This is a genomic window from Sphingomonas phyllosphaerae (assembly GCF_029623345.1).
Classification (GTDB): Bacteria; Pseudomonadota; Alphaproteobacteria; order Sphingomonadales; family Sphingomonadaceae; genus Sphingomonas; species Sphingomonas phyllosphaerae_C.
The window spans coordinates 1-57107 of the sequence record NZ_JAPYKH010000008.1 but is presented as its reverse complement, the minus strand read 5'-3'; the positions used below and the strand labels follow the sequence as shown (position 1 = coordinate 57107).

The window sequence follows — 57107 nt, the reverse complement described above, 5'->3', positions numbered from 1 at the left end:
GCGGGCACGCCGCTGATCTCCGATCCGGGCTACAAGCTGGTGCGCGAGGCGCGCGCAGCGGGGCGCCATGTCGTCACCGTCCCGGGCGCCTGCGCCGCGGTGGCCGCGCTGACGCTCGCCGGGCTGCCGACCGATCGCTTCCTCTTCCTCGGTTTCCTGCCCCCGAAGGAGCAGGCGCGCGCCGAGACGATCCGCGAGGTGGCGGCGGTGCGCGCCACGCTCGTGCTGTACGAATCGGGGCCCCGCCTGGGTGCCTGCCTCGCCGCGCTGGCACAACTTCTGGGCGAGCGCGAAGCGGCGGTGTGCCGCGAGATCACCAAGAGGTTCGAGGAGGCGGTGACCGGCACGCTCGGTGACCTGGCGGCGCGCTATGCCGAGGCGCCGCCGAGGGGCGAGATCGTCATCGTGGTCGCGCCCCCCGCTCCGCCCGCTCCAGCGAGCGCGGACGACGCCGACGCCGCGCTCACCGAAGCGCTTACCCGCCTGCCCGCGTCCAAGGCGGCGGGCGAGGTGGCCAAGGCGCTCGGGCTCGATCGCCGCGAACTTTATGCGCGCGCGCTGGAGCTCAAGGGGTAGCGGGCGTGCTCGCCTCATTCTCGCGCGCGATCGCCCCCGCCATGCGGCCGCGCTGGGTATAAGCGAAGGCGTTGGCTCCGCCCGTGTACAGGCCGCGCAGGTAGCCGCGGTCGAAGGCGGTGAGCTGCGCGGGCGGCGCGGACTTGCCACCGAACAGCGCCAGCATCGTGTCGAGCCCTCCGCCGGGCAGCTCGCGCGCGCCGGCGAACAGGCGCAGCGCGGCGTAGTCGGCGAGCTGACGCGAGGTCTTGCCCACCACTGCCTTGCGCTCGACGATCAGCACCGCGGTGACCACGTCCTGCCGCACCGGCTGGACGAGCCGCGACGCGGATGCGATGCGGAAGGTCGGCGGTCCGTCCCCGGGCAGGCTCGTCTCGCCGTCGCGCGTGCGCACCTCGGTGAGCCGCCAGGCGAACGCCGGCCCCTTGCTCTTGAGCAGCGCACGCCGCGCTTGGAAGCCGACGCCCAGCAGCGCGCGATGGTTGGACTTGGCCATCTTCGCCACCTCGGCGTGCGCGTCATCGACGAACAGCACCATCGTGTTGGGCCGACAGCGATCGCCGGCGAGCGAGATACCCACGGTATCGGCGTCGTCGAGCATGCGCTGCGCGATCTCGCTCGACACCTTGCTCGACAGCCCCCCGACGGCGACACAGACGGGATCCTGGAAGCGAGCGATCGGCACGTTCTGCGAGACCGGGCCGGTCGCCGCGCGCACCTGGTTGCCGATGACCTTGCGGGTCGGTGCGGCGACGATGATGTCGCCGTTGTCGCCGAGCCGCTGATCGGCAGGGGGTGCGGGCGGGGGCTCGGTGATGCTTGCCGCCGCGCCGGCCGGCGCCGACGGGGGAGCCGCCGCGCTCGGCCCCGGGCCGGGGAGCTGCGCCGCGGCGATGACCAGCGCTGCCAGATTGATGACGACCATCGCCTCCTCCGTCGTGGTACGGCGTTCAGCTTAGGCGTGCCAACTACTTGTGCCCACGCCCATTCTCATCCGGATCGAGCGGGGATTGGCGCTCGTGCGGCGACGGGTGGGACGATCTGTCCCATCGAACCCGCGCGCCGCCGCGCCTACATCGCCGCGCATGGAACCGACGCCCCCCGCCCCCGCCCCCGCCGCCGCTGTGCCGAGCGGCCGCGACCGCTTCTGGTGGATCATCCGCTCGGGCTGGCGCGGCAGCTGCCCGCGTTGCGGCGAAGGCAAGATGTTCGCCTCCTGGCTCAAGGTGGTACCGCGCTGTGATCATTGCGGCCTGGATTATCGTTTCGCCGCCCCCGACGATGGCCCCGCTTTCTTCTCGCTGTGCATCATCGCGCTGCCGCTGACCGCCTTCGTGGTGTGGCTGCAGGTCGCATTCGATCCACCCGCCTGGGTCCATCTCGTCACCTCGGTGCCGGTGATGGCGCTCGGCACGCTGCTGCCGCTGCGCCCGATCAAGGGCTGGCTGGTCGCGTCGCAATACGTCAATCGCGCGCAGGAGGCGGGCACGCGCAGGCTCTGGTCCGATCTGCACGGGACCTCGGGCGCGAGCGACTTCGACCAGTGAGCGCACGGCACGTCACGCTTGCGCTGGCGACGCTGGCGCTGCTCGCCGCTTGCGGCGACGGCGACGGCGACGGCGACGTGGCGGCCCGGCGCAGGGCGCTAGGCGCGAACCCGACGCTGGCGGCGCGGCTCGCCGCGGCCGACGCAGGCCGCGGCGCGCGCCTGTTCGGCCAGTGCGCCGCCTGCCACACGATCGGCGCGGGCGCGGGCGACCGCAACGGGCCGAACCTGCGCGATGTGATGGGCGCACCCGTTGCCGGGGTGAGCTCACGATTCGGCTATACCGCCGCCCTGCGCGCACACGGAGGCCGGTGGACCGACGCGACGATGGACGCCTGGCTCGCCGACCCCGCCGCGGTCGCCCCCGGTACCGCGATGCGCTTCCCCGGCGTGCGCGACCCGCTCGATCGCGCCGACCTGATCGCCTATCTGCATCGACAGAGCGACGCGGCTCGCTGAGCCGGGCCAGCGCGTGCTTGCCGCAACGACGGGGCTCGGGCACGCTCGCGATCATGCGCCGCCCCCGCTCTCCGCTCGACCGTCGCGACGCCGAGGCGGCCGGCCGCCGCGGCGAGCGGCTCGCCGCCTGGTGGCTGCGACTGCAGGGCTGGCAGATCCTCGACCGCCGCGTGCGTACGCCGGCGGGCGAGGTCGATCTGGTGGCACGGCGCGGTGCGCTGGTCGCCTTCGTCGAGGTGAAAGCACGGCGCACGGCCGCTGAGCTCGATCTGGCGATCGACGAACGCCGGCTCGCGCGCGTGGCCGCCGCCGCCGAGCTGCTGATGCCGCGCTACGCGTTGCCGGGCGACGACATCCGCGTCGACGTGCTGCTGCTCGCCCCCGGCACGCGCCCGCGCCACATCGAGAACGCCTGGATCGGCTGAGCCCCAGGGCAGGCCGCGCCCAAGCCGGCGCGACCGCGCGTGACATTGCCTCTGCGCCACCCTACCTGCCGCCGCATCGCTCTGCCGGAAAGGGACAGTCCATGGCGCTCACCGTCGCGGTCCAGATGGATCCGATCGACCAGATCAACATCGCCGGTGACTCGACCTTCGCGCTGATGCTGTCGGCGCAGCAGCGCGGGCACCGACTGTTCCACTACACCGCCGACCAGCTCAACTGGTCGGACGGCAGGTTGTGGACGCAAGCGCACCCGGTGACGGTGCAGCGTGTGCAAGGCGATCATTTCCGCTTCGAGAAGCCGGTCGCGCTCGACCTCGGCGTAAGGGCCGACGTGGTGCTGATGCGCCAGGATCCGCCGTTCGATCTCGGCTATATCACCGCCACGCACCTGCTTGAGCGGATTGCCGATCGCACTCTGGTGGTCAACGATCCCGCCAGCGTGCGCAACGCGCCCGAGAAGGTGTTCGTGCTCGATTATGCGCGCTTCATGCCGCCGACGCTGGTGACGCGGTCGCTCGACGAGACGCGCGCGTTCCTGCGCGAGCACGGCGCGATCGTGGTCAAGCCGCTTCACGGCAACGGCGGCAAGGCCATCTTCCGCGTCGGGCCGGAGGGCGAGAACCTTTCGGCGCTGCTCGAGGTGTTCAACCAGACCTGGCGCGAGCCGCACATGGTGCAGGCCTTCCTTCCCGACGTCGCCAAGGGCGACAAGCGCATCGTGCTGGTCGACGGCGAGGTGGCCGGCGCGATCAACCGGCTGCCGGGCGAGGGCGAGATCCGCAGCAACCTCGCGGTCGGCGGATCGGCCGAGAAGACCGAGCTGACGCCGCGCGAGCGCGAGATCTGCGCGGTGCTCGGGCCCGAGCTCAAGCGGCGCGGGCTGATCTTCGTCGGCATCGACGTGATCGGCGGCGAGTGGCTGACCGAGATCAACGTCACCTCGCCGACCGGCATCGTCGCGATCGAGCGGTTCGATGGCACCGATGTCGCCGGTCTTATCTGGGACGCGATCGAGCGCCGCCACGCGGAACGCACGCGCTGACCGCGCCGTTGGCCAAGGCGTGACCGAGTTCATCGTCAGCTGGATCGTCAAAGGCGGTTATCTCGGGATCTTCCTCCTGATGGCGCTGGAGAATGTCGTTCCGCCCATTCCCTCCGAGGTGATCATGGGGCTGGGCGGCATCGCGGTGGCACGCGGGCAGATGGAGCTTGTGCCGCTGCTGCTCTGGGGCACCGCCGGCACTACCGCGGGCAACGTCTTCTGGTACGTCATCGGGCGACGCGTCGGCTATGCGCGCTTCCGCCCCCTCGTCGAGCGGCACGGCCGCTGGCTGACGATGGAGTGGAGCGACGTCGAGCGCGTCCAGCACTTCTTCCACCATCACGGCGGCTGGGTCATCTTCGTCTTCCGCTTCATGCCCACCTTCCGCACGATGATCTCCCTGCCGGCGGGCATGGCGGCCATGCCGTTATGGCGCTTCCTGGTGATGACCTTCCTCGGCAGCATCATCTGGAACGCGGTGCTGGCCGGCGCGGGCTTTTATCTCGGCAGCCGCTTCAGCGAGCTGGATCGCTATGTCGGGCCGGTCGGGATCGTGTTGACGGTGCTGGCGCTGGGTTATTACGTCTACCGCGTCGTCACTTGGTCACCGCGCGCCGAGTAGCAATCCCATCCTGCCGGAATCCGCACGATCATCCCCGTGGGTGCGCGGCGCGGTACACGTCGAGCAGGTGCGCCGCGTCGACGGCCGTGTAGATCTGGGTCGAGCTCAGGCTGGCGTGGCCGAGCAGTTCCTGCAACGCGCGCAGGTCGGCGCCGCGGCCGAGCAGATGGGTCGCGAAACTGTGGCGCAGCGCGTGCGGCGTGGTGCGCTCACCCAGCCCGAGCCGCGCGCGTGCGCCGCGCACCTTGAGCCGCACCACGCCGGGCGAGAGCGCGCCGCCCTTCACCCCCCGGAACAGCGGCGCGTCCGCCGCGAGCGGCCACGGGCACAGCGCGGTGTAGCGCTCGATCGCGGCGCGCACCTGGGCGAGCAGCGGCACGACGCGCGTCTTGGCGCGCTTGCCGGTGACGCGCAGCGACTCGCCCAGCGGCATCACCGCGCCCGGCAGCGTCACCGCCTCGCCGATCCGCAGCCCGGCGCCGTACAGCAGCAGCAGCACCGCCCAGTCGCGCGCCGCCACCCAGGGCTCGTCGCTATCCTCCGCCACGTCGGTGGCGAGCGCGACCGCCTCGTGCGGGGCGATCGGGCGCGGCACGCCCTTGCGCACGCGTGGCCCGCGCAGCCGCGGCGCCGCCCCGGTGCCGCCCGCCCACTCGAGGAAGCCGCGCACCGCTGAGAGCTCGCGTGCGGCCGAGGCGTTACCCAGCCCGGCGCCGCCGCCCGTCGCAGCGCCGCGCCGGTGCGCGAGATAGGCGCGCAGGTCGGCGGCATCGACTCGCGCCAGCCGCGTGCGGTCGACCGCCTCACCCCAGTGCCCGGACAGGAAGGCCAGCAGCCGCGCCGCGGTGGCGCGATAGGCGCGCACCGTATGTTCCGAGCGACGACGGTCACGCGCGAGATGGATCGCATAAAGGTCGGCAAGCGTCAGCGGCACGTCCAGCATCGCGGTCGAATTTCTCCTTTCGTCGCATTTTGCGTGCTTACGCGCGGGTGCAAAAGGTAAATTAACGTGAGGCAACCATAAGGTCGGCGATGGCACCTTCCGCTTCTCTCATGGCCCCGGCAGTGGAGTCGAGCCGGCTCGCCGCGCTGAACGCGCTCGCGCTGCTCGACAGCGAGCCCGAGAAGGAATTCGACGCGCTGGTGGCGCTCGCGGCGCAGCTGCTCGGCTGCCCCACCGCGCTGCTCAATCTCGTCGACCGCGACCGGCTGTGGATCAAGGCCAGCACGGGGCCGACCAAGACGCGCGAGCTCCAGCGCGACATCGCCTTCTGCGATCGCACCGTCTCCGAGCGCGACATGGTCGTGATCGAGGACCTCGCCGCCGACGCCCGCTTTGGCACCAGCCCGCTGGTGGTGGAGAACGGCCTGCGCTTCTACGCCGGCGCACCCGTCAACGTGCTCGGCCAGGACGGCGCGCGCCACACCGTCGGGACGATCTGCGCGGTCGATATCGCCCCGCGGACGCTCGACGAACCAGCGCGCGCGGCGTTGCGGCACCTCGCCGCGCTGGCCGAGGCGCTGCTCGAGGCGCGGCGCACCGCGCTCAAGGCGATCCATATTGCCACCACGGGCGAGCAGCTCGTCACAAGGCTCGCGCGCCAGGATCATGTCTTCCGCCAGGCCGAGCAGATCGCGATGATCGGCTCGTGGCGGCTCTCGATCGCGGATCAGTCGCTGGAATGGTCGGACAACGTCTACCGCATCCATGGCCTGCCCCTGGGCGAGAAGCCCGACCTGTCGCGCGCACTCACCTTCTATCCCGCGGCCGTGCGTGACGGCATCGCCACCACGATCGCGGCGGCGATTCACGACGGTCGGCGCTTCGACTTCGAATCTGATTTTATCACCGCCGACGGGCGCACGCTACGAGTCCGCTCGATGGGCGATCCCGAGGTGGTCGACGGCCGGGTCATCGGCATGGTCGGCGTGTTCCAGGACATCACCGAGCGCCACGCGCTCGAGGTACAGCTGCGCCACGCCGCCGACATCGACGCGCTCACCGGCTTGGCCAACCGCGCCGCGTTCGACCGCGCGCTCGATTATGCGATGGCGCGCGCGCGGCGCGACCGCACACCTCTGCACCTCGTGCTGATCGACCTCGACGGCTTCAAGTCGATCAACGACACGCTCGGCCACGGCGCCGGCGACGACGTGCTGAAGCTTACCGGCGCGGCCTTGTCCGAGCCGTGGTTGAGCGGCACGCTCGCGGCGCGGATTGGCGGCGACGAGTTCGCGCTGATTGTCGAGGATCCGGCGCTCATCGCCGACCTCGACTCGCTGCGCGAGCGGGTCGAAGCGGCGCTGCGAGTCGCAGTGGAGGCGAACGGCGTGACGATGACGAGCGCGGGTTCGCTCGGCATCGCCGCCTTCGACGACGACTGCCACTCGCTGCGTGACCTGGCGCGCCGCGCCGACGTGCTGCTGTACCAGGCCAAGCACGCGCGCGTCGGACAGCGCCGGTTCGCGCCGCCGCGCCGGGTGGCGTAGCGGCGCTCCCGCCGATCAGCCGCCGCGCGCGACCTGGAAGCCGGCGAAGGACTGGCTCACCGGCATCAGCTCGAGCCGATTGACGTTGAGGTGCGGCGGCAGCGTCGCGATCCACAGCACGGTCGCGGCGATGTCCTCGGCGGTCATCGGCTCGGCGCCGGCGTAAAGAGTGTCGGAGGCGGCCCGGTCACCGCCGGTGCGCACCAGGGTGAACTCGGTCTCGACCATGCCCGGGTCGATCGCGCTGACACGAACACCGGTACCATGCAGATCCGACCGCAGCATCAGCGTGAGCTGCTGCACGAAGGCCTTGGTACCGCCGTACACGTTGCCGCCCGGATAAGGGTAGCTGCCCGCGACGGAGGCGAGATTGATGATCGCGCCCTTGCGCTCGATCAGCCCGGGCAGCAGGCGGTGCGTGATCGCCACCAGCGCGGTGACGTTGGTGTCGATCATCGTCTTCCACTGCGCCAGATCGGCGTGCTGCGCGGGGCCGGTCCCCAGCGCGAGCCCGGCATTGTTGACGAGCAGGTCGATGCCGCGGAAGCGGTCGGGCAGCGCGTCCAGCGCCGAAGCGACCGCATCCTCGTCGCGCACGTCGAACACGGCGGGCAGCAGGGCTCCGCCGAGCTCGGCCCGGAGCGCGTCGAGCCTGTCACCGCGCCGCCCGGTCGCGATCACTTGCCAGCCCGCGCCCGCCAGCGCGCGCGCGGTGGCGGCGCCGATCCCCGAGGTCGCGCCCGTCACGATCGCCGTTTTCACTGTCATTCCGATCTCCTATGGCGGTCCAGCGCGCCGGATGCCCTCCGCGCAGATAGTCCAATCGCACGCACGATCCAGCGGCATGACGACCGCTGCCGCGACCCCCCGGCCTGGCTCCGGGCGGGCGGCGCCGTCAAGCGGCACCTCAGTCATCGCTCGTGACCCGCGCGTCACCGTCGCTGTCGCGCATCGCCCAAGGCTTGAGCCGCCGCGTCAGCGCAGGGCGGACCAGCCACGTCATGAGCGCGACGAGGAAGCAGGATTGCAGCACCGCGCGCATGTACCAGGGCGGCTGCAGCGGCAGCAGCTGGATCAAGCCGTTGAACAGCAGGACCAGCGGCAGCACGCCGAGCCAGCTGATCAGGAACAGCTTCCACTTGGGCCCGTCGCCGTCGCTGGGCAGCCGCGCCACCGCGGGAGCGCCCGCCACCTCCTGGATCCGCGGCGTGGAGAAGCGGTCGCCCTCGCGCATCAGTCGCGCATAGTCTCCCGAGTGCCGCCACGCCTCCAGCGAATCGTGCGAGGCGAAACGCTGGAGCGTGTGGAACAGCCCGCCGGTCTGCTCCAATCGCAGCCCGCCGCGATGCCCGGACGCCGCCGCGGCGCTGCGATCAACCCGCTCGGACCAAGCGCGAAAATCGTCCTCCGCCCGTTGGCGAGGACGCGACTCACGATCAGCGCGACGGCGGCCTGCGCTTCCCCGTTATGATCGTCACGTGCCATGCTGCCCAAAGCGGCGCCGACGGGCGGCGGTTCCAAGCCGTCGCGCGCCGCTCTTCCCGCCGACTCCGCCCTGCCCCATATGGCGCGCATGTCTTCCCGCGCGCGCGTCCTCGTCCTCAACTCCGCGCTCGGCCCGCTCGACTATCGCGTGCCGCGCGAACTGGCGGTCGAGCCGGGCTCGATCGTGGTCGCGCCGCTCGGACCGCGCCAGCTGCTGGGCGTGGTGTGGGAGCCCGAGCGGATGCCGTCCGACGCCGAGGTCGGCGACAACCGGCTGCGCAATTTGCTCGCCGTCGCTGACGTGCCGCCGCTGCGCGCGTCGCTGCGCCGGCTGATCGAATGGACCGCGGACTATTATCTCGCGCCTCCCGCGGCGGTGGCGCGCATGACGCTCTCCTCCAGCGCGGCGCTGGAGGGGGCACGCAGCGCGGTCGAGTATCGCGCCACCGGCGCGGTGCCCGACCGGCTGACGCCGCAGCGCGCGCAGGCGCTCGAGCGGATCGGTGACCGCCAAGGTCTGATACGCGAGCTGGCGTCGATCGCCGAGGTGAGCGACGCGGTGATCCGCGGGCTGGTCAAGAGCGGCGCGATCGAGGCCATCGAGGTCGGGATCGACAGCCCCTATCCGCTGCCCGATCCCGAGCACGCGCCGCCCGCGCTCTCACCCGAACAACGCGAAGCGGCCGCGACGCTGGTCGGCGCGGTCGAGGCCGCCGCGTTCCAACCGATCCTGCTCGACGGCGTCACCGGGTCGGGCAAGACCGAGGTCTATTTCGAGGCGGTCGCGGCCGCGCTTCGGGCGGGCCAGCAGGTGCTGGTGCTGCTCCCTGAAATCGCGCTGACCGAGCCCTTCCTCAAGCGCTTCCACGACCGCTTCGGCTGCGAGCCGGTGGCATGGCACTCGGGGCTGCGCGCGACACAGCGGCGCCGCGCTTGGCGCGCGGTGGCGAGCGGCGAGGCCAAGGTGACGGTGGGCGCGCGCTCGGCCCTGTTCCTGCCGTACGCCGAGCTGGGCCTGATCGTGGTCGACGAGGCGCATGAGACCAGCTTCAAGCAGGAAGACGGCGTCCATTACCACGCGCGCGACGTGGCGGTGATGCGCGGGCTGTTCGAGCACTGCCCGGTGGTCCTCGCCTCCGCCACGCCCGCGATCGAGACGCGCCATCAGGTCGCGCTCGGCACCTATGCCGAGGTCAAGTTGCCCGGCCGCTACGGCGTGGCGGAAATGCCGTCGATCGCCGCGATCGACCTGATCGAGGAGCCGCCCGAACGCGGCCGTTGGCTCAGCCCGCGATTGGTCGAGGCGCTGCGCGACACACTGGCGCGCGGCGAGCAGTCACTGCTCTTCCTCAACCGCCGCGGCTACGCGCCGCTGACGTTGTGCCGCACCTGCGGCCACCGCTTTCAATGCCCGAACTGCACCGCCTGGATGGTCGAGCACCGGCTCACGCGCCGCCTCGCCTGCCATCACTGCGGCCATGTCGAGCCGGTGCCGCGGCTCTGTCCCGAGTGCAGCAACGAGGACACGTTGGTGGCGTGCGGTCCCGGGGTCGAGCGGATCGCCGACGAGGTCGCGGCGCTGTTCCCCGAGGCGCGCGCCGCGGTGGTGACGTCGGACACGATCTGGTCGCCCGCGAAGGCCGCCGAGTTCGTCGCCCGGATGGAGGAAGGCGCGATCGACATCGTCGTGGGCACGCAATTGGTGACCAAGGGCTATCACTTTCCCAACCTCACCCTGGTCGGGGTGGTCGACGCCGATCTCGGGCTCGACGGCGGCGACCTGCGTGCGGCCGAGCGGACGTTCCAGCAGATCCGCCAGGTCTCCGGTCGCGCCGGGCGCGGCGCGAAGAAGGGGCAGGTGTTCATCCAGACGCACAGCCCCAAGGCGCAGGTGATGCGGGCGCTGGTGACGGGCGACGCCGACGCCTTCTACGCCGCCGAGACCGAGGCGCGGCAGGACGCAGGGGCGCCGCCGTACGGCCGCTATGCCGCGATCATCGTCTCGAGCGAGGAGCAGGCCGCGGCGCACGAGGTGGCGCGGCTGATCGGGCGCCACGCGCCCGAGGTCGAGGGCATGGCGGTGTACGGCCCCGCCCCGGCGCCGCTGGCGATGCTGCGCGGGCGGCACCGCTTCCGCCTGCTGGTCCACGCGCGCCGCGGCATGGACGTGCAGGACGTGATCCGCGCCTGGCTGGGTGCGCTCGACTGGCCGGCGAAGGTGCGGGTCGCGGTGGACGTCGATCCGTACAGCTTCCTATGAGACGCGCCGGCGGCGGGACTCAGCCGGCGTGCTCGGCGAGTACGGTCAGTCCCTTGGCGTTGACCTCGGCGAAGCCGCCGCGGATCGCGATTGTCTCGGGCGCGGCGCCCGGTGCCTTCTGCACCAGCACGTCGCCATCGCGGATCGTCGACATGAAGGGCGCGTGCCCCTCGAGCACGGCGAAGTCGCCGTCGGTGCCGGGCACCGTGACCATATGCACCTCATCCGAGCGGATCAGGCGTTCGGGGGTGACGAGTTCGAAGTGCAGCATAGGTCTGATATCCTGAACGGCGTGGAAGGGATGAGGCCGAGGCGCGCGGGCGACTTCGCACGGGTGGCGGCGCAGGGCTAGTCGATCACAGCTTCAGCACCGCGATCAGCACACCGGTAGCGGCGAAAATCGCGCCGACGAGCCAGATCAGCAGCTGAGTCTTGGCCGATTCGATCCGGGCGGTCATGCGCTCCTCGACAAGGCGGAGATCGGTGGCGACCTGCATCAAGCGCGCGTCGACTTTGACGTCTGCCTCCTCGAGTCGCGCCTCGATCTGATCGAAGCGAGCGTCCACCCGAGCGAAGCGCGCATCGACCCGGGCGGCCTCTCGATCGAAGCGAGCGTCGATCCGGGCGGCCTCCTGGTCGAAGCGAGCGTCGATCCGGGCCGCCTCCTGCTCGAAGCGAGCGTCGATCCGCTCACCGAGCCGATCCAGGTCAGCCCTCGTCGCCGCGCCCTCGATCATCGCGCGACCGATCGCCGCGGCGATGGCCTCGGCCTGGTCCTGCGGCAGCGCTGCCGCGCGCAGGTCCTTCGCGATCGAGAGCGTGTCGATGCCCATACCACCCTGGAGTAGCCGGACACCGAACCCGAGTCGATCAGGCGTCCTGCGCCAGCTTCTCCGCTTTGGCGACCGCCTCGTCGATGCCGCCCACCATGTAGAAGGCGGCCTCGGGCAGATGGTCATATTCGCCGTTCACCACCGCCTTGAACGAGCGGATCGTGTCGTCGAGCTGGACGAACTTGCCCGGGATGTTGGTGAACACCTCGGCGACGTGGAACGGCTGCGACAGGAAGCGCTGGATCTTGCGCGCCCGGCTGACCGTCAGCTTGTCCTCCTCGGACAGCTCGTCCATGCCGAGGATCGCGATGATGTCCTGCAGCGACTTGTACTTCTGCAAGGTCGCCTGCACCGCCCGCGCGGTCTCATAGTGATCTTGCCCGACGGTGCGCGGCTCCAGCACGCGGCTGGTCGAGTCGAGCGGGTCCACCGCCGGATAGATCCCCAGCTCGGAGATCGCGCGGTTGAGCACGGTCGTCGCATCAAGGTGCGCGAAGGAGGTCGCCGGCGCCGGATCGGTCAGATCGTCCGCGGGCACGTAGACGGCTTGCACCGAGGTGATCGAACCCTTGTTGGTCGAGGTGATGCGCTCCTGCAGCGCACCCATGTCGGTCGACAGCGTCGGCTGATAGCCGACTGCCGACGGAATACGACCCAGCAGCGCCGACACTTCCGCGCCCGCCTGCGTGAAGCGGAAGATGTTGTCGACGAAGAAGAGCACGTCCTGCCCTTCCTGATCGCGGAAATACTCCGCAATCGCCAGGCCCGACAGCGCGACACGCGCCCGCGCGCCCGGCGGCTCGTTCATCTGGCCATAGACCAACGCCACCTTCGAGCCCTCGCTGATCGCGTTGCCGTCGGCATCCTTGGCGATCACGCCCGCGTCGAGGAACTCATGATACAGGTCGTTGCCCTCGCGGGTGCGCTCGCCGACGCCCGCGAACACCGAGGTGCCGCCATGGCCCTTGGCGATGTTGTTGATCAGCTCCTGAATCAGCACCGTCTTGCCGACGCCGGCGCCGCCGAACAGGCCGATCTTGCCGCCCTTGGCGTAGGGCGCGAGCAGGTCGATCACCTTGATGCCGGTGACGAGGATCGCGCTCTCGGTCGATTGGTCGACGAACAGTGGCGCCGCCGCATGGATCGGCGCTCGCAGCTCGGTCTGCACTGGCCCGCGCTCGTCGATCGGCTCACCGATGACGTTCATGATACGACCGAGCGTCGCTGGCCCGACCGGTACCTGGATCTGGCTGCCGGTGTCGGTAACGTTCTGGCCGCGGGTGAGACCTTCGGTCGAGTCCATCGCGATGGTGCGAACGGTGTTCTCGCCGAGATGCTGCGCGACCTCGAGCACCAGCCGCTGGCCGTTGTTGCTCGTCTCCAGCGCCGAAAGGATCGCGGGCAGGTTGTTGTCGAAATGAACGTCGACCACCGCGCCGATCACCTGGCTGATGCGGCCGACGTTGTTGCTGCCCGATCCGGTGCTCCCGTTGGTCGGGCGAATGTCTTCGGCGAGGGTTGCCATCACATCTTTCCTTGGTTCGTCTGCCCCGATGTAGGCGCGGAGCGGGTGAAGGTCACGGCCGACAGCCGCTCCTTTATGGTGGTGGTGCGGGTCACCCGCCGGGTCACAGCGCCTCCGCGCCCGAGATGATCTCCACCAGCTCGGTGGTGATCGCCGCCTGGCGCGCGCGGTTGTACTGGATGCTCAGCCGCTTGATCATGTCGCCCGCATTGCGCGTGGCATTGTCCATCGCGGTCATGCGGCTGCCCTGCTCGGACGCGGCATTCTCCAGCATAGCGCGGAAGATCTGGATCGCGACGTTGCGCGGCAGCAGGTCGGCGAGGATCGCCTCCTCGCTCGGCTCATATTCCACCGTGGACTCACCCGCGTTGGCCAGCCTGGGCTCGCCGCGATCGGGGATGGCGACCGGGATGATCTGCTGACCGACCGGCAGCTGGACGAGCGCCGACTGGAACTTGGCGTAGAACAGGTGAGCGACGTCGAACTCGCCCGCGGTGTAGCGCGTGATCAGATCGTCCGCGATCGCCTTGGCGTCGCCGAACGCGACGGTCTTCACCGTCGACAGGTCATGGTCGGCCTTGATCGCCTGCGGGTAGAAGCGGCGCAGCACGCGCCCCTTCTTGCCGGCGAGATAGAAGATCACGGTCTTGCCCGCGGCCTCCAGCTCCTCGGCCTTGCGGCGCGCGGCGCGGACGATGTTGGTGTTGAACGCGCCCGCGAGCCCGCGCTCCGAGGTGGCGACCACCAGCAGATGCACCTGGTCCTTGCCCGTGCCCGCCAGCAGCGGCGAGGCGCCGACGCCGACGTTGCGCGCCAGGCTGGCGACCACGCCCTCGAGCCGCTCGGCATACGGTCGGCCGGCGATCGCCGCCTCCTGCGCACGACGCAGCTTGGCGGCGGCGACCATCTTCATCGCCTTGGTGATCTTCTGCGTCGACTTGACCGAGCCGATGCGGATCTTGAGGGCCTTGAGTGACGCCATTTCCTGCCTTCTCATGCTCCTGCGAACGCAGGAGCCCAGGGTTACTTAGCGCGCCGCGGGTGGCGCTGGGCTCCTGCCTGAGCAGGAGCGCGCGTCAGGCGAAGGTCTTCGCGAACTGGTCGAGCGCGCTCTTGAGCTTGCCCTCGGTGTCCTTGCCCAGCTCGCGCGAGTCGCGGATCGCACCCAGCACGTCGGCATGCTCGTTGCGCAGGAACGCCAGCATCGCCGCCTCGTAGCGGGTCACGTCGGCAACCGGTACGCGATCGAGATAGCCGTTGGTGCCGGCGTAGATCGACGCGGTCTGCTCCTCGAACGGCATCGGCGAGAATTGCGGCTGCTTGAGCAGCTCGGTCAGCCGCGCGCCGCGGTTGAGCAGCTTCTGGGTCGAGGCGTCGAGGTCCGAGCCGAACTGCGCGAACGCCGCCATCTCGCGATACTGCGCCAGCTCCAGCTTGATCGAGCCCGACACCTTCTTCATCGCCTTGGTCTGCGCGGCGCCGCCGACGCGGCTGACCGACAGGCCGACGTTGATCGCGGGGCGGATGCCCGCGAAGAACAGGTCCGTCTCGAGGAAGATCTGACCGTCGGTGATCGAGATCACGTTGGTCGGGATGTACGCCGAGACGTCACCCGCCTGAGTCTCGATGATCGGCAGCGCGGTGAGTGAGCCGTTGCCGTTGGCGTCGTTCATCTTCGCGGCGCGCTCGAGCAGGCGCGAGTGGAGATAGAAGACGTCACCGGGATAGGCTTCGCGGCCCGGCGGACGGCGCAGCAGCAGCGACATCTGGCGATAGGCCACCGCCTGCTTCGACAGGTCGTCGAACACGATCACGGCGTGCATGCCGTTGTCACGAAAATACTCGCCCATCGCGGTGCCGGTGTAGGGCGCGAGGAACTGCAGCGGTGCCGGGTCCGACGCGGTCGCGGCGACGACGATGGAATAGTCCATCGCGCCGTTCTCTTCGAGCGTGCGGACGAGCTGCGCGACGGTCGAACGCTTCTGGCCGACCGCAACATAGACGCAGTAGAGCTTCTTCGACTCGTCGGTGCCGGCGTTTGCCTGCTTTTGGTTGATGAACGTGTCGATCGCGATCGCCGACTTGCCGGTCTGGCGGTCACCGATGATCAGCTCGCGCTGGCCGCGCCCGACCGGCACCAGCGCGTCGATCGCCTTGAGCCCGGTCTGCACCGGCTCGTGCACCGACTTGCGCGGGATGATGCCGGGCGCCTTGACCTCGACGCGGCTGCGCTTCTCGGCGACGATCGGGCCCTTGCCGTCGATCGGATTACCGAGTCCGTCGACCACGCGGCCGAGCAGGCCCTTGCCGACGGGCACGTCGACGATGGTGCCGGTGCGGCGGACGACGTCCCCCTCTTTGATCTCCGAGTCCGACCCGAAGATCACGACGCCGACATTGTCGGCCTCGAGATTGAGCGCCATGCCCTGCACGCCGTTCGCGAATTCGACCATCTCGCCGGCCTGGACGTTGTCGAGCCCGTAGATGCGCGCGATGCCGTCACCGACGCTGAGCACCTGGCCGGTCTCGGACACCTGGGCCTCGGTGCCGAAATTGGCGATCTGGTCCTTGATGACCTTCGAGATTTCTGCGGCGCGGATATCCATTGTGGTTAGCCCTTCATCGCGCTGGCGAGCGCATTCAAACGGGTACGGATCGAGGAATCGATCATCTGGGAGCCGATGCGGACGACGAGTCCGCCGAGGATCGCCGGATCGACCTCGAGGTCGACCGACACCTCGCGGCCGACGCGGCGGCGGAGCTGCTGCTTGAGTTCGTCGACCTGCTCGGCGGAGAGCGGGTGCGCGCTGGTCACTTCGGCGGTGGTCTCGCCGCGGTGACGCGCCGCGAAGGTGCGGAAGGCCCGGATGATCTGCGGCAGCTGCGACAGCCGGCGATTCTCCGCGAGTACGCCCAGGAAGCTGCGCGTCGTGGCATCGACGCCGATCGCGTCAGCCGCCGCGACCACCGCGCGCACCGCATCGCGGCGCGCCACCACGGGGGAGGCGATCAGCGCGCGAAAGTCGGCCGATTCGGCGAGCGCATCGCGTACCGCAGCGAGGCTGCGCTCGACCTGATCGACCGCCTTGGCTTCCACCGCCAGATCGAACAGCGCACTCGCATAGCGCCCGCCGAGGCTGGCCTGGATGCTGCTGCCCTGATTACCGCTGGAACTCTCCACGCGATCCACTTTCCTCGCATAAACCCAAGGGTGTCGAACCCATGCGACCGGGTGGCGCGCGACGGCGCCTTCGCTTGGGACAGCGGCGCGCGTAGCAAAGGGTTGCCGGGGATGCAACCGGAGCGGGCCGGCGCGGTGTTGAACATGATCAACGGCGTGCGCGGCGGCGTGAGGGTTCGAGCGCAAGCCGTGGGATGCGATAAGGGGCGCGGTGGCGTATAGGTCAGCGGGTAATGGTCGCGGCCCGGTAAGTGCCAATACCGCCGCGACGCCGAGGCAAGCGAGATGGCCGATGACCGACACGGCGCCCCTCCCCTGTGACATTCCGTCGTCCCGGACGTGGTCCGGGATCCACCGGTCCGCGCACCCCGAAACCGAGCCGTATGCGACACGGAGGGACCCGGACCAAAGCCGGGGTGACGAGAAACTCGTGGTGCACGACGGCGACCAAGCGGGCCGCACCGGCACCTCATCCACCGTCGCGGTCACTCCCGCTCGCATCGACCCCGACGCCGCCTGGGCCGCCTTCGTCCGCCGCGATCGCGCCTATGACGGCCGCTTCGTCGTCACCGTCAGCTCGACCCGCATTTATTGCCGGCCGAGCTGCGCGGCGCGACGGCCCCGACGCGAGCACGTCGGCTTCCTGGCCGACGGTCCCGCCGCGCGCGCGGCAGGGTATCGCGCCTGCCGCCGCTGCCTGCCCGACGACGCCACGCGCGAGGCGACCGCGGTGACGCGCGCGCTCACACTGCTCGACCACGCCGAGCGCCCCCTTTCGCTTGCCGCCCTCGCCGCGTCGGTCGGCTACGCGCCGCATCACTTCCAGCGGCTGTTCACCCGCGCCACCGGCCTCTCCCCCGCCGCCTACGCCCGTGACCAACGCGCGGCGCGCGCCGCCGCGGCGCTGCGCGCCGAGGGCAACGTCACCGCCGCGATCTACGCCGCCGGCTATGCCGCGCCGAGCCGCTTCTACGCCGACGCCGCCGCGCTCGGCATGGCGCCCGCCGCCTGGGCGAGCGGAGGTGCGGGTGAGCGAGTCGCTTGGTGTGAGGTGTCGACGCCGCTCGGAGCGCTGCTGGTGGCGCAGACCGGGCGCGGCTTGTGCCATGTCGCGCTGGACGAACGCATCGACGCGCTGGTGGCGTTGCTGCCTGCGGCGACGCTGGTGGAGGCGGACGCGGGCGAGCGGGCGCGCGCGCTGCGTTGGCTGGAGGCGGCGGCGGTGCCGCTCGACGCCGCGCTGACGCAGACACAGCGGCGGGCCCTGTTCCTCGCGGCGGTGCGGGCGGCGGGGCGGGCGACGGACTGATCTGCTCTTGTGCTCCTGCGCACGCACGAGCCCAGGGCCAGAAACTTCGGCCCTCCCTGGGGATCATTGCGACATCGCTCGAATTGCGCGCTGCGCCACCGTGTCTCGGCGAGAGCCGCAATCCGGAGCCAGGCGAAACCATGCCTTCTGGTGCGCGCGACACCGGGCTCCTGCGGGCGCAGGAGCACGAACAGGAGCTCCGCAACGATCCCGGCGAAGGGGAGCTCCTGCGGGCGGTCCTCTTGACTGAGCCCCGGCCTGCGCCGGAGCACAGGCCCGGCCGGCTCACGCCGGTGGACCCGTGGTTAGGCGATTATAAAGGCTTCTCGCTTAGCTCGAATGCCGGACTTTCGAGGATACCGGGTCGATGAACGCGTTCGGGCGCCGCAATGGCGGAATGGGGACGACAGGCGCGCGCGGCGGCTTCGGCGTGGCGCGGCCGATGCAGGCCAATCCACTCGCGCGCCCCGAGATCGAAGCTTTTCCCGCCGCCGACGCGCTCGCGCTCGCGCTCCCCGGCGAGGGCGACTTGTCGCTGATCCCGCAAGGCACCGTCGACGCGATGCAGCGACTCGCCGACCGCCAGAACGCCAGCGGCGACGCCGGCGCGAGCCGGATGGAGGGCTTCGAGGCCTCGATCCACCGGATCAAGGAGCAGGTGCTGCCGCGCCTGCTCGAACGAGTCGACCCCGAGGCCGCCGCGACGCTCGGCAAGGACGAGCTCGCCGAAGAGTTCCGCCCGATCATCGGCGAGGTGCTCGCCGAATTGAAGCTGACGCTCAACCGCCGCGAGCAGTTCGCGCTGGAGAAGGTGCTGGTCGACGAGCTGCTCGGGCTCGGGCCGCTCGAGGAGCTCCTCGCCGACGCCGACATCAGCGACATCATGGTCAACGGCCCCGACCAGACCTTCGTCGAGCGCAAGGGCAAGCTGGAGCTGGCCAACATCCAGTTCCGCGACGAGGAGCACCTCTTCCAGATCGCGCAGCGGATCTGCAACTCGGTCGGACGCCGCGTCGACCAGACCACGCCTTTGGCCGACGCCCGCCTCAAGGACGGCAGCCGCGTCAACGTGATCGTGCCGCCGCTCAGCCTGCGCGGCACCGCCATCTCGATCCGCAAGTTCTCCGCCAAGCCGATCACGCTCGACATGATGGCGGGCTTCGGCAGCATGTCGGCGAAGATGGCGACCGCGCTCAAGATCGCGGGGGCGTGCCGCTTCAACGTCGTGATCTCGGGCGGCACCGGCTCGGGCAAGACGACGATGCTCAACGCGCTGTCGAAGATGATCGACCCGGGCGAGCGTGTGCTGACGATCGAGGACGCCGCCGAGCTGCGGCTCCAGCAGCCGCACTGGCTGCCGCTCGAGACCCGCCCGGCCAACCTCGAGGGCCAGGGCGAGATCTCGATCCGCGATCTCGTCAAGAACGCACTGCGTATGCGCCCCGATCGCATCATCCTGGGCGAGATCCGCGGCAGCGAGTGTTTCGACATGCTCGCCGCGATGAACACCGGCCATGACGGGTCGATGTGTACGCTCCACTCCAACTCGCCGCGTGAGGCGCTGGCGCGCATGGAGAACATGGTGATGATGTCGGACATCAAGGTGCCCAAGGAAGCAATCAGCCGCCAGATCGCCGACTCCGTCGACATGATCATCCAGGTCAAGCGCCTGCGCGACGGCTCGCGCCGCGTCACCAACATCACCGAGGTGATCGGCATGGAGGGGCCGGTGATCGTGACGCAGGAGCTGTTCAAGTTCGAGTATCTCGACGAGAGCGCGGACGGCAAGATCATCGGCGAGTATCGATCGATGGGGCTGCGCCCCTACACGTTCGACAAGGCCAAGCAGTTCGGCTTCGACCAGGCGTATCTGGAGGCGTGCCTGTAACGCGCTGTGCTATCGCTACTAACGCGGCGCGTTTTGCGGCTTTGGCCCGAGATCAGGACGAGAGAAGGCTCTCGAAACCATCTGCGAAAAGGCGAGTGACCGAACCATGCGTTCCATCTAGCTCGGCCCACTGGCCCGATGGATTGCACTCGAAGAAGACCGTCTTGCCGTCAGGTGTTACCGCAAAATCGAACACACCGCTGTGCAGATGAGACCTGCGCAGGAAGGCGCTCGTGAAGTCTTGTATCTCCGGCGAGAGCGGGACAGGCTCGCGACCGACAATTCCGGGCAACCTTTCGGCGCGCCGCCAGTCGATCATAGAGCGAGGCGACGCTTGCGAGTCGATCTGAAAGCCCAGGCACGCGTCGCCGAACGCAACGACCCTCAGCTCGTGCGATTTCTCGATATACGCTTGGTAGATCGCCGGGAAGGATGCCACTTGCTCATCACTGGCGGCGGAGATCTCCGCGACCGTCACCAGATTGGCCATGATGCTTATAAGCGTCGCATCGTCGCTGCCGTAAGCCGGAGCGAAGCTCATACTGAAGGGTTTTACGATCAATCGACCGAAAGCCTGGATGAACGCGATGATCTCAGCCTTGTCACACGAGACAAGCGTGTCCGGGACTGCGAAGCCGAGCGAGCGTGCGACATCTAGCTGGGTCAGCTTGTCGGGTAACCCGCGCCACTCATTGTTGAAGCAGCCGCAACCACGGCCGGCGATCAGCGACAGCGCGACATCGCGCCGCGTTGTGGCCTCGAAGCTGCGGCGCTGATCGTCCGCCGAGCGATAGCGGATCGTCCGATGCTTGCTCCTGAGCCACCACCAGTCCTTAGGCTCAACCGGAACGGCTATGCCGCTCGCCTCCGTAAGGCGGACCGATGGGAGACGAGCTCCTTCCTCGTCCGATACCGGTGAGTAGACGAGGCACGTCACTCCCTTAGTTAGCAGCTCAGCGGTGACGCCTCTGATGTGAGGATCACCGGGCGAGCCAAGGATATGGAGCCGCGCGCGCTGCCCTATCATCGGGCGCTCACCGGCCCGATCGCCGGCGGAGAGGCTGTCAGACAGGTACCTACGGAGAAGACGCCGTTGAAGCCATCGGTGATCGTCGGCAGGGCGCGAACATAGGCCGACTTATGTGTGCCCTTGCCTGAGAGTGGATGAGGGCCGCAACCATCTTGCTGACAGTTCCACGCGCTACCGGCGGCAGGCTCTGACTGGAGCGACAAGACGTCTGCGGCGGGAAGATGGCTGGCGGCGGGCGCGAACATCATACCCGGCTGACGTACCAGATGCGCGTGTAAGCTCCCCACCAGGATCAGCACGACGCTGTTCGGGTGGGTGTCTGCAAGACTTGCCCAGCGATCCGCCATCGCCAGCTCATAATAATGTTGGTCGAGACGGCCGCTGGCTCGCGGCTGCGTCCCATGCACCTCGATCGATCGGCCGGCAGCGCGCCAGTCGCGCAAGCGGCGCAGCAACGTCAACATCGCGATGCTCGATCGACCGTCCGCCATGTCTCGCGCCCAGATGTCGGATCGCAGCAGTCGCTCGGCAGCCGCATCGTCGCCGGAAGAGGCAAGGTATCGCGCGACGTCCACGTCGGTCCGTTCGTCGAACTCGAGCGCGACAACCACGGAGCGCCGCGTAGCAACAACGCAGGCGATGTCTCCGAAGAGGCGTGGAATCTGGTCGGTGCCATGGATCTCACCGACGATTATGAATCGCGGCGCGCGCTCCGCCAACTCCTCGGTGCCGAGGAGAGAGGCGCAGACCTGCGGATCATCGACGCGTCCGACAGAAGGCGTGAGGGGCCGCGCTGCTCCGCTCGTCGCGAGCATGAAGAGTATAGCGGCAGATGGTAGCAGTGCCATAAATTCCCGATAGCGGTAGGCGGCCCGCACGCGAGCCGGCGAGAAAAATTAGGGATCGTCGCTGTGGATTCCGCGCCCACCGTCATTGGGGGTATACCAGTTGCCGGTATTTCCAGTTGGCGTCGAATAGATCGCGCCATCCGGATCTCCACCCGCCACCATCACTTTCTCTTCTTCGCTTAATTCTTGAATAGGCTCATTTTTGCCGGACAGAGATGGCTCTGCCATCGTCTTCTCCGAGAATGAAACCGACTCATCGTCGGCAAAGGTATTCTGCCTTCGACGGATTATTTTTTCTATTACAAGGATGGCTTAACGCGGCCAAACTTGTCACTAAGCTTTTCGGATTATTGACGATCTTCAAATTTGCAGTGCTGCATGGCGTTTGATCGATGCAATCATCGCGGTCATAGCTCCATGATGCCGGTACCCGGTTGACCCCGCGCCTGCCGCGACGCAGCATCGCGCCATGGCCACGCTCCCCCCCATCACCAACAATCCCGACGTCCGCTACCTCGGCCGCGTGCTGGGCGACGTCATCCGCGCTTACGGGGGCGAGACGCTCTACGAGCGTACCGAGGCGATCCGCTCCGCCTCGGTGGAGCGCCACCGCGGCAACGGCCAGGGCTCGCCCGACGTCGGGCTCGGCGCGCTCGACCTCGACGAGACGCTCGACTTCGTGCGCGGCTTCATGCTGTTCTCGATGCTCGCCAATCTCGCCGAGGACCGGCAGGGGATCGCCGCCGAAGAAGGCGCCGACGTCGCCGCCGCGCTCGGCCGACTGGCCGAGGCCGGGGTTGACCGCGACCAGGTGCTCGCCCTGCTTGATCGCGCGCTGATCGCGCCGGTGCTCACGGCTCATCCCACCGAGGTGCGGCGCAAGAGCATGATCGATCACCGCAACCGCATCGCGCAGCTGATGGCGCTGCGCGACCGCGGCGTCGACGCCACGCCCGAGGGCGACCAAGTCGACGAGGCGATCGTGCGCCAGGTCGCGCTGTTATGGCAGACCCGCGTGCTGCGGCGCGAACGGCTCTACGTCACCGACGAGGTGGAGACTGCGCTCAGCTACCTGCGCGACGTCTTCCTGCCCGTGATCCCCGCGCTCTACCAGCGCTGGGATCGTGCGCTGGGCGCGCGCGTGCCCGCCTTCCTGCGCCCGGGCAGCTGGATCGGCGGCGACCGCGACGGCAACCCCTTCGTCACCGCGGACAGCCTGCGTGCCGCGCTCGCGCGCGCCTCCCGCGCGGTGTTGGGCTATTATCTCGACCAGCTCCACGCGATGGGCGCCGAGCTGTCGATCTCTTCCGACCATGGCGCGGTCGACGAGGGCGTGCTCGCCCTGGCCGAGGCGAGCGGCGACACCTCGGAGACGCGCAGCGACGAGCCTTATCGCCGTGCCATCAGCGGCATCTACGCCCGGACCGCGGCGACCTATCAGAAGCTCACCGGCGAACCCGCGCCGCGCCCCGGCACGCTGCGCGGCGAGCCCTATCCCGACCCCGCCGCGCTGCGCGCCGATCTCAAGACGATCGCGCGCCCGCTCTCGGCCGAGGGCGCCGGGCTGCTCGGCACCGGCGGGGCGATCGGGCGGCTGATCCGCGCGGTCGAGGTGTTCGGCTTCCACCTCGCCACGCTCGACCTGCGCCAGAACAGCGCGGTGCACGAGAAGGTCGTCGCCGAGATGCTGCGCGGCGCCGGCGTCTGCGCCGATTACACCGCGCTCGACGAGGACGCGCGCGTGATGCTGCTGCGCCAGGAGTTGGCCACGCCACGCCCGCTGACCAGCCGCTTCACCGCCTATTCGGACGAGACCGCGTCCGAACTGGCGATCGTCCAGGCCGCCGCCGAGGCGCATGCCACCTACGGCGCGGCGTGCATCCGGCAGTATATCGTGTCGATGACCAAGTCGGTGTCGGACCTGCTCGAGGTCCACCTGCTGCTCAAGGAGGTCGGCCTATACCGTCCCGCGGCAGACGGCGCGCTTGCGAGCGCCGCGGTGATGGCGGTGCCCTTGTTCGAGACGATCGAGGATCTCGAGGCCGCGCCCGCGATCATGACCGAGTGGTTCGCCATTCCCGAGGTGCGCGACATCGCGCGCGCGCGCGGGCATCAAGAAGTGATGATCGGCTATTCCGACAGCAACAAGGACGGCGGCTATCTCACCTCGACCTGGCAGCTGTCGCGCGCCTCGACCGCGCTGAAGCCGGTGTTCGATGCCGCTGGGGTGGGCATGCAGCTGTTCCACGGCCGCGGCGGTGCGGTCGGGCGCGGCGGCGGCTCCAGCTTCGCCGCGATCCGCGCGCAGCCCGCGGGAACGGTGCAGGGCCGCATCCGCATCACCGAGCAGGGCGAGGTGATCGCGGGCAAATACGGCACTCGCGAAAGCGCCACCACAAACCTGGAGGCGATGGCCTCGGCCACCTTGCTCGCCAGCCTCGAGCCCGAGCAGCTCTCCAACAGCGACAATGCCAGCTTCGCCGCGGCGATGGACCGGCTCTCTGACGCCGCTTTCCGCGCCTATCGCGGGCTGGTCTACGAGACCGAGGGCTTCCGCACCTTCTTCCGCCAGATGACCCCGATCGCCGAAATCGCCGGGCTCAAGATCGGCAGCCGTCCTGCCAGCCGCAAACAGTCCGACGCGATCGAGGACCTGCGCGCAATCCCCTGGGTATTCAGCTGGGCGCAGGCGCGCGTGATGCTGCCGGGCTGGTACGGCGTCGGACAGGCGATCGCCGCGTTCGAGGACCGCGCGTTGCTGCGCGAGATGGCGCAGGGCTGGCCGCTGTTCGCCGCGACGCTGGCCAATATGGAGATGGTGCTCGCCAAGTCGGACATGGGGATCGCCGCGCGCTACGCCGGGCTGGTCGAGGACGCCGGGCTGCGCGACTCGGTCTTCGGCCGCATCCGCGACGGCTGGCAGCAGACCCACGACGGATTGCTCGACGTCACCGCGCAGTCGCATCTGCTCGAGAAACATCCGGCGCTCGACGCCTCGATCCGGTTGCGGCTGCCCTATATCGAGCCGCTCAACCTGCTCCAGATCGAGCTGATGAAGCGCCACCGCGCCGGCGAAGGCGACGAGCGTGTGCGTCAGGGCATCCTGCTGTCGATCAACGCGATCGCGACGGCGCTGCGCAACTCGGGGTGAGGGGTGGGAGGCATCCTTTCTGCCGCCCGTTCCTCGCCCAGATCGCCTCCTCCTACCGATGTCATCCCCGCGAAGGCAGCGACCCATGCACGCTGTCGTCGCGGCTCTTTCGAGGGCACGCGCGTCTGGATCCCCGCCGCCACGGGGATGCGGGTGGTCGGTATGAGGCGGTTGGACGTAACATGAACCACGTCCTAGCCGCCCCCGTAGCGGCCCCTACCCCTCCAAACTCTTCGACGCCTGTTCGAACAAGTCCTTGCTGATCCCGGGCGTCGCGACGATCCGCTCCAGCTCGGCGCGCATCAGCGCCGCGCGGGGCGGGTCGAAGCGGCGCCAGCGGCCGAGCGGGGGCAGCAGCCGCGCCGAGGTCTGCGGGTTGAGCGGGTCGAGCGCGAGCAGCTGGTCCGCCAGCCAGCGATAGCCTGCTCCGCCGACGATATGGAAGGCGCGCTGGTTGACCGCGAAGGCGCCGATCAGCGCGCGCGCGCGGTTGGGGTTGGCGAGCGAGAAGTCGGGGTGGCGCGCCAGCTCGGCGACCAGTGCGGGCGTGTCGTCGCGCGAGGCCAGCGCCTGCGTCTGGAACCATTTGTCGAGCACCAGCGGGTTGTCGGCGTAGCGCGCGTAGAAGGCCGCCAGCGCGGCATCGCGCTCATCGGAGTGGCCGCTCGCCAGCGCGGTGAGCGCGCCCTGTCGATCGGTCATGTTGTCCGCTGCCGCGAACTGCGCCCAGGCCAGCGCCGACGCGTCCGCCGCGCCACCCGCCTGGAGATAGTGGAGCGCGACATTGCGTAAGCGCCGCACGCCCTTGGCCGCCGGTGTGTAAGCGTAAGGCGCGCGCTCGCCGAGGTCGCAGGCGGCGCGCCAGCGCTGGTCGAGCGCACGCGCGAGCGTACGCCGCAGCGCCTCCCGCGCGGTGAAGACCGCCTCGGGGTCGACCGTGGCGAGCTGGTCGCCGATAAAATTCTCTGATGGCAGCAGCACCGCCTCGGCGACGAAGGCGCGGTCGAGCGTGGGATCGTCGAGCGTGTCCGCCACCGCCTCGACCACGGCGCGATGATTGGCCTCACCCTCGACGGTAGCCGCTACCAACGTGTCGAGCATGAGCTGCTGCATCGCCTCGTAGCGCGCGAAGGAATCGTCGTCGTGGCGCGCGAGGAAGGCGAGGTCCGCGGCGCTGCGATCGCTCTCGATGATCACCGGCGCGGAGAAGCCACGATTGAGCGACACGATCGGCCGCTCGGTCACGTCCTCGAAGGTGATGCTCTCCGCCGCGTCACGCAGCAGCACCAGCCGCTCGGCGCCGAGCGGCTGGCCGCTGGCGCTGCCGAACAGCCGCATCCGCAGCGGCAGCACCTGCGACGCCTTGCCGCTCTGGCCGGGCGTGTCGGGCACCTTCTGCGCGAGGTGGAGCAGCGCGCGGCCGCTGCCGGGCTCATGCTCGATCGTAGCGGAGACGCGCGGCGTGCCCGCCTGACTGTACCACAGGCGGAACTGCACGAGATCGACGCCGCTCGCCTCCTCCATGCAGCGGACGAAGTCCTCGCAGGTCGCGGCAGTGCCGTCGTGGCGGTCGAAGTACCGGTCGGCACCCGCGCGGAAGGCAGCGTCGCCCAGCATGGTCGCCAGCATGCGGATCAGCTCGGCGCCCTTGTTGTAGATGGTCGCGGTGTAGAAGTTGCTGATCTCGATGTAGCTCTCGGGCCGCACCGGGTGGGCGAGCGGGCCCGCGTCCTCGGGGAATTGCGCCGCACGCAGCCCGCGCACGTCCTCGATTCGCTTCACCGCGGCGGAACCCTGGTCGGCACTGAACGACTGGTCGCGGTATACGGTGAAGCCTTCCTTGAGGCTCAGCTGGAACCAGTCGCGGCAGGTGACGCGATTGCCCGACCAATTGTGGAAATATTCGTGCGCCACCACCGCGGCGACGGCGTCATAATCGTAATCGGTGGCGGTGTCGGGGTCAGCGAGGATGTAGCGGCTGTTGAAGATGTTAAGTCCCTTGTTCTCCATCGCGCCGAAGTTGAAGTCGTCGACCGCGACGATGTTGAACACGTCGAGGTCGTACTCGCGGCCGTAGACACGCTCGTCCCACGCCATCGAGAGCTTCAGCGCGTCGAGCGCGTGCGCGGTCTTGGGCAGATCGGCGGCGCGGACCCAGATGCCAAGCGCCACCTCACGCCCCGAGCGCGTGGTGAAGGTGTCACGGTTGACCGCCAGGTCACCCGCCACCAGCGCGAAGAGGTAGGAGGGCTTGGGATAGGGATCGTGCCACTCGGCCCAGTGCGTTTCGTCGGCGCCCTCGCCCTCGGCGATGGGGTCGCCGTTGGCGAGCAGCACCGGGAAGCGGCGCCGGTCGGCGCTCATCCGCACCCGATAGGTGGCGAGCACGTCGGGCCGGTCGGGGAAATACGTGATGCGGCGGAAGCCCTCGGCCTCGCACTGCGTGCACAGGATCCCGCCCGAGGCGTACAGCCCCATCAGCTGGGTGTTGCGATCGGGCGCGATCTCCACCTCGGTCTCGATCACGTGACGGTCGCCCGCGAGCGCTACGACGAGCTGTTCGCCCTCGATCGTCCAGCCCTCGGACGGCGCGCCGTCGACCGTCACCGCGAGCGGCACCTGCCCCGCGCCGTCGAGCCGCAGCGGCAGGGCGTGCGTGCCGTTGCGCACAACGGTCAGGCGCGCGCGGACACGCGTGAGCGTCGGGTCCAGTGCGAAGTCGAGCGCGACCTCGGGGACGAGCCAGGCGGGCGCCTGATAGTCGCGGCGATAGGTGACAAGGGGTGCGGCGGCGGGGAGGCGTGCGTCCATGGGGTTGACTATAATCGGGCGCCGCGCTGGTTCCATGGGAAAGCGGCCTTCGTCTCCGCCGCACCGGGCCAATCGGCAGGTGCACGACGAGAAAAGCTAAGCTACGGCGATTCCTTCCAATTGCCGAAGGTCGCCGATGTACCGTCGTATCGTCACCCCGCTGCTGCTCGCCTGCGCCACCGTCGCCACCGCCCAGACCCCCGCCCCCGCTGCGACGCCGGCCGCGCGCAACGCCCCGCTGCCCGCCGACCAGGCAGCGATGAAGGCGCACGTGATGTTCCTCGCCTCGGACGCGATGCGCGGGCGCGAGGCGGGCAGCGGCGAGTATGACATCGCCGCGCAATATGTCGCGTCCCAGTTTTACGCCGCCGGTCTCAAGCCGATGGGTGACGACGCAGGCTACCTCCAGAAAGTTCCGCTGACCGCCTATAAAATCGCGGACCAGGGCGCATTCAGCTGGGCGCCGACCGCTGGCGCGCCGCAGAAGCTGGCGTTCGGCACCGATTACGTGCCCACCGCCAACCCAGCCGCCAAGACGACGCGCGTGTCGGCGCCGGTGGTCTATGTCGGCTACGGCCTGTCGGCGAGCGCCTATGGCATCGACGATTACGCCGGCGTCGACGTGCGCGGCAAGATCGTCGCTTATGTCGGCGGCGTGCCCGCGGGGCTGCCGAGCGAGATCGCGGCGACGCTGAGCGGCGCGCCCGCGCGGCTGGCCGCCGCCGCGGCGCACGGCGCGGTGGGAGCGGTCGCGATCGCCGATCTGCGCTCGCCGGGGCGCGGCGCGCCGGGGTTCGACACGGTGAAGAAGGGCTACGACTCGGAGCGGGTGACCTGGGCACTGCCCGACGGCACCGGCAGCACCGCGTCTCCCTTGGTCCCGCTGCTCGGCACGCTCTCCACCGCGGGCGCGGCCAAGCTCTTCGGGCGCGACTGGGCGACGATGGCGCGGGCGGCGAGGAAGAAGGTGCTGCGCGCGCGCCCGATCACCGCCGCCGGCATGCTCACCGTGCAGAGCGCGACCGGCTTCCGCGCATTGCCGAGCAGCAACGTCATCGGCATGATCCCCGGCACCGACCCGAGCGTCGGACGCGAGACCGTGGTGCTGTCGGCGCACCTCGATCACGTCGGCGTCGGCAAGGCGGTGAAGGGCGATACGATCTACAACGGCGCGCTCGACGACGCGATCGGCATCGCCAGCCTGATCGAGGCCGCCAAGCGCTTCAAGCAGGCGCCGCCGCCGAAGCGATCGGTGCTGTTCCTCGCCGTGACGGCCGAGGAGAAGGGGCTCGTCGGCAGCGACTATTTCACCAATCACCCGACCGTGCCGATCGCCGACATCGTCGCCGACGTGAACCTCGACATGCCGATCCTGACCTATAAGTTCGAGGACATGGTGGTGTTCGGCGGCGACCGTTCGTCGCTCGGACCGATCATCGCGCGCGCGGTCGGCGCGATCGGCGTCGGCCTCTCGCCGGATCCGATGCCGGAGGAGGCGATCTTCGTCCGCTCGGACCATTTCCGCTTCGTGCAGAAGGGCGTGCCCTCGGTCTTCCTGTGGCCGGGGCAGAAGGGGCCGGGCAAGGCCGCGGTCGCCGACTTCATGGGCAATTGCTACCACAAGCCGTGCGACGATCTGTCGCAGCCGATCCTGTGGGACCAGGGGGTCCGCTTCGTCGACGCCAATTACCGCATCGCGCGCGAGATTGCCGACGCCGCCGACCGGCCGCGCTGGAACAAGGGCGATTATTTCGGCCTGTTGTTCAAGGGCCCGATGGCGGCACAATGAGCCGCCGCGGCGGGCGCGGCGCTCAGTCGAGCGGCCGCGCCGCGCGCTCGGCGTAGAGGTGGGTGCAGACCTGGGCCTCGGGCGTGTCGCCCGGCTCCAGCGCCGCGACGGTGACCCAACCCTGCGCCCGCATCGCCGCACCCTCCGCCGGCGGCGTGCCGAACGGCAGAAACAGCCGGCGGCGCTCGCCCGCGGGCTGGTCGCCGATCAGCCGGTCCGCGAACAGCGAGAAGCCGGTTGCCGCCTCCTCCGCGCCGCCCTCATGCACCACCGTGTAGGTGCCGCCGCGGCCGACCTCCGCCGCCGAGGTGCCGGTGAAGAGCGAGAAGCCGAGCCAGCTCTGATATTCGAAGCCGTGCCGCTCGGTCGGGTCGAGCGTCAGCACCGCGCGCCCGTCCACCGCACGCGCGATCGCGGCGAGCGCGTCGAGCCGTGATCCCAGCGCGCCGTCGCGGTCGAACTCGCGCAGCCGCGCCAGCGCCTGATCGAACGGCCCCGCCGCGGCGACCAGCGGCAGATAGTCGGGCGCCAGCTCGGCGACCGCGCCCGCGTCCTTGGCGTCGAGCCGCTGGCGCAGCAAGTCGAGCTTCTCGGAGGCGACCGGCAGCGCGCCCGCCGCCAGCGTGTCGACCAGATCGGGCAAAGTGAAATCGATCGAGGGTCGCGCCACGCCCGCCGCGGCAACCGCCTCGATCGCCACAATTACCACCTCCTGCGCCGCGGCGACGGTGTCGAGCCCGAACAATTCGGCGCCGATCTGCCGCGTCTCGCGCGCGGGGGCGAGCTGGCTGGCGCGCAGCTTGAGCACCGCCCCGGCGTAGCTCAGCCGCACCGGCCGCGGGTGGTGCCCCATCCGCGTCGCCGCGATCCGGGCCACCTGCGCGGTGAGGTCCGGCCGGATTGCCAGCGTGCGCTGCGACACCGGGTCGACGAAGCGCACCGCGTCCTGCAGCGCGCCGGCCTTGAGCCGCGAGCCCAGCCCCTCGGCGAACTCGGCGAGCGGCGGATCGACGCGCTCATAGCCGTGCGCTTGGATCGCGCCGAGCACGCGCGCCTCGAGCGCCGCGGCGGCGTCGGCGACGGGCGGCAGGCGGTCGCGCAGCCCCTCGGGCAGCAGCGCCGTCACGCGCGACGCTTCCGCTCGTCCGCCACGAGGAGGCAGGGGTGAGGCGTCATCGTCATCGTCCCGTTCGCGTTGCGGCGGCGCACCCGATGGCCGCGCGCCTCGAGCCCTGCTGTCCGCCGGTCGCCGCCCGATTGATCGCTGCGCGCGCCGCCGTCAACCTCGCCGGCGCGCACGCCCGCGCCGCGCCCGCAAGTGGTTGAGAAATCGCGGCACCCGCGCGCGCCCCGCGGCGTTACCCCGCCATGCCCACGCCTTCCGATCACCCGCTCCGCCTCGGCTTCCCGGTCAAGGTAATGGGCAAGCCCGGCCTCAAGAGCGGCGACACGCGCCGCTGGCAGGCCAATCCGCATCTGAAATGCTCGCTCGAGCAGGTCGACCAGGTGCTCGACTATCTCGCCAGCGAGCGGCTCGACATGTACCGGCTCTCGTCCGATCTGGCGCCCTATGCCACGCATCCGGACATGCCGCAGTTCCACGACATGGTGCGCGAGAGCGACGCCGAGCTCGCCGCCTTCGGTGCCAAGGCGCGCGCGCTCGGCATTCGGCTGTCGTTCCACCCGTCGCAATATGTGCTGCTCAACAGCCCCGACGACGCACTCACCGCCAAGTCGATCTGGGACCTGTCGTCACAGGCCGAGATGCTCGACCGCATGGGGCTGGACGAGGAAGCAGTGATGGTGACTCACGTCGGCGGTGTCTACGACGACCATGCCGCCAGCCGGGAGCGCTGGCTGCGCGGGTGGGAGCGCTGCCCCGAGCATGTGCAGCAGCGAATCGTGCTCGAAAACGACGACCTGCGCTTCTCCGCCGCCGACGCTTTGTGGATCCACGAGCGCTGCGGGGTGCGGCTGATCTTCGATTATCAGCATTTCTGGTGCCTCAACCCCGAGGGGCTGGACATGCGCGAGACGCTGGAGCGCTTTCTCGCGACCTGGCCGACCGGCGTGCGGCCGAAGATCCACTTTTCCTCGCCACGCACCGAGATGCGCGAGATCAAGCAGAAGATCACCGCCAAGCAGCGCGCGAGCGGCAAGACGGTGCGAAAGGGCGAGCTGGTCAAGGCGCCGGTCAAGGCGGGCGCGCGCGTCAAGACGGTGCTGCGTCCACCGGTGTGGACCGGCCACGCCGACTTCACCAACCCGTTCGAGTTCGCCACCTTCATGCGCACCGCGGAGGGGCTGGTGTTCGACGTGATGATGGAGGGCAAGGCCAAGGACGTCAGCCTCCTCAAGCTGCGCCCCGACCTGCTGCGCTATGCCCCCGACGTGGCGGCGCGCTTCGGCATCACCGCGGCCGACGCCGACGCGCTTGCGGCGGACGAGGCCGCGCTGGAGAGCGGCGGCGCGGCGGCGGACGAGGCGCCCGATGTGGACGAGGGCGAGGCGTGATGTGCTGTTCCCCGGCGAAAGCCGGGGCCCCGCCGGAGAACGTTCGCGAGACTCACCTCGGCCCTCCCAGCTGGACCCCGGCCTTCGCCGGGGAACATAAGGTCAGTCCCTGTACCCCGGGCTCACCCGATCGAGCTTGCGCAGCAGCGCAGGCCAGGCGAGCGCCTGCGCCACCATCCCCATGCCCGCGGGACTGGCCTGATGCGCCACCTTCTCCTCGACCCCGTCGGGCGGCGGGTTGAGCCCGTCGCGCCCCGCCGCGAGCATGTGCACCTGCGCCTGGCACGCGCGCTCGAGGAAGTAGAGCCGCAGGAAACAGGCCGCCACCGAGCCGCCCACCGCCAGCGTGCCGTGGTTGCGCAGGATCATCGCGTTCTTGCCACCGAGGTCCGCGACGAGCCGCTCGCGCTCGGCGAGGTCGGTCGCGATGCCCTCATAATCGTGGTAGGCGACGTCGTGGCTCGCGATCATCGCGGTCTGGGTGTGGGGCAGCAGCCCGCACGCCATCGCCGACACCGCCTGACCGTGCGGCGTATGGAGGTGCATCACCGCGTGTGCGTCGTCGCGCGCCATATGGATCGCGGAGTGGATGGTGAAGCCCGCCGGGTTGACCGGATGGTCCGAGCGGCCGACCGGCTGGCCGTCGACGTCGATCTTGACCAATGTCGAGGCGGTGATCTCCTCGAACATCATGTCGTACGGGTTGATCAGGAAATGATGCTCGGCCCCGGGCACGCGCGCCGACAGATGGGTGAAGATCAGGTCGTCCCAGCCGTACAGCGCCACCAGCCGGTAGGCGGCGGCGAGATCGACCCGCGCCTCCCACTCGCCGGGCGCATAGGCCGCAGTGTCCACCGACGCGAGCGTCGCCATCGCCTCTCTCCTCTATTTTCGCGCGAGGGTAGAGGAAGCGCGGCGGAGTCGCCAGCGTGCGGTGGCGAGCAGACGCCGTTATGTACCCATTACGACCCGCCTAGTGGCGTCACCCCGGCGAAGGCCGGTTCCCCTCATTTCCGAGCAACTCGGCCGAGGAGCATGCGGCACGGTAAGTCCCGGACCAAGGCTCGCGCGGGCTCGTCCAACGGTCCGGGGTGACGAAGCTGGAAAGCTACGTGACCGAAAGCCGGCCGCCCCGCCCGCTCAGTCGACGAAGGCGCGCTCGATCACGAACTGGCCGGGGTTGGCGTTCGAGCCCTCAATCATCCCGCGTTGCTCGAGCATGCCGGCTACCTCGCGGATCATCGCGGTGGAGCCGCACAGCATCACCCGGTCGTTCTCCGGATCGAAGCTGGGTTCGCCGCCGAGCCCGTCGAACAGCCGCCCATCCTCGATCAGCGCGGGGATGCGCGCCTGCACCGGGAAAACCTCGCGGGTCACTGTCGGCAGATAGCGGAACTGCGCCGCCGCCTGCTCCGACACCAACGGATCCTCCGCCAGCCGCGCTTCGAGCATCTCGCGCCAGGCGAGGTCGTCGACGCGGCGGACGCCGTGGACCACCACTACCTCGTCGAACCGCTCATACACGTCGGGGTCACGCGCCACGCTGAGGAACGGCGCCAGCCCGGTGCCGGTCGACAGCAGGAACAGCCGCCGCCCGCCGAGCAGCGCGTCGAGCACCAACGTGCCGGTCGGCTTCTTGCCGAGATAGACCTGATCGCCGGGCTCGATCTGCTGCAGTCGCCCGGTCAGCGGTCCCTCGGGCACCTTAATCGACAGGAATTCCAGCTCCTCCGCCCAGGCCGGGCTGGCGATCGAATAGGCGCGCATCACCGGCTTGGCGGCCTTGCCGTCCTCCCCCTCGACGCCGGGCAGGCCAATCATCACGAACTCGCCCGAGCGGAAGCGGAACGAGGCGGGGCGCTCGACCGCGAAGCTGAACAGATGCTCGTTCCAGTGACGCACCCAGGTGACCGCCACGCTGTGGAAGGCGGTGGATTCGGGGATAAGCACTGGCGCGCGGAGGTCGGTCATCGGCGATCCGGTCTGAGAACGGGGAATGTCGTGCGAATGGGGCGCATTATGGCCCGTGACGCGCAGGGTCAACCATAGGTCGGCTTGGGGCGCGTGCGGTCAGGCTTGTCTCGGCGCATTGTCGCGCTGCGCCAGCGGCGCCTGGAGGAAGCGCAGCGCCACCCACTCGATCGCGGTGACGGTACGCGCCAGCGCGGGCTCGGTCACGAGCGTCGCCGCGATCCGTCGCGCCGCATCGCGCTCGCCGCGCATCGCCGAGTCGACCAGCGCGAGCAGCACCGCTTCGTCGTCGCTCACCGCCCGCGCGGTCGCGGCGCCGAAGCGGAGCCAGCGCTTTCCCTCACGGTCGAAGGTCCCCATCGCCGCGGCGAAATCGGGCAGCGCCGCGCTCACCCCGCGCCAGGCGAACGCCGGCGCCAGCGCGCGGCAGGCGCAGCGACCGCTGCGCGTCACCATCGTCCAGTGACGCATCGCGCTGACAAGGAAGTGGAGGTGCTCGTCTAGCTGGTCGAGCGGCCGATCGAGGAAGCGGTACATCGTCACCTCTCTGATTTGCTATTAACTCGCAATAGCCATCCATTGAGGAAGGGGCAAGGGGCCACGGTCATCCTCCAGCGAGCGGGAGGATCGATCACGACGCCACACCCTTTCCCCCGCCCCTTCCCGCGCCCATATCAGCGGCATGGCGATCCAGATCCGCACGTCCCTTGCCGAGCCGGAGACCGGCACCGACTTCGTCCCGCACCGTCCCAACCGCCCGCAGAAGGTCGAGGGCGGTCGTCGCTTCACCCTCGTCAGCGAGTATGAACCCTCGGGCGACCAGCCGACCGCGATCCGCGAGCTGGTCGATGCGGCGAAGGCGGGCGAGCGCGACCAGGTACTGCTCGGCGTCACCGGCTCGGGCAAGACCTTCACCATGGCGAAGGTGATCGAGGAGATGCAGCGCCCCGCGCTGATCCTCGCGCCCAACAAGATCCTGGCCGCACAGCTGTACGGCGAGTTCAAGAGCTTCTTCCCCGAAAACGCGGTCGAGTACTTCGTCAGCTACTACGATTATTACCAGCCCGAGGCGTACGTCCCGCGCTCCGACACGTACATCGAGAAAGAGAGCTCGATCAACGAGTCGATCGACCGGATGCGCCACTCGGCGACGAGGTCGTTGCTCGAACGCGACGACGTCATCATCGTCGCCTCTGTCTCGTGCCTCTACGGCATCGGCTCGGTCGAGACCTATTCGGCGATGATCTTCGATCTGAAGAAAGGCCAGAGCGTCGACCAGCGCGAGATCGTCCGCAAGCTGGTCGCGCTCCAGTACAAGCGTAACGACGCCGCGTTCCAGCGCGGCAACTTCCGCGTCAAGGGCGACACTCTCGAGGTCTTCCCGTCGCACTATGAGGACAGCGCCTGGCGCGTGTCCTTTTTCGGCGACGAGATCGAGGAGATCGTCGAGTTCGACCCCCTCACCGGCAAGAAGAACGCCTCGCTCAACTCGGTGCGGATCTACGCGAACTCGCACTATGTCACGCCCGGGCCGACGATGAAGCAGGCCGCGGAGGCGATCCGCCACGAGCTGAGCGAGCGGCTCAAGGAGCTGGAGATCGAGGGCAAGCTGCTCGAGCGCCAGCGGCTGGAGCAGCGCACCAACTTCGATCTCGAGATGATCGCGGCGACGGGCAGCTGCAACGGCATCGAGAATTACAGCCGCTTCCTCACCGGCCGCCTGCCCGGCGAGCCGCCGCCCACCTTGTTCGAGTATCTGCCCGAGAATGCGCTGCTCTTCGTCGATGAGAGCCATCAGACGATCGGCCAGATCAACGGCATGTCGCGCGGCGACCATCGCCGCAAGATCACGCTCGCCGAGTACGGCTTCCGCCTGCCCTCGGCGATCGACAACCGGCCGCTGCGCTTCAACGAATGGGACGCGATGCGTCCGCAGACCGTCTGCGTCTCGGCGACCCCGGGCAGCTGGGAAATGGAGCAGGCCAGCGGCGTCTTCGCCGAGCAGGTGATCCGCCCGACCGGGCTGATCGACCCGCCGGTCGAGATCAAGCCGGTCGAGGAGCAGGTGCAGGACTTGATCGTCGAGTGCCGCGCCACCACCGAGAAGGGCTATCGCACGCTCGTCACCACGCTGACCAAGCGGATGGCGGAGGACCTCACCGAGTTCATGCACGAGGCGGGGATCAAGGTCCGTTACATGCACTCGGACGTCGAGACGCTGGAACGTATCGAGCTGATCCGCGACCTTCGGCTCGGGGTCTATGACGTGCTCATCGGCATCAACCTGTTGCGCGAGGGGCTCGACATCCCCGAGTGCGGGCTGGTCGCGATCCTCGACGCCGATAAGGAAGGATTCCTGCGGTCCGAGACCTCGCTGATCCAGACGATCGGGCGCGCCGCGCGCAACGTCGACGGGCGCGTGATCCTCTACGCCGACCGGATCACCGGCAGCATGGAGCGCGCGATGAACGAGACCGCGCGCCGCCGCGAGAAGCAGGAGGCGTACAACCGCGAGCACGGCATCACGCCGACGACGATCCGCCGCAACATCGGCGACATCATCGCGCACGTCGCCTCAAAGGACCAGGTCACCGTCGAGATCGACGACGAGCGGCCGCACATGGTCGGCCACAACCTGCGCGCCTATATCGAGGAGCTCGAGAAGAAGATGCGCAAGGCCGCGTCGGACCTCGAGTTCGAGGAAGCCGGACGCTTGCGCGACGAGATCCGTCAGCTCGAGCAGGAGGAGCTCGGCCTGCCGGTCGAGCAGCACAAGGCACCGCTGATGGGTCGCTCGAACGAGGGCAAGCCGGGGACGCGCAAGACGCGCTTCGGCAAGACTCAGCGCAAGTTCGGGAAGAGGTGACGTTGTCTACGCTCTTCGCGCTAGCAAGACCGTCATCCCGGCCTTGAGGCGGGATCCATCGTGCCGCGTCTGGACCGGCCGCTGTTCTCGCGGAGACATGTATCTCCGCTCAGGGCCGGGATGACGCGAACCTTACGAGCGAGGCCGCCTTCGTCTCCCCTCACCCCGTGACGAAACAGGCCTCGCCCGCGACCTTGAGCCGGCCGCAGAGGTTCGCCGCATTGCCCGCGCTGCCGGCGTTGACGCGCAGCCGGTAGACGCTGCGCCCGTTGACCGTCGCCGGCTGCACCACCTTGCCCAGTGCGGCGACATAGCCGAAGCGCTTGGCGATCGCGCTCCAGGCGACGTTCGCCGCCGCCTCGGTCGGGAAGGCGCCGAGCTGGACCAATGCGCCGCCCGTCCCCGCCCCCGGCACGCGCGGCACCGGCGCGGCGACGGGTCGGGCCACGCGCAGCGGCGCCGCCGCCTGCGGCACCGCCGCGCTGACCGAGGGTGCGCCACCGCCATGTGTCGGTGTCGCGCTGGGCACAGCGCTCGGCCGCGCGATCGGCGCCTCGGGCACGGCGGAGAGATCGATCGCCGCCGCACCGTTGCTGCCCGCGCTCGCCGCGATCGCCGAATCGCCCTCGCCCTCCACCTTGAGCCCGCCGGGCTCGTCGGGGCGGATCTTGTAGTCGCCCGCGGGCGCGGCGATCAGCGCGCCCTCGCCGCTCGCGCCGCGCTGATAATGGTAGAGGCCGAACAGCACCGCGCCGAGCACCACCAGCCCCAGCAGCACGAGCAGCACGACCCGGCCGACCGGTGCGCCGTCGGGCTCGTCGGGCTCGACCGTCTCGAGCCAGGGCAGCCGGTCCTCGTCGCCGCGCGCGAACGACCCAGACCTCGACATCAGTGCATCTCCGTGACCGCCTCCACGCCCATGATGGCGAGGCCGTTGCGGATAATCTGGCCGATCGCGGCCGCCAAGGACAAGCGCGCGGCGGTGACCTGAGCATCCTCCGGGACGAGGAAGCGGCGCTCCGGCCGATCGTTGCCGACATTCCACAGCGCATGAAACTCGGCCGCCAGATCATAGAGATAGAAGGCGATGCGGTGCGGCTCGCGCGCCGCCGCGGCGGTCTCGACCACGCGCGGGAACTGCGCCGCGCGCTTCACCAGCGCCAGCTCCTCCGTATCAAGCCGGGACAGATCGGCCGCATTGCTGATCCCCGCCTCGGCCGCGCGACGGTGCAGCGAGTGCACCCGCGCGTGCGCATATTGCACGTAAAACACAGGATTTTCCTTCGACGCCTCGACCACCTTGGCGAAGTCGAAGTCCATCTGCGCGTCGGAACGGCGCGTCAGCATGGTGAAGCGCACCACGTCCTTGCCGACCTCGCGCACCACGTCGGCGAGCGTGACGAAATTGCCCGCGCGCTTCGACATCTTGACCGGCTCGCCGCCGCGCAGCAGCCGCACCATCTGCACCAGCTTGACGTCGAAGCGGGTCTTGCCCTCCGTCAGCGCCGCAACAGCGGCCTGGATGCGCTTGACCGTACCGGCGTGATCCGCGCCCCAGATGTCGATCAGCTGGTCGGCGTCCTGTGCCTTCTGGAAGTGATAGGCGAGATCGGCGCCGAAATAGGTCCAGCTGCCGTTCGACTTCTTGATCGGCCGGTCCTGGTCGTCCCCGAAGCGGCTCGAGCGGAACAGCGGCAGCTCGACCGGCTCCCAATCCTCCGGCGTCTCGCCCTTGGGCGCCTCGAGCACGCCGTCATAGACGAGGTCGCGCGCGCGCAGCCACGCCTCGGCGGCCTCGGGCTTGCCCGCCGCCTGCAGCTCCGCTTCGGACGAGAACAGGTCGTGGTGGATACCGAGCAGCGCGAGGTCCTCGCGGATCAGCACCAGCATCGCCGCCACTGCGCGCGCGCGGAACAACGCGAGCCACTCGCCCTCGGGCGCGGCGGCGTAGCGGTCGCCGAATTCGTCGGCGAGCGCGCGCCCGACCGGGACGAGATAGTCGCCCGGATACAGCCCCTCAGGCACCGCGCCGACCTCCTCGCCGAGCGCCTCGCGGTAGCGCAGGTGCGCCGAGCGCGCGAGCACGTCGACCTGCCCGCCCGCGTCGTTGACGTAATATTCGCGCACCACCTTGTGCCCGGCGAACTCGAGCAGACTGGCGAGCGCGTCGCCCACTACCGCGCCGCGGCAATGGCCCATGTGCATCGGGCCGGTCGGGTTGGCCGAGACATATTCGATGTTGACCGTGATGCCCTCGCCGCCGGTCGAGCGACCATAATCCGCCGCCGCCGCATGGATCGCGCCGATCTCGCCGCGCCACACGTCGTCGCGCAGACGCAGGTTGATGAAGCCGGGCCCGGCCACGCTCACCTCGGCCACGTCGGGCAGCGCGCGCAGCTCGCCCGCCAGCGCCTCGGCGAGCGCGCGCGGGTTGGTCGCGGCGGGCTTGGCGAGCACCATCGCGGCGTTGGTCGCGAGGTCGCCGTGGCTGGGATCGCGCGGCGGCTCGACCGTGACGTTGCGGCGATCGAGCCCGGCGGGCAGCGTGCCGGCGTCGGTGAGCGCGTCGAGCGCGGCGTCGAGGTGAGCGGCGAAGCGAGTAAAGAGCGTCATAGGCGCGGCGCCTTAGCCGATGCGCGGGGGTGACGCAAAAGCGCGAGGGGTGATGCACACCACGGGTGCAATCACTGCAATCACGTTTGCGAATCACTCAGTTGCGCATGTTGCGGTGCACCATTCATGCTGCGACGCATCAATCGGGCACTCGCCCCCCAGCCTGGAGCAATGTTCATGCGCACTGCCACGATCCTCGCCGCTGCTGCCGCCACGCTGACCGCCACCGCCGCGACTGCCGCCCCGGCCGAGCGCAGCTTCACCCGTGACGGCCACACCTATGTTTACACCACCAGCTCGCTCGACTCAGCGCGCACCGTCATCGAGGGCCGCGAGGTCGGCCGCGGTGGCCGCTTCCGCCTGGTCGTCAACGGCGACCGCGTCTCGGGCCAGGCGAACGGCGTGCCGGTCTCGTTCCGCGCCGCGCAGCCGCTGCCCACCAACGTCGCCGGCGCCGCCAACTGAGCGGCTAGCCGCTCGCCTCTCCGGCATGAGCGGCCTGTTATCTGTTGATCTCCCGACCGAGGCGGCGCGCTTTTCGCTGAGCGCGCCGCATTCGTTTACACCGTCCGTTCGTCCGCCAGCCCACATGGCGCCCCGGTTTCCACCTGCAGCGTCGCGTGCCCGATCCCGAAGCGCGCGTGCAGCATGTCCTGCGCGGAATGAAGAAAGCCGTCGCCCGGGTGACCGCCCGGCATGCAGAGATGCGCGGTCAGGCTCGGCTCGGTCGTCGACATCGGCCAGATATGCAGATCGTGGATTGCAGCCACGCCCGGCAAACCGGCGAGCGCGGCGCTGACCCCGTCATAGTCGATCCCGCGCGGTACCGCGGCCAGTGCCATCTCCACGGTCTCGCGCAGCAGTCCCCAGGTCTGCCAGAAGATCACCGCCGCGATGACCAGGCTCACCGCCGGATCGATCCAGCCGAAGCCGGTGTAGTAAAGCGCGATCCCCGCCATGACCACGCCCGCCGACACGACCGCGTCGGAGAGCATGTGGAGATAGGCGCCGCGGATGTTGACGTCGCCTTCGCGCCCGCGCGCGAACAGCCAGGCGGTGATCGCGTTGACCGCGATCCCGACGCCGGCGACGAGCGAGACGGTGAGCCCCGGCACCGGCTGAGGCGCGCCGAAGCGGTGCACCGCCTCCAGCGCGATCGCGCCGATCGCCACCAGCAGCAGCAGCGCGTTGGCGAGCGCGGCGAGGATGGTCGAGCCCTTCAGCCCGTAGGTGAAGCGCTTCGACGGCGCCGCCCGCGCCAGCGTCGCGCCGCCCCAGGCCACCGCCAAGCCGAGCACGTCGGAGAGATTGTGCCCGGCGTCGGCGAGCAGCGCCATCGACCCCAGGATCAGCCCGGCGCCACCCTCCGCGACGACATAGGCGAGGTTGAGTCCGATGCCGATCGCGAATGCTCGGTCCCAGCGCTCGGGCGGGGCGTGGTGATGGTGGCCGTGCGACTCGTGATCGTGGTGATGATGCGCGTGCGCGTGGTGGTGACCGTGGCCCATGCGGGGGCGTCTACCATCACGGGGGCAGCGCGCGCCAGCGGCGCGGTGATGCTCGGAGTCAAGATACCAGCAGGGCAACCGAACGTGGCTCAGCGACCGGATCCTCCCCGGCAGGGGTAGTTCAGCTTACCTCGCCACTCGACCCTCACGCCGTCTCGAGCAGCCGCTCCGCCTGGGCGCGCGCCTCGTCGGTCACGGTCGCGCCCGACAGCATGCGCGCGATCTCCTCGCGGCGCTCGGCCGCGTCGAGCGGCCGCACGCCGGTGCGCGTCACCACCCCGTCGCTCGACTTGGCGATCAGCCAATGCGTCGCGCCGCGCGCCGCCACCTGCGGGCTGTGCGTCACCACCAGCAGTTGGGTCGCCTGCGCCAGCCGCGCCAGCCGCTCGCCGATCGCGCTCGCCACCGCGCCGCCGACGCCGCGATCGATCTCGTCGAAGATCATCGTGGTGGCGCCACCCTCCTGCGCCAGCGCCACCTTGAGCGCCAGGATGAAGCGCGACAGCTCGCCGCCCGAGGCGATCTTGGCGAGCGCGGCGAACGGCGCGCCCGGGTTCGTCGCGATTTCGAATTCGACCCGGTCGCGCCCCGCCGCCGACCAGTCGCTCTCCGCCAGCGGCGCGACCACGGTGCGGAAGCGTGCGGCGTCGAGCTTCAGCGGCGCCAGTTCGTCCGCCACCGCGGCGTCGAGCCGGGTCGCCGCCGCGGCGCGCGTCGCGGTCAGCTCGGCGGCGGCGGCCTCGTAGCGAGCGCGCGCCGACGTCACCGCGCGCTCAAGGCCGGTCAGCCCTTCCTCCCCGGCATTGAGCCGCTCGAGCTGCGCCGCCAGATCGCCCGCCAGCGCGGCGAGTTCGTCGGGCTGGACGCGATGCTTGCGCGCCATCGCGCGAAGCTCGAACAGCCGCGCCTCGTCGTCCTCGAGCTGGCGCGGGTCGTACAACAAGGCCGCGGCGGCCTCGCGCAGCCGCTCCTCGGCGGCACTGCCCTCGATCAGCGCGCGATCGACCGCCGCCAGCGCGTCGGCGAGGGCGGGATGGTCCTCGGCGATCCGCTCGAGCACGCGCGCGGCCTGACGCAGATGGGTCAGCGCGCCGTCGCCGCCGTCGAGGTGATCGGTCACTGCGCCCAGGTCGTCCGCCACCTTCTCGGCACGCTGCATCGAGCGGCGCCGCTCGGCCAGAGTCTCCTCTTCGCCCGGCTCGGGCGCGAGCGCGACGAGCTCGGCGACGGAATATTCGAGCCACTCGCGGTCGCGCTGGGCCGCGGCGATGCCGTCGCGCGCCTCTTCCAGCGCGCGCTCGGCGGCGCGCCACGCTACGTGCGCCTCGGCCACTGCACGGGTATTGCCGCGGGCGTACGCGTCAAGCAGGGCGCGGTGCCCCGCCGCGGCGAGCAGCCCGCGATCGTCGTGCTGGCCGTGGATCTCGACCAGCAGCGCGCCGAGCTCGCGCAGCAGCGCCGCCGACGCGGGCTGGTCGTTGACGAAGGCACGGCTGCCGCCGTCGGCTTTGACGATGCGGCGGATGATCAGCGCTTCGCCGGGCTCGAGCTCCAGGCCGTTGTCGGCGAGCAGCGCCGTCGCCGCGGGCGGCGCGTCGAAGCTGGCGGTCACCACCGCCTGGCTCGCGCCGCTGCGCACCAGCCCGCTCTCGCCGCGGCGGCCGAGCGCCAACCCCAGCGCGTCGAGCAGGATCGACTTGCCCGCGCCGGTCTCGCCGGTGAGCACGCCGAGGCCGGCGCCGAACTCCAGTTCGAGCGCCTCGATCAGCACGACGTCACGGATGGATAGCGCGGTCAGCATCGGCCTGCGCTCCTTAGCGGCGAATCGTGCGCCTGTTTACCCCTTCTGTTCCGCGGCGACCGCTTATTGCGGCCCGCTCGGCGTGGTCGCGGGCGTATCGGTGACCGCACCGGGGGCGGTGCTGCCGGAGGGATTGTCGCCGCCGGTGGTGGTCGGCGTCGTCGGCGCGGGCGCCTCGGCACGGGGCGGCGCGGCGGTCGCCTCGCCCGGCACGCTCGGCCGAGTCGCCACCGGCACGACCAGCTCGCCCGGCGCGAGGGGCGTCAGCGGCTTGGCGGGATATTCCCGCATCAGCTTGAAGGCGCGCTGATACCATTCGCTGCCTGGGTAATTGGCGCCGAGCACCGCGGCGGCCTTCTCCGCCTCGGGACGGACGCCGAGCGCAAGATAGGTCTCGGTCAGCCGCATCAGCGCCTCGGGCGCGTGCGTGGTGGTCTGATATTCGTCGACGACACGGCGGAAGCGCAGCGTGGCGGAGAGCCACTGCCGGCGCCGCTCGTAGAAACGACCGATCTCCATCTCCTTGCCGGCGAGATGGTCGCGCACCAGGTCGATCTTGAGCCGCGCGTCGGCGGCGTAGCGCGTGTTGGGATAGCGCCGGGTCAGCTCGCCGAGCGCGTCCTGCGCCTGCGAGGTGATCTTCTGGTCGCGCGTCACGTCGTTGATCTGCTCGTAATAGCTCATCGCGACGAGGTAATAAGCGTACGGCGCGTCGCGGTTGCCGGGGTGGACCGAGAGGAAGCGCTGCGCGCCCTGGATCGCCTGGGTATAGTCGCGGTTGAGATAATAACTGAACGAACCCATCAGCTGCGCGCGTCGCGCCCAGACCGAGTAAGGGTGCTGCCGCTCGACCTCGTCGAACAGCGCCGCCGCCTCCTTGTATCGCCCCTGGTCGAGCCGCTGTTTGGCGGCGGAATAGAGCGTGCCGACGTCGCGCGCGACATAGGGCAGATCGGCCCGGTTGGATTTGCCCGCACAGCCGGCGACCGGCAGCGCCAGCGCGGCGACGAGCCCGAGCGCGAGCGGCCGGACGGAGGGGGAGCGGAAAAGGGGGGTACGCATCGACCCGGCTCTTAGCTTAAGGAGGTCGCGACGAACAACGGCTTTCACGCGGACGCAACACGCCGCGCGCACGATACGTTGTCGCCGCTCGATCTGCTCGCACCCAAGGAGTCCGCATGCCCGCCACCCTGCTCGCCACCAAGCGCGTCGAGAAGCCCTGGGGCCGGCATCACCTGTTTCCCGGTTTCCCCGATCCCGCGCCAGATGCCGAGCCGATCGGCGAGATCTGGTTCCAGTCGCCCCATCCGGAACAGTCGGAGCTGCTGATCAAATATCTCTTCACCAGCGAGAAACTGTCGGTGCAGGACCATCCTTCCGACGAGGAGGCGCAGAAGCGCGGCCTGCCGCGCGGCAAGGACGAGTGCTGGACCATCCTCGCCGCCGAACCCGACTCGACCATCGCGCTCGGCCCGCTCCAGCCGATCACGCGCGAGGAGCTTCGCGCCAGCGCCGAGGACGGCAGCCTGGAGCACAAGCTCGACTGGAAGCCGGTGAAAGCGGGCGACTTCTTCTACTCGCACTCGGGCGTGATCCACGCCATCGGCGCCGGCCTGACGCTGATCGAGGTGCAGCAGAACTCCGACACGACCTATCGCCTGTTCGATTACGGACGGCCGCGTGAGCTGCACCTCGACGACGGCGTCGTGGTCGCCGACCTCGAGCCCTATGTCGATTATCCCTCGCCCGGCGAGGTCGCGCCCGGGCGTACCATCCTGGTCGAGGGCCCCAAGTTCGTGCTGGAGCGCTGGACCGGCGGCGCCCGCGAGATCGCGCTGCCCGAGGGCACGACCGGCTGGCTCGTCCCGATCCGCGGCGAGGGCGTGGTCGCCGGTGTCGAGTGGAAGGCCGGCGAGTGCGTCACCGTTACGGGGCATGAGCAGCTGCACGCGTCGAATGACGCCGACCTGCTCTTCGCCTACCCCGGACAGCGACGGCTGTGAGGGCGCTTCAGGAGCGCCGCTAACATAGGCTAAGCTCCTGAACTTGATCCATAGTAAATCTTCTTCGCTCCATTCCCGCATCATTCATGTTAGCGATGTGCATCAGCCCGCGATCGCGGCACGAACACGGGGATGGACGCGATGGATCGCGCGGCGTCGCGTAGCCTGATGAGTTGTCTCGTCGACGAGCACATGCGAGTCGTTGACGCCGACGACGATTATGTCGCGATGCTGGGTTTCGGGCGTGACATGCTCGTCGGTCGCAGCGTCCTTGAATTCACGCACCAGGACGATCGCACCATCAATCGCCAGCGCTCGGACGCGCTGCTCGCCGGTGGCGAGCCTTATGCGATCACCAAAAGGTACATCGCTGCTGACGGTAGCGCTATCTGGGTGACCAACCACGTCAGCCTGTTCCACACCGGTACCAAGCTGCGCCAGCTCGCCACGGTCGAGGTGCTGGATGCCCCGCGGATCGAGGACCAGCGCCGGCTCCTTCGCGTCGCGGCCGAGCGAATCCTCGCCAAGCGGCGGCTGCGCTCGCATTTTTTCCAGGGCGAGATGTTCGGCGAGCCCGCCTTCGACCTGCTGCTCGATTTGTTCGTCCAGGAATTGGCGAATCGCCAGACCTACACCACCAGCGCGGCTCTCGCGTCGGGGGCGCCGCTCACCACCGCGCTGCGCCAGATCACGATGCTGGTCGAGCGCGGGCTGGTGTGCCGCGATGCCGATCCCGTCGACCGCCGCCGCGTGCTGCTGCGGCTCACGAGCGAGGGTAGCAAGCAGATGTGGGACTATCTCGCCGCGGCCGAGAAGATCTGAGCGTCGCGTCCGGCTCGGCTCGTCGCCGGGCCGGCGCGCTTTATCGCAGCACCGCTGGCGGCGTCATTGCCGGTTCAGCCGCCACCCGGTCTAGACGGCGCCCCGGCCCGGCGACGGGCCTCAGCCAGTCCGCCCGCCGCATCGCGGGCGGGGAGAAGTTCGCATGACCGACGTCCCTCGCCCGCGACCGGGACGCACGCTCGCCATCGCCCTTGCGCCGCTGGCGCTCGCCGTCGCGCTCGCCGCCGCGCCCGTGACGGCAGCGCGCGCGCAGGCGATCATGCCTGCTGCCAACCCGGAGGCCGACCGGCTTGCGGAGCTGGTGCGCCGCATCGGCGCCTCACCGCGCGACCTCTCCGCGCTGGTCGAGGCCGGCGAGCTGTCGTTCAGGCTGGGTGACGCCACCGCGGCCGCGGCGCTGTACAAGCGCGCCGAGGCGATCGATCCGCGCAACGCGCGCGTGAAAGGCGGGATCGCGCGGATCCTGGTCAACGGCGAGCGGCCCGGCGAGGCGCTGCGCTATTTCGACGAGGCGCAGCGCTACGGCGCGGCAATGGCACGCTACGCCGACGATCGCGGTCTCGCCTATGACCTCATCGGCGAGCAGGAGCGGGCCCAGCGCGACTATCGACTGGCGCTGGCGCAGGGTGGCGCGCAGGGCGACGAGCTCGACGAGATCCGCCGCCGGTACGCGCTGTCGCTCGGCATCTCGGGGCGGCAGCAGGAGGCATTGGCGGAAATTGACACGCTGCTGCGCCGCTCCGACCGCGGCGCATGGCGCGCGCGCGCGTTTATCCTTGCAATGGGCGGCGACGTCTCGGGGGCGAACCGCATCGCCACCGGGATGATGCCGCCGGGCATGGCGCAGGGGCTCGCCGCTTTCTTCCAGCGGCTGCCGACACTGAACGCCGCCGACCGCGCCTTCGCGGTGCATTTCGGCGAGGTGGCACCGACTCCGGCGCGGCTCGCCGACGCTCGCATGATGCCGGTGCTGCCCGTGCTCGGCGCCGACCCTTATGCGCCGCGCCGGGTCGAGGTCGCCACCGTGGCGCCCGCGCCGGTGGCGGAGAAGCCGCTGTCGCGCAGCGAGCAACGCCGCCGCCTGAAAGAAGCCGAGCGCCAGCGCCAGCTCGCCGCGCGGGCGGCGCCTGCCGGCCGGCAGATCGCCGCGCGGCCCGTGATACCCGCGACGCCGACGCCCCCGCAGCAAGTCGCCGCCGCGTCGCTGCGGTCGGTGCCAACGACCGCAACCGCGAGCACGACGCAGCTGGCCTCGGCGGCGCCCGCCAGCGCGGCGCGAGCGCCGATCGCGTCCGCGGCGCCGCTCAGCGCCGCCAGCGTCGCGCCCGCGATCGCGCGAACGCCCCCCGCCGCCGTGTCGAGCGTTTCGGCCGCCGCCACGCCGACGCCGAGCGCCTCGAACCCGACCGCTGGCGTGCAGGTCGCCGCGGCAGCGCCAACCTACGTACGACCCACGCCGACAATGGCACCCGCGGCGACCCGCGCCGTCGCCGCCGCGCCCTCGCCCATACCGGCGACGGCCGCCGCGCGTCCGACGCCCCCACGACCCGGCGAGGACTCGATCCTCGCGCGCATCGTCGCCGGCATTTCAGTGCCGGGCGCCGAGCTCGGTGTCGCGCCGATGCCGGGTACGCAGCGGGTCGTCGCGGTCGCGGCGCCGCCCGCCCCGACCGGCGCCTCGCTTGACGAAGCGGCGGAGGCGGCCGAGCGCAACGCTGCCACCGACGAGCAGAAGCGTCAGCGGCTCGCCGCGGCGAAGCGCGTGACCACGCGCGACGTCGCCGTCGAGGAGCCGGCCGGGCCGACGCGCGCGCGGAGCCGGCAGCTCGCCGCCGCCGATAAGCGCAAGCCGCAGGCTGTCGAGGAGGACGAGGCGCCGGTCGGCAAAAAGGGCGCGCGCAGCCGCGCCACGATCGACGACGAGCCGCCCGCCAAGGGGGTCGCCAAGAAGGGGACGAGCGAGAGGAAGCTCGCCGCCAAGAAGAACAGCGACGAGGACGAGGCACCGGTCGGCAAGCGCGGCAAGCGCGACACCAAGGACCCGGCCAAGGCGGCGGCGAAGGCCGAGCGCGAGGACACCGCACGAATCTGGGTCCAGGTCGCCGGCGGGGCCAACCCCGGCGATCTCGGCAAGGCGTGGAAGTCCGCGCAGGGCAAAGCGCCGGCGCTGGCGGGGAAGCGCGCCTATACGACGCCGATGCGCGCCACCAATCGCGTCGTCACGGGGCCGTTCAAGACCCAGGCGGAGGCACGCGCGATGGTCAACACGCTGGCCAAGCAGGGGCTCTCCGCCTTCACCTTCACCAGCGAGGCGGGCCAGAAGGTATCCCGGCTCGACGACCAGTGAGCGACTCCCCCCATCGCGCGCGCTGGGCGTCCGACCCGGCGTGCAGCCGCGGCCGGCTGCACCGCGAGGACTCGGGCGACCGCGGCCCGCGCGACGCCTTCCAGCGCGACCGTGACCGTATCATCCACTCGATCAGCTTCCGCCGGCTGCGCCATAAGACCCAGGTCTTCCTCGCACCCGACGGCGACCATTTCCGCGTGCGGCTGACTCACAGCCTGGAGGTGGCGCAGATCGGCCGCACGATCGCGCGCACGCTCGGGCTTAACGAGGACCTCACCGAGGCCTTGTGCCTCGCGCACGACATCGGCCACCCGCCATTCGGCCACGCCGGGGAGGACGCGCTACGCGCGGCGACGCACGCGCACGGCGGCTTCGACCATAACGGCCACACGCTGCGGACGCTGATGCGGATCGAGCGCCCCTATCCGCGCTGGCCCGGTCTCAATCTCACCTGGGAGACGCTCGAGGGGCTGGCCAAGCACAACGGACCGGTGCGCCGCCCCGGCTGGGCACTGGCCGAGGCGGACGCGGAAGCCGCGCTCGCGCTCGATTCATATGCCTCGCTCGAGGCGCAGGTCGCCGCGCTCGCCGACGACATCGCCTATGACAATCACGACATCGACGACGGGCTGCGCGCCGGTCTGCTCACGCTCGAGCAGATCATGGCGGTGCCGCTGGTCGCCGAGGGGTGGGACCGGGTCGCCGCTCGCTTCGCCGATGTGCCGCGCGCGCGCCTCGCCGGCGAGCTGATCCGCAGCCAGATCGGCGCGATGGTCAACGACCTCATCGCCGAGTCGCGGCATCGGATCGGTGCCGCCGGCGTGACGAACGTCGCGGAGGTCCGCGCCGCGGGGCAGGCGCTGATCGCCTTCTCGCCGGCGATGGCGACCGCCGAGCGCGAGCTGAAGCGCTTCATGTACGCCAACCTCTACCATCACCCGCGCCAGCTCGCCGCGGCGGGCGCGGCCGCGCAGGTGGTCGCGGGGCTGTTCGCGGCCTATCGCGACGATCCGGCGCGCTTGCCGGAGGAGTGGCGCGCGCGCCTTCCCGAGCACGAGCCCGGCATCACCCGCCACATCGCGGACTTCATCGCCGGCATGACCGACCGCTACGCGATCGCGCGCTACCGCGAGGTGGTCGGCGCGATCGACCTGCCCGAGGGCTTCTGAGCCGGGTCGGCCCCAGGTTGAGGCAGCCCTCTCCTCCCTGGTCGCGAGATCAGTTCAGATGCAGCGTCGTCGCCGCGCTGGCCGCGAGCCGGCGTGCGCCGCCGCTCACGCGACGCCAGCCGCGCCGCGGCATGGCGCGGTCGTAATAGCTCGACGAGCGAGCGACATGGTGGATCATGTCGCCGTAGCGCCGCCCGGCATGCGCGGCGACGTCGACCATGTTGATCACCGCGCCGGTAATCGAGCGGCCGAACACCTGCACCGCGACCCGCGCCGCCTCGGGATCGGTCTTGCCCCAGCGCAGCACCAGCAACGTCGAGTCGGCCACGTCGGCGAGCATCTTGGCATCGCGCACCGGCAGGATCGGCGGGGCGTTGAGGATGACGAGGCTATAGTGCTCGCGCAGCTGCGCGATCAGGCGCGGCAGTCGCGGCGAGCTCAGCAGCGCGCCGGGGTCGAGCGGCGCCTGCCCCGCGCCGAGCGAGGCGAACGGCTGCCCCTCGTGCGAGACGCTGAGCTGGTCGAACGAGGCGTCGCCCGCGAGATAGGCGACCACGCCGGTCTGCGGCACCTCGCCCGGCGCGGCGCTGCCGAGCGCGAGCTCGGGACGGCGCAGGTCGAAGTCGACCACCACCACACGCTGGTCGACGCGCGTCGCGGTGGCGGCGAGGCTCTTGGCGATCGTGTTCTTGCCCTCCGCCTCCAGCGGCGAGGTGATCACCACCACGTGCGACTGGCTGGTGCGGCGCCCCTCCAGCTCGATCAGCAGGTTGCGCATCGCCTCGGCGAAGCGCGAGCGCGGCCGCTGGTTGACGAGATCGTGGCTCGCCGCGCCCGAACCATCCTCCAGCCGCGTGTCGGGCACCATCGCCAGCGTGCGCACGCCGAGCAGCCGCTCGACCTGCTCGGCGGTGCGCAGCTTGATGTCCATCATCTCGACGACCAGCGCCAGCACCGCGCCGAGCGCTGCCGAGGCGAGCAGCGCGATGCCGAGCGCCTGCTTGGGCAGCGGCGAACTCGGCGAGTCCGGGATCGGCGCGCGCGACACCACCGCGATGTCCGCCTTGGTCTGCGGGTCGAGACTGAGCTTGCCGTTGAGCAGCGCCGCCACGGAGCTGTACAGCGCGTTGGCGGTCTCCGCCCGGCGCTCCAGCTCGCGCAGCTGCACCGCGGCAGCGCCCTGCGCCAGCGCGGCGCCGCGGATGCCGGACGCGCTCGCCGCCATCGCCGCGGCGCGCGCCTGACTCGCTCCCGCCTGCGCGGCGAGGTCGGTGCGGATGCGTGCGCTCTCCTGATCGATCCGTGTGTGCAGCGCGGCGATCTCGGCGTTGACCTTGGCGACCTCGGGATAGCCCGGCCCGTAGAAGCCGGTGAGCTCGCTCTGGCGCCGCGCCAGCGTTGCCTCCTGCTCGCGCAGGCCAGCAAGCAGCGGCGAGGTGGCCGAGCCCCCCGCCAGCGCACGGCGCGCCTCGGCGATACCGTCGGCCCGCGTCTGGCCGACCAGCCCGGCGAGCTGCGACGCGCTCGCCGCAGCGCCGAGCTCGGGCTGCGACACGAGCAGGCCGTGCGACTTGCGGAAAGCGGCCACCTCGCGGTCCGCCGCCACCGCGGCGTCGCGCGACTGCGCCAGGCGCGCGCTGAGATCATCGATCGTGGCGACGCGCGAGTCAGTCGACTCCGCCATCTGCGACTTGATGTAGGTGTCCGCGACCCGATTGGCGATCTGCGCGGCCTTGCGCGGGTCGGCGGAGGAAGCGGTGATGTTGATCATGCTCGATCGCGCGACGCGGCTGACGTCGAGGCGCTCGATCAGCCGGTCGACCACCGCCTCGTTGCGCGCGCGCTCGATCGCCTTGGGCGTGACCGCGGCGGTGACGCTCGGCGGGTTGAGCCAGCCGAGCAGCCGGTCGAGCAGGCCCGGGCGGGCGTCGCGCGGCGGCGCGAACTCGGGATCATCCGCCAGGCGCAGCGTCGCGGCCACCTCGCGCGCCAGGTTGCGCGACTGGAGCAGCTCGACCTTGGTTTCGATCGCGGTCTCCTGGCTGGGGCTCACGATCGCGGTCGGCAAGGCGGCGACATTGGTATTGGCGTCGTCGGGCTTGACGATGATCGTCGCGGTCGCACTATACACCGGCGTAGTCCGCAGCACGACGAACAGCGCCGCCGCGACGCCGAGCAGCACCACCAGCGCGATCAGCGCGGCGCGCCGGTAAAGAATGCGCACGATGGAGGCGACGTTGAGATACCCTGACCGGGTACCGGGATGCGCCGCGCGCGGATCCGTCCAGTCGCGCTCGCTCCAGCTCCTCTCGCCCCCACTTCCCTCGCCAGAGTCGATCTCGCCGTGACGCATCATCGCCGGCGCCGGGCCGGGCGTGCTGAGTTCGCGCATCGGAGCCCCCTTCGGCTTTTTAGAGCTGCATCTCGTGTGTCGGCGCGCGATCGCGCGCGCGCGGTTCGGCCGCCGCGGCGATGCGCGGTGACACCGCGCCGTCGCTCGGCTGCGCCAGCCCGCGGCTGAGCGCCCAGACCGCAGCCTGGGTGCGGTTCAGCACGTGCAGCTTGCGCAGGATCGACTTGACGTGGACCTTGACGGTCGCCTCGGTGATCGAGAGCCGCCGCGAGATCACCTTGTTGGGCTCGCCCTGGATGAGCCCTTGCAGGATCTCGAGCTCGCGCTCGGACACGTTGACGTCGCCCAGGTCGATCTCGGGCTCCACCGTGCCCGCTTCCAGCCGCAGCGAGGCAAGCTCATTGACCACCTGCGACGGCACCAGCTTCTCGCCCAGCACGATCAGCTTGAGCATCTCGGTCAATCCCGCGACCGATGTCTCGATGCTGAGGTAACCGTCCGCCCCCGCCTGGATCGCCTCCGCCACGGCGGCGCTTTCGCAGGCCCGCGCCATCACCGCGAGGCGAACCTGCGGCCAGCGCGCGCGCGCCTCGCGGCACATCCCCGTCGCCTCGCCAGGCGGTGCGCGCAGCAGCACCAGATCGGGCACGGCGGCATCGCACGCTGCCGCGCAGCTGCGTGCCACAGCGATCACGTCGAACCGCTCTCCCCCGAGCAGTCGACGCAGTCCCTCGCCCTCGATCTCATTCGGCGACACAATCAACAGGCCGATCCGTCCGCTCATTTGCTCCCCCCACGAGCCGATCGTCCAGTGTCTCCCGCACCGCCCCCACGATCGATGTGTGCAATGTCACGCCCTGCCGACGTAATATAATTCGAGGGCGAACAAGTGAACGGCGGCAAAGTTACAATTGACCCAAATCAGGACAGGCGGAGTAATCCCATGACCGTTTCGGAGGCGGTATGGACAATCGCTTGTTACACACACATGTTAGCTCTCGGAGTAGCAAGTCTCTTCATAGATGATCTGGGTCACCACTTTGATTAAGGTGGTACTCCGTAAGTGGTAGAAATTTGCTCGACCGCATTAATGCAGGGCGCGTGATCCACCGGCGGTCGATCGGGGCACCGGCTCGGTCTGACCCCGCAGCAGCGATCGGCCGGATTGCGCGAGCCGGCAGATGAACCAGCATCTCGCGTGAAATAAGGTGGCGAAGGCGAGTCCCTCGTCGCCGGCGAGATAGCCGAACGCCTCGGCGATCACCCAGCGCGCCGCGCGCCGATCCAGCGACGACTCGCGTCGGACGATCGCGATCGTCCACTCGCCGGCGCGAACGATCATCGTCCGGGGTGCCCCCGGGGCGACGCCGCGAGACGGATCGAAGCAAATGATCATTCGCCGAGACCCGCGTCGTACCTTGCGGCGAGGGCGGCGCTTCGCCGTGCCGCAGCGGGGTGGGATCGCCGCTGCGGATGCGGCTCGATCGGTCGTAGGAAGCGTGGCGCGCGCATGTCCCGTCGCGTTCTGGTGAGACGAGGGCGAAGGCTGCGCCGCACGTCGGCGAGCGTCAACGGCTACGAGCGATTAACCCTTCGGGACGCGCGAACCCGTCAGACGAGGATGCCGGCGAGCCCGTCGAGCGAGTAGGGCTTACGCAACAGCGCGAAGCCATGATCCTGCTCGGCGGCCAAAGCGTGGCTGTAGCCGGTGGTCAGAATCACGGGCAGCGCGGGCCAGCGTGCCCGAACCGCGCGCGCCAGATCGAGCCCGCTCATGCCCGGCATGATCACGTCGGTGAAGACGAGATCGAACTCGTCGTGCGCGCGTTCGAGCAGCTCGAGTGCCGCCCCCCCGTTCAAGCTCCAGGTGACGGTCTGGCCGAGCTCCTCGAGCAGCCCGCGCGCGAACTGCCCGACCGCCTCATTGTCCTCCACCAGCAGGACCCGACGCAACGGGAGCGGCCGCGTGTCGATCCGTGACGGTGACGCAGCGACCGGAACGACACCACGGGCGAGCGGAAGATAGAGCGTGAAGGCCGTTCCGATCCCGAGCTCGCTGTGGACGTCGATCTCGCCCCCGCTCTGCTTGGCGAAACCATGCACCTGGCTGAGCCCCAGTCCGGTCCCCTGATTGACCTCCTTGGTCGTGAAAAAGGGCTCGAAGATCTTTTCCAGCACATCGGGCGCTATGCCGCTGCCGGTGTCGCTGACGCGCAGAGCGACGAAACGCCCCTCGGCACCGCCGTGACCACGCACCGCGGGCAGGCCGTCGACGATCGCCGGTAGGAGCGACAGCGTCCCGCCGCTGGGCATGGCGTCACGCGCGTTGATGACGAGGTTGAGCACCGCACTCTCGAACTGGTTGCGGTCGGCGTTGACGATGGCACCCGCGAGCGCGGCGGGTTGTGAGTTGAAAGGGAATCGGCTTTCCTACCAGATGGACGCCGCCAACGGACGGCAGGCCCTATTGGAATCGCTGCTCGATGAGGCCGAAGGCGCAGACATCCTGATGGTCAAGCCATGCCTTCCCTATCTGGACGTGCTCACACGCTTGCGGGACCGTACGCTGTTGCCCCTCGCCTGCTATCAGGTCGGCGGCGAGTACGCGATGATCAGGTTCGCGGCGGAAGCCAATGCCATTGACGAGGGTGAGACGGTCCGTGAAAGCCTGCTGGCAATGAAGCGGGCCGGAGCGGATCTGATCGTGAGCTACTATGCCCGCCGTGCCTTGCGGGAGAGATGGCTGAACGCTCCTTGAGCAGTTCTGACGTTGCCGCGCCCCGGCAAGCACAAGCGAAGACGCAAGGTCTGGCAGATGTCATGCAGTGTCGCTGGCGTGGCTCTCGTGCTGTGCGGCCGACCGTTGCATTGCATCCAGACAATGTCTCACAGGCTCGCTTTCAGGTCGCTGAGAGTCACGACCAGCATCATTGGATCGAGGGGCGACGGTTCGAAGCCAATCCGCTCGTAGAAGGCTTTGGCGTCCAGCGAAAGCGCATGCACTAGGATCCCGCGAATCCCGATCGTATCGGCAGCCTGAATGACGCGCTGGCCCGCATCCCTGACGAGGTAGCGGCCAAGTCCCTTGCCCTGCTCCGACCGATCGACGGCAAGCCGACCGAGAACGACTAAAGGAATCGGGTCCGGCATGTTGCGCCGGAAGCGGCCCGGCGCGGCATCCATGGCGACTGCACTCGATGCCAGAGCGTAATAGGCCAGGACCCGCCGGCCCTGACAGGCGACGAAAGTGCGCGACGCACCGGTCGCCTGATTCTTCAGGGCGCGTCGCTTCAACCATCGATCCAGACCGTCCACCCCTGATGCGAAGCTTTCGACGTCATGGTCAGCCGTCAGCGGCTCCGGCGCCGAGACCGTCATGCCTTCTCCCAGGGAGCCGGCGTCTGCATCGTCCTGCGAAGGCGCTCATTCGGCTGCGGCGGCATGTCCAGACGGGCCAGGAACGCCGCATAGGCTTCCGGACTGGCGGAGATGATCGTCTGGTCCAGCAAGGCTTCCTCAGCCGCCTGGCGTGCGGCGTCGAGCACGAAGTCGGTACGATTCTTCCCCCGCGCCTTGGCGGCGCGGTCGATGAGACTCCGCTCTTCGGGCTTGATGCGGAGGTTGAGGGTCTCGCGCTTGCCGGAGACTGTGTTCGGTGTGGGCATGGTTCGACCTTTTTGCTCGCAAATATGCCCACGATGCCGTAGTGTCAATGTCACTACGATCCTTCAACGGCAGCGATGGGGACGGATGGCAAATTATAAGAGCAGCATCCGACATCGACCAGCGGCGGAAGGAGCCCGCCCGGCCAGAGGACCGCTCACAAAATTTTTTTAGACTACATTCTGCTGCGCTATCGCCACGCCGCGCTTTCCGCAGCACGATAAAGCCCTTCATACTACGCTATAATGCATTGAGATGCTTGAGATGATGCTCTTGATTGCTGGAGATTTCGGCTCATCATCGTCGTCGCGCGCCATTCTGCGCGTGGAAACGGCGGTCGAACCTTGCCAAGGCAGCGAAACATCACGGCCGATACTGTCCGCCTGGTCTCGGAACGGCCTGGAACTGCGCCTGCGCCCGCGGTATCGCTTGCGTCCGATCCCCGCCTCGTCGCCCTCGTCCGGCTCCTCGCCCGACAGGCGGCGCGGGAATTCGTCAACGCCGAGACGGTCAGCCGGACGCGCGACCGCCTCATCGATTGAGGTGGTCGCCGCATGAAGGTCGCGCTCTACGCTCGCTACTCGTCCGACAACCAGCGCGACGCCTCGATCGAGGACCAGCTCCGGCTCTGCCGGGCCCGCGCCGAGCGCGAAGGCTGGACGGTGATCGACAGCTACACCGACCGCGCGATCTGCGGCGCGTCGTTGCTGCGGCCGGACATGCAGGAGTTGATCGCAGACGGCTTGCGGAAGCGCTTCGACCTGATCCTGACCGAATCGCTCGACCGGCTGTCACGCGACCAGGAGGACATCGCCGGCCTGTACAAGCGCATGCGCTTCGCCGGCATCGCGATCGTCACCCTGTCCGAAGGCGAGGTGAGCGAATTGCACATCGGCCTCAAAGGCACGATGGGCGCGCTCTACCTCAAGGATCTGGCCGACAAGATCCGCCGCGGCCTACGCGGCCGGGTCGAGGACGGCAAGTCCGGCGGCGGCCTGTGTTTCGGCTACGATGTGGTGAAGACCTTCGATGCCCAGGGTCAGCCGATCCGCGGCGACCGGACGATCAATCAGGCCGAGGCTGCCGTCGTCCGTCGGATCTTCAAGGACTATCTCGCCGGCAAGTCGTCGCGCACGATCGCGTTCGAGCTGAACCGCGAAAGCGTGCCCGGGCCGCAGGGTTCGCAATGGGGACCGTCTACCATCCACGGCAATCCGAAGCGTGGCGTCGGCATCCTCAACAACGAACTCTATATCGGCCGGCTGGTGTGGAACCGGCTCCGCTACGTGAAGGACCCCGACACGGGCAAGCGCGTGTCGCGGCTCAACCCGGAGAGCGAGTGGATCGTGCAGGACGTGCCGGCCTATCGCATTGTCGATCAGGAGACATGGGAAACAGTGAAGGCTCGGCAGAGGTCTCTCGTCTACGAGCCGGACGAACTGGGTGCAAACCCGCTCAACGAACGGCGCCGGCCGAAGCACCTGCTTGCCGGCCCGGTAAAGTGTGGTTGCTGCGGTGGCGGCTACGCGATGATCTCGAAGGACCTGCTCGGTTGCGCCACGGCGCGCAACAAGGGGACCTGCGACAACCGCGTCAACATCCGCCGCGACGCGCTGGAAGCGTCGATCCTGAGCCGGCTGCGCATGCACCTGATGGAGCCGGAGCTATTCCGCGAGTTCTGTGCCGAATTCACTCGCGCGGTGAACCGGCTGCGGATCGAGCGTGGCGCCGACCTCGGCGCCAAGCGCCGCGAGCTGGAGCGCACCGATCGTGAACTGGACAAGGCCATCGATGCGATCGTGGCCGGCATTCCGCCCCTCAAGCTCAAGGCGAAGATCGAAACTCTGGAGGGCCGGAAGGCCGAACTGACGGCGTTCCTTGCGGATGCGCAGGAGCCCCCGCCCCTGCTGCATCCGAACATGGCGGAACTGTACCGGCAGCGGGTGGCGAAGCTCTACGACAGCCTCCGAACGGAAGACGGTCGCGCAGAGGCTGCGGAACTGTTCCGCACGCTCGTCGATCAGGTGACGCTCGTCCCCGAGAACGGCGAGCTGCGCATCGTGCTGCGGGGCGACCTCGCCGGCATCCTGCGGTTTGCTGCAAACAAGAAAAACCCCGGCTTCCTGTCGGAGGCCGGGGTTTTGAATGGCTTGCTATCGCAAGGATC

50 protein-coding genes (1 of these 50 running past the window's edge) are annotated in these 57107 nt (G+C 69.5%); 21 read left to right on the top strand and 29 right to left on the bottom strand.

Annotated features, from left to right (window positions below):
• Positions 1-576, top strand: partial view of a 16S rRNA (cytidine(1402)-2'-O)-methyltransferase gene (rsmI, locus tag QBJ89_RS09930; protein ID WP_277980359.1) — the 3' portion only. Its footprint begins 267 nt before the window's first position; 576 of the gene's 843 nt are visible here — the last part of the coding sequence; its start codon lies off the left edge, out of view; its stop codon occupies positions 574-576.
• Here rsmI and QBJ89_RS09925 read toward each other — a convergent pair.
• Entirely contained in the window at positions 566-1501 is a 936-nt protein-coding gene (locus tag QBJ89_RS09925; protein ID WP_277980358.1) for a hypothetical protein, read from the bottom strand. The two genes, rsmI and QBJ89_RS09925, sit on opposite strands and share 11 nt — an antisense overlap.
• 160 nt (positions 1502-1661) lie before the next feature.
• Between QBJ89_RS09925 and QBJ89_RS09920 the strand changes: the two genes are divergently transcribed.
• From QBJ89_RS09920 to QBJ89_RS09900, 5 genes are all read left to right on the top strand, one after another.
• Positions 1662-2123: a DUF983 domain-containing protein gene (locus tag QBJ89_RS09920; RefSeq protein WP_277980357.1), complete on the top strand. Its 462-nt coding sequence runs from the start codon at positions 1662-1664 to the stop codon at positions 2121-2123.
• Entirely contained in the window at positions 2120-2581 is a 462-nt protein-coding gene (locus tag QBJ89_RS09915) for a c-type cytochrome (protein WP_277980356.1), read from the top strand. Before QBJ89_RS09920 ends, QBJ89_RS09915 begins: the two co-directional genes overlap by 4 nt.
• Positions 2582-2634: 53 nt before the next feature.
• Positions 2635-3006 carry a YraN family protein gene (locus QBJ89_RS09910; RefSeq protein ID WP_277980355.1) on the top strand — a complete coding sequence of 124 codons (372 nt, stop codon included), beginning with the start codon at positions 2635-2637 and terminating at the stop codon, positions 3004-3006.
• Between the two features lie 101 nt (positions 3007-3107).
• Positions 3108-4067, top strand: coding sequence for a glutathione synthase (gene gshB / locus QBJ89_RS09905; protein ID WP_277980354.1), 960 nt, complete (start codon positions 3108-3110; stop codon positions 4065-4067).
• A 19-nt stretch (positions 4068-4086) separates the two neighbouring features.
• Positions 4087-4689: a DedA family protein gene (locus QBJ89_RS09900; protein WP_277980353.1), complete on the top strand. Its 603-nt coding sequence runs from the start codon at positions 4087-4089 to the stop codon at positions 4687-4689.
• Between the two features lie 28 nt (positions 4690-4717).
• On the opposite strand, the gene QBJ89_RS09895 is transcribed toward QBJ89_RS09900, so the two are convergent.
• The gene (locus QBJ89_RS09895; RefSeq protein WP_277980352.1) at positions 4718-5632 is read right to left on the bottom strand and encodes a tyrosine recombinase XerC; all 915 of its coding nucleotides are present in this window, start codon (positions 5630-5632) and stop codon (positions 4718-4720) included.
• A 110-nt stretch (positions 5633-5742) separates the two neighbouring features.
• Here QBJ89_RS09895 and QBJ89_RS09890 point away from each other — a divergent pair, with 110 nt between their 5' ends.
• Positions 5743-7179, top strand: a complete 1437-nt coding sequence (locus QBJ89_RS09890; RefSeq protein WP_277980351.1) for a sensor domain-containing diguanylate cyclase — start codon at positions 5743-5745, stop codon at positions 7177-7179.
• A 15-nt stretch (positions 7180-7194) separates the two neighbouring features.
• On the opposite strand, the gene QBJ89_RS09885 is transcribed toward QBJ89_RS09890, so the two are convergent.
• On the bottom strand, positions 7195-7947 hold the full coding sequence (locus QBJ89_RS09885; RefSeq protein WP_277980350.1) for an SDR family NAD(P)-dependent oxidoreductase: 753 nt from the start codon (positions 7945-7947) through the stop codon (positions 7195-7197).
• 139 nt (positions 7948-8086) lie between these two features.
• Positions 8087-8509, bottom strand: a complete 423-nt coding sequence (locus QBJ89_RS09880; protein ID WP_277980349.1) for a hypothetical protein — start codon at positions 8507-8509, stop codon at positions 8087-8089.
• Between the two features lie 243 nt (positions 8510-8752).
• Between QBJ89_RS09880 and QBJ89_RS09875 the strand changes: the two genes are divergently transcribed.
• Positions 8753-10924, top strand: a complete 2172-nt coding sequence (locus QBJ89_RS09875; RefSeq protein ID WP_277980442.1) for a primosomal protein N' — start codon at positions 8753-8755, stop codon at positions 10922-10924.
• Between the two features lie 19 nt (positions 10925-10943).
• Here the strand turns inward: QBJ89_RS09875 and QBJ89_RS09870 are convergent, their stop codons facing one another.
• The 6 genes from QBJ89_RS09870 to QBJ89_RS09845 form a co-directional block, all read right to left on the bottom strand.
• Positions 10944-11195: an ATP synthase F1 subunit epsilon gene (locus QBJ89_RS09870; RefSeq protein WP_277980348.1), complete on the bottom strand. Its 252-nt coding sequence runs from the start codon at positions 11193-11195 to the stop codon at positions 10944-10946.
• A gap of 85 nt (positions 11196-11280) precedes the next feature.
• Positions 11281-11661 carry a hypothetical protein gene (locus QBJ89_RS09865; protein WP_277980347.1) on the bottom strand — a complete coding sequence of 127 codons (381 nt, stop codon included), beginning with the start codon at positions 11659-11661 and terminating at the stop codon, positions 11281-11283.
• A 133-nt stretch (positions 11662-11794) separates the two neighbouring features.
• Positions 11795-13282: a F0F1 ATP synthase subunit beta gene (atpD, locus tag QBJ89_RS09860; RefSeq protein WP_277980346.1), complete on the bottom strand. Its 1488-nt coding sequence runs from the start codon at positions 13280-13282 to the stop codon at positions 11795-11797.
• A 103-nt stretch (positions 13283-13385) separates the two neighbouring features.
• Positions 13386-14264: a F0F1 ATP synthase subunit gamma gene (locus QBJ89_RS09855; RefSeq protein ID WP_277980345.1), complete on the bottom strand. Its 879-nt coding sequence runs from the start codon at positions 14262-14264 to the stop codon at positions 13386-13388.
• Between the two features lie 94 nt (positions 14265-14358).
• Positions 14359-15888, bottom strand: a complete 1530-nt coding sequence (gene atpA / locus QBJ89_RS09850; RefSeq protein ID WP_277980344.1) for a F0F1 ATP synthase subunit alpha — start codon at positions 15886-15888, stop codon at positions 14359-14361.
• Between the two features lie 5 nt (positions 15889-15893).
• Complete coding sequence (locus QBJ89_RS09845) at positions 15894-16463, bottom strand: F0F1 ATP synthase subunit delta (protein ID WP_183919373.1); 570 nt, start codon at positions 16461-16463, stop codon at positions 15894-15896.
• A gap of 430 nt (positions 16464-16893) precedes the next feature.
• Here QBJ89_RS09845 and QBJ89_RS09840 point away from each other — a divergent pair, with 430 nt between their 5' ends.
• Both QBJ89_RS09840 and QBJ89_RS09835 read left to right on the top strand, forming a co-directional pair.
• Entirely contained in the window at positions 16894-17772 is an 879-nt protein-coding gene (locus tag QBJ89_RS09840; protein ID WP_277980343.1) for an Ada metal-binding domain-containing protein, read from the top strand.
• A gap of 367 nt (positions 17773-18139) precedes the next feature.
• Positions 18140-19660: a CpaF family protein gene (locus tag QBJ89_RS09835; protein ID WP_277980342.1), complete on the top strand. Its 1521-nt coding sequence runs from the start codon at positions 18140-18142 to the stop codon at positions 19658-19660.
• A gap of 52 nt (positions 19661-19712) precedes the next feature.
• On the opposite strand, the gene QBJ89_RS09830 is transcribed toward QBJ89_RS09835, so the two are convergent.
• The 3 genes from QBJ89_RS09830 to QBJ89_RS09820 all read right to left on the bottom strand — a co-directional run bounded on the left by QBJ89_RS09830 (position 19713) and on the right by QBJ89_RS09820 (position 21766).
• The gene (locus QBJ89_RS09830; protein WP_277980341.1) at positions 19713-20687 is read right to left on the bottom strand and encodes a hypothetical protein; all 975 of its coding nucleotides are present in this window, start codon (positions 20685-20687) and stop codon (positions 19713-19715) included.
• Positions 20684-21505: a hypothetical protein gene (locus QBJ89_RS09825; protein WP_277980340.1), complete on the bottom strand. Its 822-nt coding sequence runs from the start codon at positions 21503-21505 to the stop codon at positions 20684-20686. Before QBJ89_RS09825 ends, QBJ89_RS09830 begins: the two co-directional genes overlap by 4 nt.
• A gap of 81 nt (positions 21506-21586) precedes the next feature.
• Positions 21587-21766, bottom strand: coding sequence for a hypothetical protein (locus QBJ89_RS09820; RefSeq protein WP_277980339.1), 180 nt, complete (start codon positions 21764-21766; stop codon positions 21587-21589).
• 241 nt (positions 21767-22007) lie between these two features.
• Between QBJ89_RS09820 and ppc the strand changes: the two genes are divergently transcribed.
• On the top strand, positions 22008-24689 hold the full coding sequence (gene ppc / locus QBJ89_RS09815) for a phosphoenolpyruvate carboxylase (RefSeq protein WP_277980338.1): 2682 nt from the start codon (positions 22008-22010) through the stop codon (positions 24687-24689).
• A 216-nt stretch (positions 24690-24905) separates the two neighbouring features.
• Here the strand turns inward: ppc and pepN are convergent, their stop codons facing one another.
• Positions 24906-27500, bottom strand: a complete 2595-nt coding sequence (pepN, locus tag QBJ89_RS09810) for an aminopeptidase N (RefSeq protein WP_277980337.1) — start codon at positions 27498-27500, stop codon at positions 24906-24908.
• Positions 27501-27636: 136 nt separating this feature from the next.
• Between pepN and QBJ89_RS09805 the strand changes: the two genes are divergently transcribed.
• Entirely contained in the window at positions 27637-29289 is a 1653-nt protein-coding gene (locus tag QBJ89_RS09805; RefSeq protein ID WP_277980336.1) for a M28 family peptidase, read from the top strand.
• A gap of 22 nt (positions 29290-29311) precedes the next feature.
• On the opposite strand, the gene QBJ89_RS09800 is transcribed toward QBJ89_RS09805, so the two are convergent.
• Entirely contained in the window at positions 29312-30415 is a 1104-nt protein-coding gene (locus QBJ89_RS09800) for an ATP phosphoribosyltransferase regulatory subunit (protein WP_277980335.1), read from the bottom strand.
• A 242-nt stretch (positions 30416-30657) separates the two neighbouring features.
• On the opposite strand from QBJ89_RS09800, the gene uvsE reads away from it, so the two are divergent.
• On the top strand, positions 30658-31803 hold the full coding sequence (uvsE, locus tag QBJ89_RS09795; protein ID WP_277980334.1) for a UV DNA damage repair endonuclease UvsE: 1146 nt from the start codon (positions 30658-30660) through the stop codon (positions 31801-31803).
• A 102-nt stretch (positions 31804-31905) separates the two neighbouring features.
• Here the strand turns inward: uvsE and QBJ89_RS09790 are convergent, their stop codons facing one another.
• The 3 genes from QBJ89_RS09790 to QBJ89_RS09780 all read right to left on the bottom strand — a co-directional run bounded on the left by QBJ89_RS09790 (position 31906) and on the right by QBJ89_RS09780 (position 34311).
• Positions 31906-32676 (bottom strand): class II aldolase/adducin family protein, encoded by a 771-nt coding sequence (locus QBJ89_RS09790; protein ID WP_277980333.1) that lies wholly within the window; start codon positions 32674-32676, stop codon positions 31906-31908.
• Between the two features lie 267 nt (positions 32677-32943).
• Entirely contained in the window at positions 32944-33774 is an 831-nt protein-coding gene (locus tag QBJ89_RS09785) for a ferredoxin--NADP reductase (RefSeq protein WP_277980332.1), read from the bottom strand.
• A 99-nt stretch (positions 33775-33873) separates the two neighbouring features.
• Positions 33874-34311, bottom strand: coding sequence for a hypothetical protein (locus QBJ89_RS09780; protein WP_277980331.1), 438 nt, complete (start codon positions 34309-34311; stop codon positions 33874-33876).
• Between the two features lie 145 nt (positions 34312-34456).
• Here QBJ89_RS09780 and uvrB point away from each other — a divergent pair, with 145 nt between their 5' ends.
• Positions 34457-36640 carry an excinuclease ABC subunit UvrB gene (gene uvrB, locus QBJ89_RS09775; RefSeq protein ID WP_277980330.1) on the top strand — a complete coding sequence of 728 codons (2184 nt, stop codon included), beginning with the start codon at positions 34457-34459 and terminating at the stop codon, positions 36638-36640.
• A 160-nt stretch (positions 36641-36800) separates the two neighbouring features.
• Here uvrB and QBJ89_RS09770 read toward each other — a convergent pair whose 3' ends face one another.
• Positions 36801-37529, bottom strand: coding sequence for an SPOR domain-containing protein (locus tag QBJ89_RS09770; RefSeq protein WP_277980329.1), 729 nt, complete (start codon positions 37527-37529; stop codon positions 36801-36803).
• Complete coding sequence (gene argS, locus QBJ89_RS09765) at positions 37529-39253, bottom strand: arginine--tRNA ligase (protein ID WP_277980328.1); 1725 nt, start codon at positions 39251-39253, stop codon at positions 37529-37531. Before argS ends, QBJ89_RS09770 begins: the two co-directional genes overlap by 1 nt.
• 177 nt (positions 39254-39430) lie before the next feature.
• Between argS and QBJ89_RS09760 the strand changes: the two genes are divergently transcribed.
• Complete coding sequence (locus QBJ89_RS09760; RefSeq protein WP_277980327.1) at positions 39431-39718, top strand: hypothetical protein; 288 nt, start codon at positions 39431-39433, stop codon at positions 39716-39718.
• Between the two features lie 95 nt (positions 39719-39813).
• Here the strand turns inward: QBJ89_RS09760 and QBJ89_RS09755 are convergent, their stop codons facing one another.
• From QBJ89_RS09755 to QBJ89_RS09745, 3 genes are all read right to left on the bottom strand, one after another.
• Positions 39814-40761 carry a cation diffusion facilitator family transporter gene (locus tag QBJ89_RS09755; protein WP_277980326.1) on the bottom strand — a complete coding sequence of 316 codons (948 nt, stop codon included), beginning with the start codon at positions 40759-40761 and terminating at the stop codon, positions 39814-39816.
• Between the two features lie 145 nt (positions 40762-40906).
• Positions 40907-42562: a DNA repair protein RecN gene (gene recN / locus QBJ89_RS09750; RefSeq protein WP_277980325.1), complete on the bottom strand. Its 1656-nt coding sequence runs from the start codon at positions 42560-42562 to the stop codon at positions 40907-40909.
• A 63-nt stretch (positions 42563-42625) separates the two neighbouring features.
• Complete coding sequence (locus tag QBJ89_RS09745; RefSeq protein ID WP_277980324.1) at positions 42626-43624, bottom strand: outer membrane protein assembly factor BamD; 999 nt, start codon at positions 43622-43624, stop codon at positions 42626-42628.
• A gap of 116 nt (positions 43625-43740) precedes the next feature.
• Here QBJ89_RS09745 and QBJ89_RS09740 point away from each other — a divergent pair, with 116 nt between their 5' ends.
• The 4 genes from QBJ89_RS09740 (at position 43741) to QBJ89_RS09725 (ending at position 48924) form a co-directional block, all read left to right on the top strand.
• Positions 43741-44565: a class I mannose-6-phosphate isomerase gene (locus QBJ89_RS09740; RefSeq protein WP_277980323.1), complete on the top strand. Its 825-nt coding sequence runs from the start codon at positions 43741-43743 to the stop codon at positions 44563-44565.
• Between the two features lie 168 nt (positions 44566-44733).
• Complete coding sequence (locus QBJ89_RS09735) at positions 44734-45387, top strand: PAS domain S-box protein (protein ID WP_277980322.1); 654 nt, start codon at positions 44734-44736, stop codon at positions 45385-45387.
• A 163-nt stretch (positions 45388-45550) separates the two neighbouring features.
• Complete coding sequence (locus QBJ89_RS09730; RefSeq protein WP_277980321.1) at positions 45551-47755, top strand: SPOR domain-containing protein; 2205 nt, start codon at positions 45551-45553, stop codon at positions 47753-47755.
• Entirely contained in the window at positions 47752-48924 is a 1173-nt protein-coding gene (locus QBJ89_RS09725; protein ID WP_277980320.1) for a deoxyguanosinetriphosphate triphosphohydrolase, read from the top strand. Before QBJ89_RS09730 ends, QBJ89_RS09725 begins: the two co-directional genes overlap by 4 nt.
• Before the next feature lie 49 nt (positions 48925-48973).
• Here the strand turns inward: QBJ89_RS09725 and QBJ89_RS09720 are convergent, their stop codons facing one another.
• The 4 genes from QBJ89_RS09720 to QBJ89_RS09705 form a co-directional block, all read right to left on the bottom strand.
• Positions 48974-51316, bottom strand: a complete 2343-nt coding sequence (locus QBJ89_RS09720; protein WP_277980319.1) for a GumC family protein — start codon at positions 51314-51316, stop codon at positions 48974-48976.
• Positions 51317-51335: 19 nt separating this feature from the next.
• Complete coding sequence (locus QBJ89_RS09715; protein ID WP_277980318.1) at positions 51336-52061, bottom strand: LuxR C-terminal-related transcriptional regulator; 726 nt, start codon at positions 52059-52061, stop codon at positions 51336-51338.
• Between the two features lie 303 nt (positions 52062-52364).
• Positions 52365-52619 carry a hypothetical protein gene (locus tag QBJ89_RS09710; protein WP_277980317.1) on the bottom strand — a complete coding sequence of 85 codons (255 nt, stop codon included), beginning with the start codon at positions 52617-52619 and terminating at the stop codon, positions 52365-52367.
• Positions 52620-52888: 269 nt separating this feature from the next.
• Positions 52889-53659: an ATP-binding protein gene (locus QBJ89_RS09705; RefSeq protein WP_277980441.1), complete on the bottom strand. Its 771-nt coding sequence runs from the start codon at positions 53657-53659 to the stop codon at positions 52889-52891.
• On the opposite strand from QBJ89_RS09705, the gene QBJ89_RS09700 reads away from it, so the two are divergent.
• Positions 53658-54035, top strand: coding sequence for a hypothetical protein (locus QBJ89_RS09700; RefSeq protein WP_277980316.1), 378 nt, complete (start codon positions 53658-53660; stop codon positions 54033-54035). The genes QBJ89_RS09705 and QBJ89_RS09700 overlap by 2 nt on opposite strands.
• Before the next feature lie 128 nt (positions 54036-54163).
• On the opposite strand, the gene QBJ89_RS09695 is transcribed toward QBJ89_RS09700, so the two are convergent.
• Both QBJ89_RS09695 and QBJ89_RS09690 read right to left on the bottom strand, forming a co-directional pair.
• On the bottom strand, positions 54164-54655 hold the full coding sequence (locus tag QBJ89_RS09695; protein WP_277980315.1) for a GNAT family N-acetyltransferase: 492 nt from the start codon (positions 54653-54655) through the stop codon (positions 54164-54166).
• Positions 54652-54942, bottom strand: a complete 291-nt coding sequence (locus QBJ89_RS09690) for a DUF1778 domain-containing protein (protein WP_277980314.1) — start codon at positions 54940-54942, stop codon at positions 54652-54654. Before QBJ89_RS09690 ends, QBJ89_RS09695 begins: the two co-directional genes overlap by 4 nt.
• A 552-nt stretch (positions 54943-55494) precedes the next feature.
• Here QBJ89_RS09690 and QBJ89_RS09685 point away from each other — a divergent pair.
• Positions 55495-57107, top strand: a 1613-nt coding sequence (locus QBJ89_RS09685) for a recombinase family protein (RefSeq protein WP_277980313.1), incomplete at its 3' end; no start/stop codon positions are given.

Coding starts and splice junctions, on each gene's coding strand:
- QBJ89_RS09925 (WP_277980358.1), bottom strand. CDS start 1,501: ATGGTCGTCATCAATCTGGCAGCGCTGGTCATCGCCGCGGCGCAGCTC.
- QBJ89_RS09910 (WP_277980355.1), top strand. CDS start 2,635: ATGCGCCGCCCCCGCTCTCCGCTCGACCGTCGCGACGCCGAGGCGGCC.
- argS (WP_277980328.1), bottom strand. CDS start 39,253: ATGACGCTCTTTACTCGCTTCGCCGCTCACCTCGACGCCGCGCTCGAC.
- QBJ89_RS09870 (WP_277980348.1), bottom strand. CDS start 11,195: ATGCTGCACTTCGAACTCGTCACCCCCGAACGCCTGATCCGCTCGGAT.
- QBJ89_RS09715 (WP_277980318.1), bottom strand. CDS start 52,061: ATGAGCGGACGGATCGGCCTGTTGATTGTGTCGCCGAATGAGATCGAG.
- uvrB (WP_277980330.1), top strand. CDS start 34,457: ATGGCGATCCAGATCCGCACGTCCCTTGCCGAGCCGGAGACCGGCACC.
- pepN (WP_277980337.1), bottom strand. CDS start 27,500: ATGGACGCACGCCTCCCCGCCGCCGCACCCCTTGTCACCTATCGCCGC.
- QBJ89_RS09720 (WP_277980319.1), bottom strand. CDS start 51,316: ATGCGCGAACTCAGCACGCCCGGCCCGGCGCCGGCGATGATGCGTCAC.
- QBJ89_RS09755 (WP_277980326.1), bottom strand. CDS start 40,761: ATGGGCCACGGTCACCACCACGCGCACGCGCATCATCACCACGATCAC.
- uvsE (WP_277980334.1), top strand. CDS start 30,658: ATGCCCACGCCTTCCGATCACCCGCTCCGCCTCGGCTTCCCGGTCAAG.
- QBJ89_RS09730 (WP_277980321.1), top strand. CDS start 45,551: ATGACCGACGTCCCTCGCCCGCGACCGGGACGCACGCTCGCCATCGCC.
- QBJ89_RS09760 (WP_277980327.1), top strand. CDS start 39,431: ATGCGCACTGCCACGATCCTCGCCGCTGCTGCCGCCACGCTGACCGCC.
- QBJ89_RS09745 (WP_277980324.1), bottom strand. CDS start 43,624: ATGCGTACCCCCCTTTTCCGCTCCCCCTCCGTCCGGCCGCTCGCGCTC.
- QBJ89_RS09710 (WP_277980317.1), bottom strand. CDS start 52,619: ATGATCGTTCGCGCCGGCGAGTGGACGATCGCGATCGTCCGACGCGAG.
- recN (WP_277980325.1), bottom strand. CDS start 42,562: ATGCTGACCGCGCTATCCATCCGTGACGTCGTGCTGATCGAGGCGCTC.
- QBJ89_RS09780 (WP_277980331.1), bottom strand. CDS start 34,311: ATGTACCGCTTCCTCGATCGGCCGCTCGACCAGCTAGACGAGCACCTC.
- QBJ89_RS09875 (WP_277980442.1), top strand. CDS start 8,753: ATGTCTTCCCGCGCGCGCGTCCTCGTCCTCAACTCCGCGCTCGGCCCG.
- QBJ89_RS09790 (WP_277980333.1), bottom strand. CDS start 32,676: ATGGCGACGCTCGCGTCGGTGGACACTGCGGCCTATGCGCCCGGCGAG.
- QBJ89_RS09735 (WP_277980322.1), top strand. CDS start 44,734: ATGAGTTGTCTCGTCGACGAGCACATGCGAGTCGTTGACGCCGACGAC.
- atpA (WP_277980344.1), bottom strand. CDS start 15,888: ATGGATATCCGCGCCGCAGAAATCTCGAAGGTCATCAAGGACCAGATC.
- QBJ89_RS09895 (WP_277980352.1), bottom strand. CDS start 5,632: ATGCTGGACGTGCCGCTGACGCTTGCCGACCTTTATGCGATCCATCTC.
- QBJ89_RS09700 (WP_277980316.1), top strand. CDS start 53,658: ATGGCACCCGCGAGCGCGGCGGGTTGTGAGTTGAAAGGGAATCGGCTT.
- QBJ89_RS09920 (WP_277980357.1), top strand. CDS start 1,662: ATGGAACCGACGCCCCCCGCCCCCGCCCCCGCCGCCGCTGTGCCGAGC.
- QBJ89_RS09785 (WP_277980332.1), bottom strand. CDS start 33,774: ATGACCGACCTCCGCGCGCCAGTGCTTATCCCCGAATCCACCGCCTTC.
- QBJ89_RS09835 (WP_277980342.1), top strand. CDS start 18,140: ATGAACGCGTTCGGGCGCCGCAATGGCGGAATGGGGACGACAGGCGCG.
- QBJ89_RS09805 (WP_277980336.1), top strand. CDS start 27,637: ATGTACCGTCGTATCGTCACCCCGCTGCTGCTCGCCTGCGCCACCGTC.
- QBJ89_RS09740 (WP_277980323.1), top strand. CDS start 43,741: ATGCCCGCCACCCTGCTCGCCACCAAGCGCGTCGAGAAGCCCTGGGGC.
- QBJ89_RS09855 (WP_277980345.1), bottom strand. CDS start 14,264: ATGGCGTCACTCAAGGCCCTCAAGATCCGCATCGGCTCGGTCAAGTCG.
- QBJ89_RS09885 (WP_277980350.1), bottom strand. CDS start 7,947: ATGACAGTGAAAACGGCGATCGTGACGGGCGCGACCTCGGGGATCGGC.
- QBJ89_RS09770 (WP_277980329.1), bottom strand. CDS start 37,529: ATGTCGAGGTCTGGGTCGTTCGCGCGCGGCGACGAGGACCGGCTGCCC.
- QBJ89_RS09690 (WP_277980314.1), bottom strand. CDS start 54,942: ATGCCCACACCGAACACAGTCTCCGGCAAGCGCGAGACCCTCAACCTC.
- QBJ89_RS09820 (WP_277980339.1), bottom strand. CDS start 21,766: ATGGCAGAGCCATCTCTGTCCGGCAAAAATGAGCCTATTCAAGAATTA.
- QBJ89_RS09890 (WP_277980351.1), top strand. CDS start 5,743: ATGGCCCCGGCAGTGGAGTCGAGCCGGCTCGCCGCGCTGAACGCGCTC.
- QBJ89_RS09695 (WP_277980315.1), bottom strand. CDS start 54,655: ATGACGGTCTCGGCGCCGGAGCCGCTGACGGCTGACCATGACGTCGAA.
- atpD (WP_277980346.1), bottom strand. CDS start 13,282: ATGGCAACCCTCGCCGAAGACATTCGCCCGACCAACGGGAGCACCGGA.
- QBJ89_RS09865 (WP_277980347.1), bottom strand. CDS start 11,661: ATGATCGAGGGCGCGGCGACGAGGGCTGACCTGGATCGGCTCGGTGAG.
- QBJ89_RS09825 (WP_277980340.1), bottom strand. CDS start 21,505: ATGCTCGCGACGAGCGGAGCAGCGCGGCCCCTCACGCCTTCTGTCGGA.
- QBJ89_RS09830 (WP_277980341.1), bottom strand. CDS start 20,687: ATGATAGGGCAGCGCGCGCGGCTCCATATCCTTGGCTCGCCCGGTGAT.
- ppc (WP_277980338.1), top strand. CDS start 22,008: ATGGCCACGCTCCCCCCCATCACCAACAATCCCGACGTCCGCTACCTC.
- gshB (WP_277980354.1), top strand. CDS start 3,108: ATGGCGCTCACCGTCGCGGTCCAGATGGATCCGATCGACCAGATCAAC.